The following is a 56,672-nucleotide window of genomic DNA, read 5'->3' on the forward strand; positions in this document are numbered from 1 at the left end:
TCGCGCTGGCGCGGACCTGGTCGGAGGTGCTCGGCGCTCATGGCGTCAGTGCCGGCCAGATCCTGGTGACGCTGCAGGACACCGAGGAGCGCCGGCGCTATCTCAACGCCCGTTCGACCATCGCCAAGCTCCTGGAATGGCGCGCGGTGCCGGTCATCAATGAGAACGACACGGTCGCGACCGCCGAGATCCGCTATGGCGACAATGATCGCCTCGCCGCCCGTGTCGCGACCATGGCGAGCGCCGATCTGCTGGTGCTGCTGTCCGATATCGACGGCCTCTACACCGCGCCGCCCGCGCAGGATCCGAATGCGCGGCTGATCCCCGTGGTCGAGAGCGTCACCGCCGACATCGAGGCCATGGCCGGCAGCGCGGCTTCCGAGTTTTCGCGCGGCGGCATGCGCACGAAGATCGAAGCCGCCAAGATCGCCACCACTGGCGGCACCCACATGCTGATCGCCTCCGGCAAGATCGAGCACCCGCTGGCCGCGATCGCCAATGGCGGCCGTTGCACCTGGTTCCTGACGCCGGCAAACCCCGTCACCGCGCGCAAACGCTGGATCGCGGGTTCACTGGAGCCGAAGGGCACGCTGACGATCGACGCCGGCGCCGTGACCGCGCTGCGGGCGGGCAAAAGCCTCTTGCCGGCCGGCGTCATCCGTGTCGATGGCCAGTTCGCCCGCGGCGATGCCGTGGTGGTGCGCGGCCCCGACACCCATGAGATCGGCCGCGGCCTCGTCGCCTATGACGCCGACGATGCCGAGCGGATCAAGGGCCGTTCGTCGCCGGACGTGGCCGTCATCCTCGGCATCTCCGGCCGCGCCGAGATGATCCATCGCGACGATCTGGTGATCGGCCCGGCAGGTGCCGGTCCGGTCTGAGACCGCGGCACCAGCGTTCGCAAACGGCCGAATTCCGTGCTACTGGAGAGCCTTAATTCAAGGTTGAAACGCCCATGACCGCGCCTTTGAAAGCCATCGACGGCAGCGCCGATCTGCCTGCGCTGATGAACGACCTCGCCAAGCAGGCGCGCGCCGCCGCGCGCGTGCTGGCGCTGGCGCCGGCCGAGCAGAAGAACCGGGCGCTGGACGCGATGGAGCGGCTGATCCGGGCCCGCGCGGACACGATCATCGCCGCCAATGCCGAGGACGTGGTCGAGGCCAAGGCCGCCGGCATCACTTCCTCCTTCCTCGATCGCCTGACCTTGACCCCGGCCCGCGTCGCCGCGATGGCCGACGGCATCGCCGCTGTGCGCGAGGTCGCCGATCCCATCGGCATCGTTACCGAGAGCTGGCAGCGGCCGAACGGCATGACCATCGAGCGCGTGCGGGTGCCGCTCGGCGTGATCGGCGTGATCTTCGAGAGCCGCCCCAACGTGGCGGCCGATGCCGGCGTGCTGTGCCTGAAGTCCGGCAATGCCGTGATCCTGCGCGGCGGCTCGGACTCGTTCCGCTCCTGCCGCGCCATCCACGAATGCCTCGTCGAAGGCCTGCGCGAGGCGGGCCTGCCGGAGGCTGCGATCACGCTGGTGCCGACGCGCGATCGCGCCGCCGTCGGCCTGCTGCTGTCGGGCCTGAACGGCGGCGTCGACGTCATCGTGCCGCGCGGCGGCAAGAGCCTCGTCGCCCGCGTCGAGGCCGAGGCACGTGTGCCGGTGTTCGCGCATCTCGAAGGCGTCAACCACGTCTATGTCGACGGCGCCGCCGACCTGGAGATGGCCAAGTCGATCGTGCTGAACGCCAAGATGCGCCGCACCGGCGTCTGCGGCGCGGCAGAGACGCTGCTGGTCGATCGCGCGGCCGCCGACAAGATCGAGCCGCTGGTCGACATGCTAATTGGCGCCGGCTGCGAGGTGCGGGGCGATGAGGTCGTGTGCGCGGCCGATGCGCGGGTGAAGCCGGCCAGCAACGAGGACTGGGACACCGAATATCTCGACGCGATCATCGCCGCGAAGGTCGTCGACGGCGTGGAGGGCGCGATCGCCCACATCCACGCGCACGGCTCACACCATACCGACGCGATCGTCACCGATGACAATGCGGCCGCCGACAAGTTCCTCAACGAGGTCGACTCGGCGATCGTGCTGCACAACGCCTCGACCCAGTTCGCCGACGGCGGCGAGTTCGGTTTCGGCGCCGAGATCGGCATCGCCACGGGCAAGTTCCATGCGCGCGGCCCCGTCGGCGTCGAGCAGCTCACCAGCTTCAAATATCGCATCCACGGCACCGGGCAGACGCGGCCATGACGGCCGCATCCTGTGGTTGAGTTGCACGAGCAGCAGGCGGGGGCAGCCGTGACCGACGCCACAGCCATGCGCCTTGCGATCCGCCAGGCGCTGCCGCCCCACAGTGATGGCATGCGCATCGGCCTGCTCGGCGGCTCGTTCAATCCGCCGCACCAGGCGCACCGCGCGATCAGCCTGTTCGCGCTGAAGCGGCTGCAGCTGGACCGTGTCTGGTGGCTGGTGACACCGGGCAATCCGCTCAAGAACAATGGCGGGCTGCATGCGCTGGCCGAACGCGCCGAGGCGGCGCGCAAGGTGGCCGCCGATCCGCGCATCGAGATCAGCTGTCTCGAATCCGTCATCGGCACCCGCTACACTGCCGACACGATCGATTATCTGCGCCGGCGTGCATCGCGCTTGCGCTTCGTGTGGATCATGGGCGCTGACAATCTCGCGCAGTTCCATCGCTGGCAGAAGTGGCGGCACATCGCGGCCCAGGTTCCGATGGCCGTGGTCGATCGTCCGCCCCGCAGCTTCCGCGCCCTGAACGCGCCCGCCGCACGCGCCCTGGCGCGGTATCGCATTCCCGAAGCGCAAGCCAGCCGTCTGGCCGACCGCGCCGCTCCAGCCTGGGTCTACCTCACCGGCCTCAAGCTCAGCCTGTCCTCGACGGGCCTGAGGAACCCGGACGGCAGTTGGAAGTCGTTCTGAAAGGCCGCGCGTTCGCCATCGCGCGCGGCATCGGATATGCATGGAACTTGCCGTCTCCGCTACGGTCCGAAGCGGGGACGGCCTGGACGGTGTCGGGCCGGACGACCGGGGTACTGGATTGTTGAAACCCTTAACCCCACATGCCTAATATGGTCAGCAGGCCGGGTTGGATTCGGCCTGCGATACAGTGAAAGGAATGGTCCCTGACCACATCTGTATTGTCCCAGTCGGCCTTACCGAAGACGAAGGCAACGACTACCAAGTCGGCGACGGCCAAGTCAGCGCGTAAGACGTCGACCCAAGATGCGGCCTTGCAGGCGCAACCCGACGCCGACAAGACCCTGCGCACGATCCTCTCCCGCCTCGAAGACATGAAGGCGGAGGAGACGGTCACGATCGATCTTCACGGCAAATCGGCGTATTCCGACTACATGGTCATTACTACGGGCCGCTCGAACCGGCACGTCGGATCGATCGCGGAAAACGTCGCCAAGGGCCTGAAGGAAGCCGGCACCAAGAAACTCCACATCGAGGGCCTGCCCAATTGCGATTGGGTGCTGATCGATTCCGGCGACGTGATCGTGCACGTGTTTCGACCCGAGGTTCGCGAGTTCTACAATCTCGAGCGATTGTGGACCCAAGGGCCGAACCCGGCCAAGGCGGTCTAGGCGGTCCCACGCCGCGGCGGGTGCGAATCGTACGGCGCACGTGCTAGTCGGGTGCGCATGCGCCTGATCGTGGTCGCCATCGGCCGGTTGAAGCAGGGTCCCGAGCGGGAGCTCGCGGAGCGCTACCGCGAGCGTTTCGACGACATCGGCCGCAAGCTCGGCTTTCGCGGCCTCGACATCCATGAAATCCCGGAAAGCCGCGCGCGCGATGCGGCGACGCGCATGACCGAGGAGGCCTCCGCGATATCGGCGGCGATCCCCGACAAGTCCGTGCTCGTCTGTCTCGACGAGCGTGGCCGGAACGTCGACAGTACAACTTTTGCGGGTTATCTTGGGCGCTGGCGGGACGAAGGCATTCCGGCTGCCGTCTTCGCAATCGGCGGCGCCGACGGACTTTCGCCCGATTTGCGGCGCAGAGCCAAGCTTGGGGTTGCGTTTGGCGCCGCCACCTGGCCGCACCAGATCGTCCGCGTCCTGCTGCTCGAGCAGATTTACCGTACTGCTACGATCCTTGCCGGTCACCCCTATCACCGCGCTTGAACAAGGGACGATGGGAGCACAATAAGGACCTCGATGTTCGCTGCGCGGCCCCTCTCCTGCTTCCCAAGACCTGTCCGCAGCGGCCGGTCCTGCCGCGCGTCGCTCGTCGCGCTCGTGGTGGTCTTTTCCGGATGTCCGGCGCTGGCGCAGAGCGGACTCCGGCCATCCATCCCCGGCACCGCGTCACCGACGCCGGCCACCCCGGAGCAGTTGAAGCAGCGCGAACAGGAGCTCGAGGCCGCCCGCGCCGCCCAGAAGGCCGCCGCCGAGGCCCAGGAGCGGTTGAAGGCCGACATCGCCGCGCTCGGCGAGGATCGCGGCAAGCTCAATCAGCAGCTGATCGACGTCGCGGCGCAGGTGCGTAGCGTCGAAGTGCGGGTTGGCGAGGCCGAAACGCGGCTGCGCGGGCTCGACGGCCGCGAGCAGGATCTGCGGACGTCGCTGGAAGCGCGGCGCTCGGAGATCATCGAGGTTCTGGCCGCACTGCAGCGCGCCGGCCGCCGCACCCCGCCGGCCCTGCTGGTCCGTCCCGAGGACGCGCTGCAATCCCTGCGCACGGCGATGCTGCTGGGTTCGGTGATCCCCGAGATGCGCAGCCGAGCGGAGAAGCTCTCGACCGATCTCGGCGAGCTCGTCGCCATCCGCAAGACGATCGCCAGCGAACGCGACAAGCTCGCCGGCGACCGCGACAGGCTGCGCACCGATCAGACCCGTCTCGCCGCCTTGGTGGAGGAACGCCAGCGCAAGCAGAGCTCGGCCGAGAAGGACATGGAAGCCGAAAGCGCGCGCGCCGCCGTGCTGGCGCAGCAGATCGACTCGCTGCAGGGACTGATCACGACGATGGAGCTGGACCTCAAGAGCGCGGCCAAGGCTGCCTCGACGGCGAGCCTGCAGGGGGTGCCGGTCAACAGCAAGCCGGACGCGAATGCGCTGCGCAACCCGGGCCGCAAGGCGCCCGCGATCGCGTTCGCCTCGACCAAGGGCATGCTGACGTTTCCTGTCAACGGCACCAAGATCCGCGAATTTGGCGCATCGGACGGTGCGGGCGGCTCGGATAAAGGCATTTCTTTGGCAACCCGGCCAGGGGCTCAGGTCACAACCCCGTGTGATGGCTGGGTTGTGTATGCGGGTCCCTTCCGTAGCTACGGACAACTCTTGATCCTCAACGCCGGTGGCGGGTATCATGTCCTGATCGCCGGGATGGAGCGCATTTCCGTCAACATCGGGCAGTTTGTTCAGACGGGAGAGCCGGTCGCGATCATGGGTAACAGCTCCCAGGTTGCCTCCATTCTCGCTACCAACGCGAGTCAACCAGTGCTCTATGTCGAGTTCCGTAAGGACGGCACTCCAATCGATCCAGGCCCATGGTGGGCCGCAAATGAAGGCGAAAAGGTACGCGGATGATGCGTAAGACTTCGGTAATTCTCCTGAGCGCGGCCACCGGTGCGGCATTGACCCTGTTCGTCTCGCAACCGCGCGCGGTGTTGATGGGATCGACGGCGCGCGCCGCGACCGCCGATACCTATCGCCAGCTCAACCTGTTCGGCGACGTGTTCGAGCGGGTGCGCAGCGATTATGTCGAGAAGCCCGACGATTCGAAGCTGGTCGAGTCCGCGATCAGCGGCATGCTCTCGGGGCTCGATCCGCATTCGAGCTACATGGATGCGAAGAGCTTCCGCGACATGCAGGTGCAGACCCGCGGCGAGTTCGGCGGCCTCGGCATCGAGGTGACGATGGAAGACGGCCTGATCAAGGTGGTGTCGCCGATCGACGATACGCCGGCCTCGAAGGCGGGCATCCAGGCCAACGACATCATCACCAATCTCGACGACGAAGCCGTGCAGGGCCTGACCCTCAACCAGGCGGTCGAGAAGATGCGCGGTCCGGTCGGCACCAAGATCAAGCTGAAGGTCGTGCGCAAGGGCGCCGACAATCCGCTCGACGTGACGCTGACCCGCGACAACATCCGCGTCCGCTCGGTGCGCTCGCGCACCGAGAGCGACGACATCGCCTATATCCGCATCACCACCTTCAACGAGCAGACCACCGAGGGCCTGAAGAAGAGCATCGCCGACCTGCAGAACCAGATCGGTGACAAGCTGAAGGGCTACATCATCGACCTGCGCAACAACCCGGGCGGCCTGCTCGAGGAGGCGGTCACCGTCTCCGACGCGTTCCTGGAGCGCGGCGAGATCGTCTCGACCCGCGGCCGCAATGCCGAGGAGACGCAGCGCCGCGCGGCACATGCGGGCGACCTGACCAAGGGCAAGCCGGTCATCGTGCTGATCAATGGCGGCTCGGCGTCGGCGTCGGAGATCGTGGCCGGCGCGCTGCAGGATCACAAGCGCGCGACGCTGGTCGGCACCCGCTCGTTCGGCAAGGGCTCGGTGCAGACCATCATCCCGCTCGGCGCCGGCAACGGCGCGCTGCGGCTGACCACCGCGCGCTACTACACGCCGTCGGGCAAGTCGATCCAGGCCAAGGGCATCGTGCCCGACATCGAGGTGCTGCAGGACGTGCCGGATGAGCTGAAGTCGCGCACCGACACCAAGGGCGAGGCGTCGCTGCGCGGCCATCTGAAGAACGACGGCGACGAGAAGACCGGCTCGCAGTCTTACGTGCCGCCGGACACCAAGGACGACAAGGCGCTCAAAATGGCCGCCGACCTGCTCCACGGCATCAAGAACAGCGCCAACACCCCGGCGCCGACCGAGAAGGCCGCGGCCGACAAGCCGGCCAAGGCGGCAAACTGAGGTCGCCAACTGAGCGGCAGCCGACCGACGCGAATCAGCTTTGAAGGGCGGCCTCCGGGCCGCCCTTCCTTTTTGGACGGCTTCTTGGTTTGCCGCTCCGCCGATCTACGGGCTTGCGGACACCGGCCCTGCGTCCGAATCCCCGCCGTGGTATCGTCGACCCGATTGATTCGGGAATTTCGATGACAGAGACGGCCGACGAGCTGAGCGCCCCGCTCGGGCAGACGGAAAAGCGTCGCAGGCGCCGCATTCGGCTTCCCTTCACGGCCCTGCAGGCCCTCGCGATGCTGCTGGGGCTGTTCCTGGTCGTGTTTGCCGGCTTTGCGATGTTCAACGACAATCCGCTCGGTGGCGAGCCGGTCGCCCGCGTCGCGATCAACGAGGGCGCAAAGCCCACCGACGACAAGGCCGCCGCCAAGCCGGATGGCAAGCCAGACGCAAAGGCCGACCACGGCGCGGCCCCCGCGGCCAAGCAGGAGGCCGGCGAGCGCAAGACGGTCACCATCATCGACGGCTCCAGTGGCGCCCGCCAGGAGGTCGCGATCGGTGCCGGTGGCGAGACGGCAGAGCCTGGATCGGCCGCGCCCGCGAGCCAGATGCCCGGCGTGGACCCGCGGCTGCTGGAGAAGTCGCGCTACGGCATGATCCCGGTGATGGCCGACGGGCTGAAGCCATTCACTGCCTATGCGGCCGAGGCCGACCGCGCCAAGGCGGCGCGCATGCCGGCCGTCGCGATCGTGATCGGCGGTCTCGGCGTCGGCGCCGCCAAGACGGCGGACGCGATCATGAAGCTGCCGCCGGCGGTCACCCTGGCCTTCACGCCCTATGGCTCCGATCCGACCAAGCTCGCCGAGCGCGCCCGGGCGCAGCGCCACGAGATCCTGCTGCAGGTCCCGATGGAGCCCTACGACTATCCCGACAACGATCCGGGTCCGCAGACGCTGCTCGCAACACTCGGACCGGACCAGAACATCGACCGGCTGTTCTGGCACATGAGCCGGCTGCAGGGTTACGTCGGCATCGGCAACTTCATGGGTGCGCGCTTCGTCGCAACGGAAGCGGCGATGCAGCCGATCGTGAACGAGGCCGCCAAGCGCGGTCTGGCCCTGTTCGACGATGGCGCAGCCCCGCGCAGCGTGGCAGCCTCGCTGGCCACGGGGCTCGCGATGCCGTTCGCGAAGGGCGACGTCGCCATCGACGCGGTGCCGACCCCGGTCGAGATCGACAATGCGCTCGCCAAGCTCGAAAGCCTGGCCAAGGAACGTGGCGTCGCCGTCGGAACCGCCTCGGCGCTGCCGGCCTCGATCGACCGTATCGGCACCTGGATCAAGGGGCTCGACCGCAAGGGCATTCTGCTGGTGCCATTGACAACCGCGATGCTGAAATCAAAATCGAACTGAACGAACGTGCGCCGGCCCGACTGGCGACGTGACAGCGGGAGGCCTGCGCGGCGAGGCGCAGGGGTCCCCGCAGGAAGGCCGAGACCGGAATGACGCGCTACGAGGACCTGCCTTACCGCACCTGCGTCGGCATCATGCTGATCAATTCGGAGGGGCTGGTTTTCATCGGTCGCCGCGCCGGCGGAATCGAGCATGTCGACGACACCCATGTCTGGCAGATGCCGCAGGGCGGCGTCGATCCCGGCGAGGATGCCTGGGAGGCGGCCAAGCGCGAGCTGTATGAAGAGACCAGCGTGCGCTCCGTCGAGAAGCTGGCCGAGGTCGGCGACTGGCTGACCTACGATATTCCGCGCACGGTCGCAGGCCGTGCCTGGAAGGGGCGCTATCGCGGCCAGCGCCAGAAATGGTTCGCGCTGCGCTTCACCGGGGCCGATGCCGAGATCGATGTCGAGCGCCCCGGCGGCGGCCACCACAAGGCGGAATTCGTCAGCTGGCGCTGGGAGCCGATGAAGAACCTGCCGGGGCTGATCGTGCCGTTCAAGCGGCCGGTCTATGAGCGCGTGGTCAAGGAATTCGCTCCGCTCGCAGGCGATTGAATCGCGATCCCCGCCCTCGACGCGGTACCCGACATCCGCTAGTCCGCTTCTGCGCAGGAGCTGCAGGGAATCTCTGCAGATGCGTCGCGACGATGCCGTCATGATGCACTGCCATGCGAACGACAGCTCATGGATTCGAGGATGACCGAGACCAGACCCTATCGTCCGAATGTCGGTATCGCGCTGCTCAACGCCGAAGGGCTCGTCTTCCTTGGACGCCGCTTTCGCGACGACGGGCCGGAGATCGTGCTGCCCGGGCTCGAATGGCAGATGCCGCAGGGCGGCGTCGACCCCGGCGAGGATCTTCAGGCGGCAGCGCGGCGCGAGCTGTGGGAGGAGACCGGCATTCGCGACGCCGACATCCTCGGCGAGACCGACTGGCTGACTTACGAATTTCCGCCATTCGAGGATCCGAACCACCGGCTCGCGCGCTTTCGCGGCCAGCGCCAGAAATGGTTCGCGATGCGCTTCACCGGGCGCGAGGCCGACATCGATCCGGTGACGCCGCGCAACGGCCAGCCGGCCGAGTTCGACGCCTGGCGCTGGGACCGCCTGGCGCGCGTCCCGGAGCTGGTGGTGCCGTTTCGTCGCGAGGTCTATCGCGCGGTGGCGCAGGCTTTTGCGCATCTCGCCAACGTTGGCGACTGATCTACGTCGGAGCGCGGGGCTCTTCGTCATTCAAGGGCCGACGCTCCGCGCGCCTCGGAAAGGCGATGTCGCGAGAGTTCGCCGGCCTAATTGTCCTCGACCGTGAACGGCCCGATCGCAATCACCCGGCAGTCGTTGTCGCGCGTGGCGCAGTCGGCCAGCGCGCCGCCGATCGCCGTCTCCTCACGGTCGCCATTGAGGCCGAAGCCGGGGTGGCCGGCCGTGCCGACCGCGACTGCATTCCAGCCCGACGTCGCGGCCTCGAGACGTCGCGCCACCTCCTCGCGCGCCTCCGGGGCGATCGCCTGATGGATGGCCGCGCGGAAGAAGCCGGTGGCTTTCATCACGGTCGGTATCGGCACCACGAAGGCATCGTCGAGCGCAACGATGATGCAGGCGGTGCCCGCCTGGGCACCGCAGGCTTCCAGATTGCGGCGAACCACATCGTCGACGAGGTCGCCGCCGACGCTGTAGAAGAACTGCCCGCCGGGCCCGAGCGCGATGGCCTTGGTCCGACGCGCCGTGCCGTAGTTCGCTTCGAGCCGGGCCCGGCCTGTATCGCGCACCAGCGGCATCTCTGCCGCGCTGAAGGCGCGCTCGGTCATCGGGTCGTGGCGCACCCAGGGCTGCGGCGGCAACGGCGGTTTGCTATGCACGTAAACGACATTGTCGCCGACGGCATAGAGTTCGCATTTGCGCGGCCCGTTCGCATTTTCCGCGCGCTGCTGGCACTGCTCCAGCGCAGCCGATTTCGCCGCGTCGTCGCTCGCCTGTCCGGTGACATAGGCGCTGACGCCGTTGATCGTGGTCGCGAACGCCTTGTGATCCGGTGCCGGCACGTAGTCGCGCGCCAGTGCAATGCGGGTCCGCTCGCTCACGAACGGCACGGCTTCGGGTGCAAACTTCTCGGCGGCGACAGTGGATGAAGGCGAGGGCGACTGTTGCGGCTGCGGCGAGTCGGCCGGCTGCCTGGCGACGGATGACTGCGTCGGCGCGGGGGATGGGGATGCAGACGGGACCGAGGACGGCGAAGCCGGCGTGGCCGACAGCCGGGCCAGCGCTTCCGCGGCCGCCTTGGCGGCATCGCGCTGCGCGGGGTGCGGATCGCGATAATCCAGATAGAGCTCGGTCCCGACCCCAACGGCTCCGAGCGCAACCACGGCGGCCGCAATTCGCCAGATCAGGCGGAGCCCGCCCCCGCGGGCGGCTTTCTTTTCTTCCGGCGGCGCGTAGGTGCCGTCCTCGCGGCGCATCGCCACGCGATAGGCGTGCACCGGGGTCGGGATGTTCTTGACCTCCCGCGCGCCCATGTCGGCGAACTGCACCGACAGCTTGTTGGCGACCTGCTCATGAACGGCGCGCGAGATGCAGATGCCGCCGACGTCGGCGAGGCCCTCGAGGCGTGCTGCGATGTTGACGCCGTCGCCGAGCAGATCGCCGTCGCGCTCGACGACGTCGCCGATGGTGATGCCGATGCGGTAGCTCATCTGCCGGCTCGGCGGATACGCCATGTTGCGCGTGCGCAGGCTCTCCTGGATGTCGATCGCGCAACGCACCGCTTCGACCGCGCTGGGGAATTCCGCGAGCACCGCATCACCGGCGGTGTTGAAGATGCGGCCGCCGGCTCGCGCGATGAAGTCGTCAACGACCTCGCGATAGGCCGCCAGTCGCCGTAGCGTCTCTTCTTCATCCTCCGCGACGAGGCGCGAATAGCCGGCGATATCGGCGGCGAAAATCGCCGCGATCTTGCGTTTCAAGACGATCTGTCCTGCCATGTCACCGCGCCCGCTGGATTGGCCGGGAGCATGCCGTCAGATCGGTGAGCATGCAACCGGCCTCCCTTGAAGTAGTCATCGACCGGCGCACGACGTTCGAGCCCCAAACGAAAATGGCCGGGCAGAGCCCGGCCATGAACGTTCATTCATACGTCGTGCGGTGGGATCAATGCAGCGCAGTCGTATTGAGCTGCTGCTGGATCGTCTTGAAGTGATCGAGCCGCTCGATCGCGCGATCGAGCTCGTTGCCCTGCTTCTCGTTCAGCTTGGATTCCATGCCGGCGATCTCGGCCGCGAAAGCGGTCTGGTCGAGCTCCTTCAGCGACGTGGCGACGTCGGCGAGAACCGTCAGACCCTTGTCCGAGATCTCGGCAAGGCCGCCGAGCACGATGATCTTCTGCTGCGATCCGCCTGATGTCACCGTCAGGATACCCGGCCGCAGCGTCGCCACGAACGGCGCATGCCCGGCGAGCACGCCGAAATCACCCTCCTGGCCGGGAACGTCGACCTGGTCGACCTCGCCCGAGAAGGCGATCTTTTCCGGCGAGACGAGATCGAAATGGAAAGTAGCCATTGGGGAAACCTGCGAATAGCGAATAGCGAATGGCGAGTAGTGAAGGAGGAAGCAGCGAACAGCTCGTCTATTCGCTGCTCCCTATTCGCCCTTAGGCTGCCTCAGCGGCCAGCTTCTTGCCCTTCTCGACCGCCTCGTCGATGTTGCCGACCATGTAGAAGGCGGCCTCCGGCAGGTGGTCGTACTTGCCTTCACACAGGCCCTTGAAGCCCTTGATGGTGTCGGCGAGGTCGACGAACTTGCCCGGCGATCCCGTGAAGATTTCGGCGACGTGGAACGGCTGCGACAGGAAGCGCTCGATCTTGCGGGCGCGGGCCACGGTCAGCTTGTCCTCTTCCGACAGCTCGTCCATGCCCAGGATGGCGATGATATCCTGCAGCGACTTGTAGCGCTGCAGAATCTGCTGGACCTGACGCGCGGTCTGATAGTGCTCCTCGCCGACGACCAGCGGGGAGAGCATGCGCGAGGTCGAGTCGAGCGGGTCCACCGCCGGGTAGATGCCCTTTTCCGAGATCGCGCGGTTGAGCACGGTGGTGGCGTCCAAATGCGCGAACGAGGTCGCCGGCGCCGGGTCGGTCAAGTCGTCGGCCGGCACGTAGATGGCCTGCACCGAGGTGATCGAGCCCTTGTTGGTGGTGGTGATGCGCTCCTGCAGCGCGCCCATGTCGGTGGCGAGCGTCGGCTGATAACCCACCGCCGAGGGGATGCGGCCGAGCAGCGCCGACACTTCCGAGCCGGCCTGGGTGAACCGGAAGATGTTGTCGACGAAGAACAGCACGTCCTGGCCCTGGTCGCGGAAGTGCTCGGCGACGGTGAGGCCGGTCAGGCCGACGCGGGCGCGGGCGCCGGGCGGCTCGTTCATCTGGCCGAACACCAGCGCGCACTTCGACTTGACGCTCGGATCGGGATTGTGCGGATCGGCGTTGACCTTGGATTCGATGAACTCGTGATAGAGGTCGTTGCCTTCACGGGTACGCTCGCCGACGCCGGCGAACACCGAATAGCCACCGTGCGCCTTGGCGACGTTGTTGATGAGCTCCTGGATCAGCACGGTCTTGCCGACGCCGGCGCCGCCGAACAGACCGATCTTGCCGCCCTTGGCGTAGGGAGCCAAGAGGTCGACGACCTTGATGCCGGTGACGAGAATCTCGGCTTCGGTCGACTGGTCGGTGTAGCTCGGCGCGTCCGCGTGGATCGGACGCAGGCCCTCGGCCTCGACCGGACCGGCCTCGTCGATCGGCTCGCCGATCACGTTCATGATGCGGCCGAGCGTGCCGACGCCCACCGGCACCTGGATCGGCGAACCGGTGTCGGTCACCTCCTGGCCGCGGACCAGACCTTCGGTGGTGTCCATCGCGATGGTGCGCACGGTGGATTCGCCGAGATGCTGGGCCACTTCGAGCACCAGGCGGTTGCCGGCGTTCTTGGTTTCGAGCGAATTGAGAATGGCCGGCAGGTGACCTTCGAACTGCACGTCGACGACGGCGCCGATGACCTGGGTGATGCGACCGATCTGGTTGGCTGCGGTAGCCATTGAGTGTCTCTCCTTACGATCCGTATACGAAACCACGGTCGGCTCGACCGGGATATGTTCCTGGGTTGCGCTTCAACGGGCGCTGCGCGATCCGGCTAGACCGCCTCGGCGCCCGAAATGATTTCGATCAGTTCCTTGGTGATCATCGCCTGACGCGTGCGGTTGTAGATCAGCGTCTGCTTGCGGATCATCTCGCCGGCGTTGCGCGTGGCGTTGTCCATGGCCGACATCTGCGCACCGTAGAACGAGGCGTTGTTTTCGAGCAGTGCGCGGAAGATCTGCACCGCGAGATTGCGCGGCAGCAGTCCAGCCAGGATCTCGTCCTCTTCCGGCTCGTATTCGTAAGGCGCCAGCGGCGCCGCATTGGCCGGGCGCGCTTCGACCACCAGCGGAATGATCTGCTGAGCGGTCGGGATCTGCGCGATTACCGAGCGGAAGCGCGAGTAGAACAGGGTGCAGACGTCGAATTCGCCGGCCTCGAAGCGGGCAATCACCTTCTTGGCGATCTCGTCGGCATTGGCGAAGCCGATCTGGCGTACGGAGCGCAGGTCCATGTGCTCGACGATCTGCTTGTCGAACTGGCGGCGAAGCTGCTCATAACCCTTGCGGCCAACGCAGAAGAACTTCACCTCCTTGCCCTGGTTCATCAGGGCGAGCGCACGCTCGCGCGCCAGGCGGACGATCGAGGAGTTGAACGCGCCAGACAGGCCGCGCTCGCCGGTGCAGACCAGCAGCAGGTGCACCTGATCGCGACCGGTGCCCGCCAACAGCTTCGGGCCGCCGGCGGAGGCGATGGTGGCGCTCGCGATGTTGGAGATCACGGCGTCCATCTTCTCGGCATAGGGACGCGCCGCTTCGGCCGCCTGCTGCGCGCGGCGCAGCTTGGAGGCGGCGACCATCTGCATGGCCTTGGTGATCTTCTGCGTCGCCTTGGTCGAGGCGATGCGGACCCGCATGTCTTTCAGTGACGCCATTGTTCGTCTAGCTCACCCCGGCGGCCGATCCGTTGAAGACCCGACCGCTCAACCCTGAGATTGGTCATGCCCGGCCTGGCGCCGGGCATGAGATGTCACGTTGTCCCACCCCGAAGGGCGTGGATCGCCGGCCGGAGCCGGCCACGACCTCGCGATCAGGCGAAGGTCTTGGCGAAGCCCTCGACGACCGCCTTCAGCTTGGCGGCGCTGTCGTCGGACAGATCCTTGCTGTCGCGGATCGCGTTGAGCAGGTCGGCATTCTTGCCGCGCAGCAGCGACAGCAGGCCGTCCTCGAAGGCGCGCACCTTGTTGAGCGGCAGCGGATCGAGATAGCCGTTGGTGCCGGCCCAGATCACGCAGACCTGCTCTTCCATCTTCAGCGGCGAGAACTGCGGCTGCTTCAGGAGCTCGGTCAGGCGTGCGCCGCGGTTGAGCAGGCGCTGGGTCGAGGCGTCCAAGTCGGAGCCGAACTGCGCGAAGGCCGCCATCTCGCGGTACTGCGCCAGCTCGCCCTTGATCTTGCCGGCGACCTTCTTCATCGCCTTGGTCTGGGCGGAGGAGCCGACGCGCGACACCGACAGACCGACGTTCACGGCCGGACGGATGCCCTGGAAGAACAGATCGGTCTCCAGGAAGATCTGGCCGTCGGTGATCGAAATGACGTTGGTCGGAATGTAGGCCGACACGTCGTTGGCCTGGGTCTCGATGACGGGCAACGCGGTCAGCGACCCCAGACCATGGTCCTTGCTGAGCTTGGCGGCGCGCTCGAGCAGGCGGGAGTGCAGATAGAACACGTCGCCCGGATAGGCCTCGCGGCCCGGCGGACGGCGCAGCAGCAGCGACATCTGGCGATAGGCGACGGCCTGCTTCGACAGATCGTCATAGATGATGACGGCGTGCATGCCGTTGTCGCGGAAGTACTCGCCCATGGTGCAGCCGGTGAACGGGGCCAGATATTGCATCGGGGCCGGATCGGACGCGGTGGCGGCGATGACGATCGAATACTCCAGCGCGCCCTGCTCTTCGAGCACCTTCACGAACTGAGCGACGGTGGAGCGCTTCTGGCCGATCGCGACATAGACGCAGTACAGCTTCTGGCTCTCGGGAGCGCCAGCGACGTTCAGCGGCTTCTGGTTCAGGATGGTGTCGAGCGCGATCGCGGTCTTGCCGGTCTGACGGTCACCGATGATCAGCTCGCGCTGGCCACGGCCGACCGGGATCAGGGCGTCGATCGCCTTGAGGCCGGTCGACATCGGCTCGTTCACCGACTTGCGCGGAATGATGCCGGGGGCCTTGACGTCGACGCGCTTGCGCTCGGTGGCCTGGATCGGGCCCTTGCCGTCGATCGGATTGCCGAGCGCGTCAACGACGCGGCCGAGCAGACCCTTGCCGACCGGAGCGTCGACGATGGCGCGGGTGCGCTTGACGGTCTGGCCTTCCTTGATCTCGCGGTCGGCGCCGAAGATGACGACGCCGACATTGTCGGTCTCGAGGTTCAGCGCCATGCCGCGGGTGCCGTTCTCGAACTCGACCATCTCGCCGGCCTGGACGTTGTCGAGACCGTAGACGCGGGCGATACCGTCACCGACGGACAGCACCTGTCCGACTTCGGTGACTTCGGCTTCCTGCCCGAAATTCTTGATCTGGTCCTTGAGGATCGCGGAAATTTCCGCGGCGCGGATGTCCATCAGCCTGCCTCTTTCATCGCGTGCTTGATCGAGTTGAGTTTGGTGCGAAGCGAACTATCGATCATGCGGCTGCCGAGCTTGACGACGAGCCCGCCGATAATCGCTGGATCGACTTTCACGTTGAGCGCGACGTCCTTGCCGGTCACCGTCTTCAGTGAGGCCTTCAAGGCGTCGAGATTCTTGTCGGAGAGCGGCTCGGCGACGACGACGTCGGCCGTGGCCTCTCCCTTGTATTTGGCGACCAGCGCGTTGAAGGCGCGGATCACGTCGGTCACCGCGAACAGGCGGCGGTTGGCGGTCAGCACGCGCAGCACGTTGGCGGCGACACCGGCGATGCCGGCCTTGTCCAGCACGGTATTCAGCGCCTTGAGCTGCACGTCCGCACCGAACACCGGACTGCGGACGAGGCGCTTGAGATCGGCGCTCTCATCGAGGAGGGCATTGAACCTGTCGAGATCGGCCTTGACCGCATCGACGGACTTTTCGTCACGGGCCAGTTCAAACAGGGCCGTCGCGTAACGACCGGACACACCGGATACGGAGGGATCTTCAGCAGCCACAGACGTGCTCTTTTTATATGCGCCCAACCCACAAGAGGGACACCGGCGCGCCGCTGCGGCGCAAACCAGCTAAGCCCTTGGAATTCAAGCAGGACTTTGATTTTCGATCGCCGCGAGAGCAGCTTGATCACGAAAAGCGGCGCTTTGCTAACATAGCGTACGCGCAGCCGCAACAAGCGGCGGCCCGCTATTCGGCACCTTGTTGCCGCGCCGCGGTCGGAGCCTACGCGCGGTCCAACGGACTCGCTGATGGCCGCCCGCGCGCGCCCCGCCCCCGATACCAGTCACTCAGCGCAAGGTTCCAGCTGTTGCTGCATGGCCGCCATGCTGGTTTGGCCTTGACTCCCGTCGGCGGTGCCCGGCGGCCGCCGACCAGCCCGCACCGACATTACTTGCTGACATCTTGGCATCCTAAGTGAGAACTTAACTCAACAGTATTTTGAAGTATTTGATCGTTAATAAATCGTTAACGCGGTGGATTACGGAATTTTCCGTGATGAGTAGACCGCGATGCAAGATGTTTCGATCAGAGCGGAACAATTTCTACTGCCCCATTCACGCCTCATTGCCCCACCAAACGGCGCGCGCCTCAACACCTGACGGGGGTCCACTGGCCGCAGAACGCGGCAATACTGTTCGAGGGACATAGATGCTGAAACTGAAGAACCTCTCGGCTGGCAAGATCGCCGGCTCGCGCACCGCGCTCGCTGTTGCCGTGACGCTGATCGTCGGCGGCAGCGCCACCGAAGCCTCGGCCCGGTCCAGGCACCACCATCACCACGCTCGCCACCACCATCATCACATGGCGCGTCATGCTGCTCAGCCCGCCGCCGACTCGTTTTCGAACGGATGGTCGTCCAACGGCTCCTCGTGGATGAACTCCAACGCAGCGGTTACGCCGTCGTCCGGCACCGGCCGCACTTTCTCCGGCATGGCGTCGTACTATGGCAACGAGTCCGGCAGCCGCACCGCATCCGGCCAGCGCATGAACGCCAACGCGATGACCTGCGCTCACCGCTCGCTGCCGTTCGGCACCAAGCTGCGCGTGACCCATGGCGGCAACAGCGTCATCGTCACCGTCAACGACCGCGGCCCGTTCATCCGCGGCCGGGTGCTCGACCTGTCGACCGGCGCAGCCCGCGCCATCGGCCTGACCCGCGCCGGCGTCGGCCGCGTCACCGCCGAGGTCGTGTCATAACGTAGAGACGTCTTCCTCCCTCAGCACGGCTGATCGGCGCTGCATCAGCTTTGTGGATGCAGTCGCGCGTCAGCGTGCTGAGGAGCGAGTCGGGGCGGAGCGCCGAGGCAGTCCGAGTTCTGCCGGTCGTCAGCGTGCTCGATTGCGACGCTCGCAAGGATGAAGAGCACTTCCGTCGACCGACGCGCCTATCCCGGCGGCGCACCTCTTGGAGAGGACAGTTCGGAAGGTGCCGGAACGAGGCGGCCGCCATAGTCGCGAAAGCGAACCTTTCCGCTCCACCTGCCGTCCAACGCCGCAACCAGTTCGCGCGCGAGCGCCGGCCAATCGTGGCCACCACGCGGGTCGTAGATCCTGACACCGACCCCCCTGTTACTGGGAGGAAGCCGATCGGTGTGCCAGTGCTGCTCATCGATTGAGATCACCGGACTGTCCTCGGCACAGAGCGACAGGTAGAGCATATCGACCGTCGGGGCCTGGCTCTGGCTGAGGTCCCGGAACGACATCTGCCGCGACTGGCCGAACTGCTCCAGGAGCTTCGCGAGATCCCGCCAATCCGCCTGCACGATATCGAGATCGATATTGACGACGGCGCTGACGGAACGCTGCCCGTCCCGAAACACATTGTGACAAGAACGGTCCGCCGAGAGCATCGGGAGCGCTGCCACCGATCCCGATGCGGCGACGGCAAGCGAGGCGAGCAAAAGACCGAGCCGGGGCCTGAAACTCGTCTGCGCATCCCCCGGTATCAATCCGCAACAGCGCAGCGTCAGCCAGAAGATAAGGCCGCCGATCGCGCCCAGCACCGCCATCCACGCCAGCAACTCTGCATATGAGATCCAGCCAGCCAAGGTCGGGATGCCGTCGACCCATTGGACGACATCATTCACCGAATCCCAACCGCGGCTGGATGGATCGAGTGGCCAGGTCAGGATGCCGACCGGAATCATTCCGATCAACGCCGCGCCGGCGACCGCAGCCCACAGACGCTTCCACCGCTTCCAGCGATAGAGCAGTGCAACCGGGACGCCGAGAATGAGCGCGTGGCCAATCGTGACCGCGAAGGCCAGCGGCAACATTTGGGACGCCTTGCCGGAGATCGCTGCAAATAGCGCCGCAGGCGCAAGAGCACCGAGAAGAAAGGCGGCGATCCATGGCAGCGTGGACATCATCCGAGATTGCCGGCCGCGCGCCGAGTCCGCAAGACCGCGAGCAGCTCAGAGGAAGCTCTGCGGGTCGACGTCGACCTCGAGCTTGAGATTGCCCTTGGGCTTCTCGGCATGCGCCAGCCAGTGGCGCAGATAATCCGACAGATCGAAATTACGGGCCGACTTGAGCAGCAGCCGGAAGCGGTAGCGGCCCTTGATCACCGCGAGCGGCGCCTCGGCCGGGCCGAGCAGCAACACGCCCTCCTCACGCGGCGCTGACGCGACCAGCCGGCGGGCGAAGCCTTCGGCAGTAGGCCGATCCCCCGCCGAGATGATCAGGCTCGCCAGCCGGCCGAACGGCGGATAGCCGGTGCGCTCGCGCGCGTCGATTTCGCTGGTGTAGAAAGCTTCGCGGTCGCAGGCGACCAGCGCCTTCATGACGGGGTGCTCGGGCTGGTGGGTCTGCAGATAGCCGCGACCCCGCCCCTGCTCGCGGCCGGCGCGGCCGATCACCTGGTTCAAAAGCTGCCAGGTGCGCTCGGCGGCGCGCGGATCGCCATTGCCGAGGCCGAGATCGGCATCGACCACCCCGACCAGATTGAGCCGCGGAAAGTTGTGGCCCTTGGCGACGAGCTGGGTGCCGATGATCAGGTCGACGCGGCCTTCGGCGATCTCGGTCAGCTCGGCGCGCATGGTTTCGATCGAGGTGATCAGGTCGCTCGACAGCACCATGCTGCGCGCCTCAGGAAACAGCGCCGCCGCCTCCTCCTGCAGCCGCTCCACGCCGGGCCCCACCGCGACCAGCGATTCCTCGGCCGCGCAATGCGGGCAGGTCGGCGGCCGCGGCATCGAGAACCCGCAATGGTGACAGACGAGGCGCTGGCGAAAGCGATGATCGACCAGCCACGCGTCGCAGATGGTGCAGGCGAAGCGATGGCCGCAGGCGCGGCACAGGGTCAGCGGCGCATAGCCGCGGCGGTTCAGGAACAGCAGCGCCTGCTCGCCGCGCTCGATCGCGGTGCGGATCTCGCCGGCGAGCCGCGGCGAGATGTAGCGGCCGCGCGGCGGCGGCTCGCGCCGGAGATCGATGGCCTCGATATGCGGCATGTGCTGGCCGCCGAACCGCGACGGCAGCGCGACGCGCTGATAGCGGCCCTTGCGGGCATTGACCTCGGTCTCGACCGAGGGGGTGGCCGAGGCCAGCACCACCGGAAATTTGGCGATGTGGCCGCGCACCACCGCCATGTCGCGGGCGTGGTAGTGCGCGCCCTCGTCCTGCTTGTAGGCCTGATCGTGCTCCTCATCGACGACGATCAGGCCGAGATCGGCATAGGGCAGGAACAGCGCCGAGCGGGCGCCGACCACGACCGGCGCCTCGCCGGCGGCGATCGCCGCCCAGTTGCGCTGGCGCGTGCGCGGGGTCAGCTCGGAATGCCATTCCAGCGGCCGCACGCCGAAGCGGCGCGAGAAGCGGTCGAGGAACTGGCCGGTGAGCGAAATCTCAGGCATCAGGATCAGCGACTGCCGGCCGCGGCGGACGGTCTCGGCCACCGCCTCGAAATAGACTTCGGTCTTGCCGGAGCCGGTGACGCCGTCGAGCAGCGCGACCTGGAAGCCGCCATCGGCGGCCAGCGCCCGCATCGCCGCGACGCCGGCCAGCTGCGCGTCGAAGAACTCGGGCTGCGCGAACGACGGATCGGGCGCCGGCGGCGGCAGCGCACGCGGCATCGCCTCGACCGTGAGGGTCCCCTCGTCGACCAGGCCGTCGATCACGCTGCTGGAGACGCCGATCTCGCGGACGAGGTCGGACTTTCCATGCAGCAGACCGTCGGACACCGCCTCGATGACCCGCCGCCGCGCCGGCGTCAGCCGCTTGGGCGGCTCGCCGACCAGGCGGACGCCGAGCCGGACACGCTCCGGGCCAAGATGCTCGCCCATGCGCAGGCACATCCGCAGCACCATGCCGCGCGGCGACAGCGTGTAATTGGCGACCCAGTCGACCAGCGAGCGCAGCTCCGGCTTGAGGGGCGGCACCTCGAGCTTCTCGCTGACATCCTTGAGCCGGTTGTGCAGCCGCGGATCCGGATTGGCATTCTCCGCCCACACCACCGCCAGTACCTCGCGCGGCCCGAGCGGCACGCCGACGATATCGCCCGGCTTCAGATCCATGCCGCGCGGCACGCGGTAGGAATAGGTGTGGTCGAGCGCGACCGGAACCAGCACGTCGACCACGCCGGTCGTGCTGGCTGCACCTGGAAAGAGGTCGGTCGCGCGGTCCATGAGGGCGGAGATAGCCTTGCTCTGGCTGAAGCGAAAGCCGTCCGGCAAAGTTAGCGAACGGTAAAGGACGACAGTGCGATATACATGACTCGACGAGATGAGATCGAGCTGTTCCCGCGAGCGCCATTGCACTCCCTCTTCCCGCTCTTGCGGGGAGAGGCGCAAACCGAGTTCGCGGCGATCGACAACGCTTCACAGCGACCCATCCGTGGGCACGGACGCCATGGCAAAGCAAACAGAGCCGACTCACGCGGACACGGACGAAGAGTCTGAGGCCACCGCCCTCCTCGGCGCCGACGAGGGCGTCGTCCAGGCCATGATGCAGTGGCTGGCGCATCTGCGCAGCGAGCGCCGGCTGTCCCCGAAGACGGTCGAGGCCTACGCCCGTGACCTCCGGCAGTGCCTGCAATTCCTCTGCATCCATTGGGGCGAGCCGGTGACGCTGGTGCGCTTCGCCGGGCTGGAGGCCGCCGACATCCGGGCTTTCATGGCGATGCGCCGCGCCGACGACATCGCCGGACGTTCCCTGATGCGAACCTTGGCGGGCCTGCGCTCGTTCGGGCGCTTTCTGGAGCGCGAGGGCACGGGCAAGGTCGGCGCCCTCTCAGGAATCCGCGCGCCAAAGATCGCCAAGAGCCTGCCGAAGCCGCTGCCGATGGACGCCGCCAAGCGCCTCGCCGATGCCGACGAGCGCGCCGGCGAGACCCGCGAGACCTGGGTGCTGGCACGCGACGCCGCGGTGATGGCGCTGCTGTATGGCTCCGGCCTGCGCATCTCCGAGGCGCTCGGCCTGAAACGCCGCGAGGTGCCGCGTCCCGGCGAAGGCGACGTGCTGGTGGTGACCGGCAAGGGCAACAAGACCCGGATGGTGCCGGTGCTGCAGAACGTGCTGCAGCTGATCGACGAGTATGCCAGGCTTTGTCCGTACCCGCTGCCTGCGGAGGGGCCGATGTTTCTCGGCGCCAAGGGCGGTCCGTTGAGCCCGCGCATCATCCAGCTCGCGATGGAGCGGCTGCGCGGCGCGCTGGGCCTGCCGGACAGCGCCACGCCGCACGCGCTGCGCCATTCCTTCGCGACGCACCTGTTGTCGCGCGGCGGCGACCTGCGCGCGATCCAAGAGCTGCTCGGCCACGCCTCGCTGTCGACGACGCAGATCTATACCGGCATCGATTCGGAGCGCCTGCTGCAGGTCTACGCGTCAGCGCATCCGCGACGGTGACATTTTTCGTTCATATCGTTTCGCTTGCGCTGTCCCCCCGGTTCCGGCAATCGTCTTGGCTGCTTGATCCGGAGGGGACAGATGAGCGCACATGAGAGCATGGAGCATGCGGAGCATGCCGAGCACGCGTCCGGCGAAAACAAGAAGATCGCGCTGCTGATCGCCGTCATAGCCCTGTTCCTGGCGCTGTCCGAAACGCTCGGCAAGGGCGCGCAGACCGAATCGATCAGCAAGAACGTCGAGGCCTCCAACCTCTGGGCCTTCTTCCAGGCCAAGACCGTTCGCCGCACCGTGGTGCAGACCGCCGCCGAGCAGGGCAAACTGAGCTTGCCGGCGCTGCCTGACGAGGCGGCCAAGGCGGCGTTGCAGAAGCAGATCGACGATTGGCAGAAGAATGCTGCGCGCTATCGCTCCGAGCCCGAAACCGGCGAAGGCAGCGAGCAACTCGCCGAGCGCGCCAAGCATGCCGAGCACGAACGCGACGAGGCGACGGCAAAGTACCACCACTATGAGCTCGCGTCGGCCGCCTTCCAGATCGGCATCGTGCTGGCGTCGGCGACGATCATCACGGGAATGATCGTTCTGGCCTGGGCCTCCGGAGGGCTCGCGCTGATCGGTATTGCCATGACGCTGCTCGGCCTGTTCCAGCCGCATCTCTTGCATCTGCACTGAGGTCAGCGACAGCAACTGGCTTGCGACGTCGCGACCACCACTACCGCGCCTGCTGCACGCTCCTGCGGAAGCGCATGATCACGCGCAGCACGCGCGATGACCAGCCATCGGCATTGCCGTGGATGATCTCGCGGATGCGCTGCTTGATAGGATCGACCAGCGCCGCGGCTTTCCTGCGCAGCGCGAGCACGGCCTCGTAGAGCCACGCGAACCAGGACATCTGCAGCAGCTTGCTGCGCGTCACATCGAAGATGAAGGCGGTGACGCCGACACCGACGATCTTGCCGAACACGATCGTGGCCAGCGCAAACTTCCACTGCTGGTGCATCAAAAGCCACATGCCGATCAGCTTGAGCGGAAACAGCAGCACGACCGGCACGACGAAGACGATCAGGGTCAGCGCCGGCGACAGGGTCTCGATGCGCGCGGCCAGCCAGTGCTTGAAGCTACGCAGCGGTACCGCGGCGACGATGCGCGCCACGATCGGCTCGAGATGGTCCCACAGCCAAGCTTCGATCAGGAAGATGATCGCGAGCAGAACCCAGAACGGCTGAAGCAGGCGGCGCAGCATCGGACTCCATCTCCGCCAGGCCTCGCGGGTTGAGGCCGCTATGACGATACGACCTCGCGCCTTGCCGTTCGGTTCAGCGTCAAAAGCGGGCGTTTTGTCGCACCCACCGAAGGCGCCTCCGGGCGTCCATCACATATGGATGGCCCGCTTACCCACCGCAAGCGCGGCTTCCTTCACGGCCTCCGACCGTGTCGGATGCGCGTGGCAGGTGCGCGCGAGATCCTCGGCAGAGCCACCGAACTCCATCAATACGGCGGCCTCGTGAATGATTTCCCCGGCCTCGCGGCCGATGATATGGGCGCCGAGCACGCGATCCGTCTTCGCATCGGCTAGGATCTTCACGAAACCGTCAGTGGTCTGGTTGACCTTGGAACGGCCATTCGCGGTAAACGGAAACTTCCCGACGGTATAGGCGACGCCGGCCTGCTTCAGCTCGTCCTCGGTCTTGCCGACGGAGGCCACTTCGGGCGTCGTGTAGACCACGCCTGGAATGACGTCGTAGTTCACGTGCCCGGCCTGGCCCGCGAGGATCTCGGCCACCGCGACGCCCTCGTCCTCCGCCTTGTGCGCGAGCATCGGCCCTGCAACGACGTCGCCGATGGCGTAGACGCCGGGCACGCTGGTCGCGAAATGATGGTCGATCTGGACGCGGCCGCGGTTGTCGAGCGCGACGCCCGCTTCCTGCAGCCCGAGTCCCTCGGTGTAGGGCACGCGGCCGATCGCCACGAGCACCACGTCGGCTTCGATCTTCTCGGCCGCGCCGCCGGCCGCCGGCTCGATCATGGCCGAGAGCGTCGTGCCAGAGGTGTCGACACCGGTCACCTTGGCACCGAGCTTGAACGCAAAGCCCTGCTTCTCGAGGATTCGTTGGAACTGCTTGGCGATCTCGCCATCCATGCCGGGCAGGATGCGATCGAGGAATTCGACCACGGTGACCTTGGCGCCGAGGCGGCGCCACACCGAGCCGAGTTCGAGCCCGATCACGCCGGCGCCGACCACCAAGAGCGTCGAAGGCACCTTGTCCAGCGACAGAGCTCCGGTCGAGGACACGATGCGCTTCTCATCGATCTCGATGCCCTTGAGCCGCGCGATGTCCGAGCCCGTCGCGATCACGATGTTCTTGGTCTCGACGGTCTGCACGGCGCCGTCATTGCCGGTGACCTGCAGTTTGCCGGTGCCGAGGATCTTGCCCTTGCCCACGAGCACGTCGATCTTGTTCTTCTTCATCAGGAACTCGACGCCCTTGACGTTGCCGTCAATGCCCTGCTGCTTGAAGTTCATCATCGCCGGCAGATCGATCTCGGGCTGGGGCACCTTGATGCCCATCTTGGCGAAGGAGTGCCCGGCTTCCTCGAACAGCTCCGAGGCGTGCAGCAGCGCCTTCGACGGCATGCAGCCGACATTGAGACAGGTGCCGCCGAGGGTGGCGTTCTTCTCGACCACGGCCACCTTCATGCCGAGCTGTGCTGCGCGGATGGCGCAAACATAACCACCGGGTCCGGTGCCGATGACGACGAGATCGTAGGATGCCATGATCGAATGTTCCGTAAGCTTGCAAGTCAGAGATAGCGACGGTCGTCAGCGTCCGCCCGACACGTCGAGAATGGCCGAAGTGACATAGGAAGCCTCGTCCGACAGCAGCCAGACGATGGCATTGGCGATTTCCTCCGCGGTGCCGACGCGCTTCATCGGCACCAGCGGGGCGAGACGATGGGCGCGATCGGGCTCGCCGCCGGAGGCGTGGATATCAGTGTCGATCAGCCCTGGGCGAATGGCGGCGACGCGGATGCCTTCATTGGCGACCTCGTGACCGAGGCCGACGGTGAAGGAATCGATCGCGCCCTTCGACGCCGCATAATCGACGTAGGTATTCGGCGAGCCGAGCTTGGCGGCGACCGAGGACAGGTTGATGATCACGCCGCCCTGTCCGCCATGCCGCGTCGACATGCGCTTCACCGCCTCACGTGCGCACAGGATGCTGCCGGTGACGTTGACCGCCATCAAACGCTCGATGCGCTCCGCGCTCATCTCGTCGACGCGCGTGGTCGGACCGACGATGCCGGCATTGTTGATGAGCGCGCCGAGCGTGCCGAACTTGTCCGCCGCCTTGAACAGAGCGAGGATGTCGTGCTCGCGGCCGACGTCGCATTTGACTGCGATGGCCTTGCCGTTCTTGGCCTCGATCGCGGCCACCGTGCTCTGCGCGGCGGCCTCGTTGGAGGCGTAGCCGACCACGATCTTGAAGCCGCGCGATGCGGCGGCGATGGCGGTGGCGCGGCCGATGCCGCGGCTGCCGCCGGTGATCACTGCAACCCTGTCGGTCATGATGGCCCCCGTTAGGTCTGAGGCGCGCTCATGAAGCGCGCCTCATGTCTTCAAGTCGTCGCGTGCCCTCAGAGATCCAGCACGAGCCGTGCCGGATCCTCCAGGCTTTCCTTGACTCGCACCAGGAACGTCACGGCTTCCTTGCCGTCGATGACGCGGTGATCGTAGGACAGCGCCAGATACATCATCGGGCGGACTTCGATCTTGCCGCCGACCACCACCGGGCGCTCCTGGATCTTGTGCATGCCGAGGATGCCGGACTGCGGCGCGTTCAGGATCGGGGTCGACATCAGCGAGCCGTAGATGCCGCCATTGGTGATGGTGAAGGTGCCGCCCTGCATCTCGTCGATCTTGAGCTGGCCGTCACGGGCGCGGCGGCCGAAATCGGCGATGCCCTTCTCGATGTCGGCGATCGACTTGTGGTCGCAGTCGCGCACGACGGGCACGACCAGGCCCTTGTCGGTGCCGACGGCGACGCCGATGTGATAGTAGTTCTTGTAGATCAGGTCGGTGCCGTCGATCTCGGCGTTGACCGCCGGGATGTCCTTGAGCGCCTGCACCACGGCCTTGGTGAAGAAGCCCATGAAGCCGAGCTTGGAGCCGTGCTTCTTCTCGAACACGTCCTTGTACTGGCTGCGCAGCGCCATGACGTTGGTCATGTCGACCTCGTTGAAGGTCGTCAGCATCGCCGCGGTGTTCTGCACGTCCTTGAGGCGGCGCGCGATGGTCTGGCGCAGCCGCGTCATCTTCACGCGCTCCTCGCGCGCGGCGTCGTCGGCCGGCGACGGCGCACGCACCTGGACCGAGGCGGCGGGCTGATTGACCGGGGTCGGCGCGGACGCTGCGCGCTCGATGGCGGCCAGCATGTCGCCCTTGGTGACGCGGCCGTCCTTGCCGGAGCCCGGCACGGTGGTCGCATCGACGCCGCTCTCAGCCGAGAGCTTGCGAACCGACGGCGCCTGCGGGGTATCGGCGGGCAGCGCCTTGGCAGGGGCGGGAGCCGCAGCCGGCGGCGCAGCGGCAGCCGGCTTCGCCGGAGCCGGAGCAGCAGCGGCGGGCTTGGCAGCCACGGCGCCATCCGTGATCTGGCCGAGCAGCGCGCCGACGGCGACCGTCTCGCCATCCTTGGCGATGATCTCGCCCAAGGTGCCGGCCGAAGGCGCGGGCACCTCGATCGTGACCTTGTCGGTCTCGAGCTCGACGAGGGGCTCGTCGACCGCCACGGCGTCGCCTGCCTTCTTGAACCAGCGGCCGATGGTGGCTTCGGTGACGGATTCACCCAGCGTCGGAACGCGAATTTCAGTCATGGTCTTTATCCTCAATAACCCGTGCGGTCATAAAGCCGGTCCGCCATCGCCTTGCGGCGAGCAAGCGATGCGGGACGGACGATCAACGCGATGTACTTGCGCCCCGCAGATTGCGGGGCGCGTCAAAAAAGGCAGGTTCAGTTCAGGGCTTCGTCGAGCAGCGCCTTCAGCTGGGCGAGATGCTTGGACATCAGGCCCGTGGCGGTCGCGGCCGACGCAGCACGGCCGGCATAGCGCGGACGCTTGCTCTTGCCGCCGGTCTGGTTCAGCACCCACTCGAGATACGGCTCGATGAAGTGCCACGCGCCCATGTTGCGCGGCTCTTCCTGACACCACACGACTTCTGCGTTCTTGAAGCGGCCGAGCTCGGCGACCAGCGCCTTGAGTGGCACCGGATAGAGCTGCTCGACGCGCATCAGGTAGACGTCGTTGAGCCCGCGCTTCTCGCGCTCGTCGTAGAGATCGTAATACACCTTGCCCGAGCACAGCACGATGCGGCGGATCTGGTCGTCCGGCACCAGCTTGGTCTTGTCGTCCGCCTGCATCTGGGCGTCATCGTACAGGATGCGGTGGAACGTGGTGCCCTTGGCGAGCTCCTCGAGCCGAGACACCGCGCGCTTGTGGCGCAGCAGCGATTTCGGCGTCATCACGATCAGCGGCTTGCGGATCTCGCGATGCAGCTGGCGGCGCAGCACGTGGAAGTAGTTTGCCGGCGTGGTCGGATAGACCACCTGCATGTTGTCCTCGGCGCACATCTGCAGATAGCGCTCGAGGCGTGCCGAGGAATGCTCGGGGCCCTGGCCCTCATAGCCGTGCGGCAGCAGGCAGACCAGGCCGGACATGCGCAACCATTTGCGCTCGCCCGACGAGATGAACTGGTCGAACAACACCTGAGCGCCGTTGGCGAAGTCGCCGAACTGCGCCTCCCACAGGGTCAGCGCGGTCGGCTCTGCGAGCGAATAGCCGTATTCGAAGCCGAGCACGGCTTCTTCGGACAGCAGCGAGTTGATGACCTCGAAGTGGCCCTGCTCCGGCGCCAGATGGTTGAACGGCGTGTAGCGGCTCTCGTCCTCCTGATCGATCAGCACCGAATGGCGCTGCGAGAAGGTGCCGCGCTCGCTGTCCTGGCCGGAGAGGCGAACCTTGTGGCCTTCGAGCAGCAGCGAGCAGTACGCCAGCGCCTCGCCGGTCGCCCAGTCGAGCCCGATGCCGCTCTCGATCGCCTTGGCGCGGTTCTCGAGGAAACGCTGGATCGTCCGATGCAGGCGGAAGCCGTCCGGCACCTTGGTGATCTTGCGGCCGATCTCCTTGAGGCGGTCGATCTCGACGCCGGTGACGCCGCGGCGCGCCTCCTCCTCCTGGTCGGCGGACTTGAAACCCGCCCACTTGCCGTCGAGCCAGTCGGCCTTGTTCGGACGATAGCTCGTGCCGGCCTCGAACTCGGCGTCGAGACGGGCGCGCCAGTCGGCCTTGGCCTTGTCGACCTCGCCCTCGGTCATCACGCCTTCGGCGACCAGCCGCTTGGAGTAGATCTCCAAGGTCGACGGATGGCCGGCGATCTTCTTGTACATCACCGGCTGGGTGAAAGCCGGCTCGTCACCTTCGTTGTGGCCATGCCTGCGGTAGCAGAACATGTCGATGACGACCGGCTTGTGGAACTTCTGCCGGAACTCGGTCGCGACCTTGGCCGCGAACACCACCGCTTCAGGATCGTCACCGTTCACGTGGAAGATCGGCGCATCGATCATCTTGGCGACGTCGGACGGATAGGGCGACGAGCGCGAATAGCGCGGATAGGTCGTGAAGCCGATCTGGTTGTTGACGATGAAATGAATCGAGCCACCGGTCCGGTAGCCTTTCAGATCCGACAGCGCGAAGCACTCCGCCACCACGCCCTGGCCGGCGAACGCAGCGTCGCCATGCATCAAGAGCGGCAGCACCGAGATGCGCATGTCGGGCGGATCGCCGTGCTGGTCCTGCTTGGCGCGGACCTTGCCGAGCACCACGGGGTCGACGATCTCGAGATGCGAGGGGTTGGCGGTCAGCGACAGGTGGATGCGATTGCCGTCGAACTCGCGGTCCGAGGAGGCGCCGAGGTGGTACTTGACGTCGCCGGAGCCTTCGACCGCGTCGGGATTGGCCGAGCCGCCCTTGAACTCGTGGAACAGCGCGCGATGCGGCTTGCCCATGACCTGGGTCAGCACGTTGAGGCGGCCGCGATGCGGCATGCCCAGCACGATCTCCTTCACGCCGAGATTGCCGCCGCGCTTGATGATCTGCTCCAGCGCCGGGATCAGCGACTCGCCGCCGTCGAGACCGAAGCGCTTGGTGCCGGTGAACTTGACGTCGCAGAACTTCTCGAAGCCTTCGGATTCGATCAGCTTCTGCAGAATCGCGCGACGGCCCTCACGGGTGAACGAGATCTCCTTGTCCGGCCCCTCGATGCGCTCCTGGATCCAGGCCTTCTGCGCCGCGTTCGTGATGTGCATGAACTCGACGCCAAGCGTCTGGCAATAGGTGCGCTCGCAGATCGCGACGATCTCGCGCAAGCTGCCGTATTCGAGGCCGAGCACGTGATCGAGGAAGATCTTGCGGTCGTAGTCGGCCTCGGTGAAACCGTAGGAGCGCGGGTCCAGCTCCTCGCGGTTGCGCGGCGCCTCGATGCCGAGCGGATCGAGCTTGGCGTGGAAGTGGCCGCGCATGCGGTAGGCGCGGATCAGCATCAACGCGCGGACGGAGTCGCGGGTGGCCTGGTTGACGTCGGCCGCCGACAATTCGACGCCCTTGGCCTGAGCCTTCTGCGCAATCTTCTCGCCGACCTTCTTCTCGACGACGGCCCAGTTGCCGTCCAGCGCCGAGGTCAATTCGTCCCGGGGGGAGACCGGCCAGTTGCTGCGCGCCCAGGAGGGGCCCGACGCATTCTTCTGCACGTCGGCCGGCGCATCCTTCAGGCTCTTGAAGAACTCCTGCCATTCCGGGTCGACCGAAGCGGGATCCTTCTCGTAGCGGGCGTAGATCTCATCGATGTAGGTGGCATTGGTGCCCTGCAGAAAAGACGACAGGGCGAAGGCGGCGTTCGCATCTTGGCGAGACATGGTGGCGTCCTGGTAATTTCGATGCGCCCAATCAAAACGGCGCAATGCCTGACCCGCGGGGGACGCGGATCAGGCTCGGGTTAGGACCGTTTACCTTATTTATTGTAAATATTCGCGCCGAAAAGCACTAAGTCCTGAATCAGGATTTCAATTTTTCGACAAGCGTCTTTCCGAGCCGCGCAGGCGACGGCGACACGGTAATACCAGCCGCTTCCATCGCGGCCGTCTTCGAGCCGGCATCGCCCTTGCCGCCGGAGATGATCGCGCCGGCATGACCCATGCGACGGCCGGGAGGCGCGGTGACGCCGGCGATGAATCCCACCATCGGTTTCTTGCGACCGCGCTTGGCTTCGTCCTTGATGAACTGCGCCGCGTCCTCCTCGGCCGAGCCACCGATCTCACCGATCATGATGATCGAGGTGGTCTTGGGGTCAGCCAGGAACATCTCGAGCATGTCGATGAACTCGGTGCCCTTGACCGGATCACCGCCGATGCCGACCGCCGTGGTCTGGCCGAGACCTTCCGAGGTGGTCTGGAACACCGCCTCGTAGGTCAGCGTGCCGGAGCGCGACACGATGCCGACCGAACCGGGCTTGAAGATGTTGGCCGGCATGATGCCGATCTTGCACTCGCCGGCGGTCATCACGCCCGGGCAGTTCGGCCCGATCAGGCGCGACTTGGAGCCCTGCAGCGAGCGCTTGACGCGGACCATGTCCAGCACCGGGATGCCCTCGGTGATGCAGACGATCAGCGGGACCTCGGCGTCGATCGCCTCGCAGATCGCGTCGGCGGCGCCCGGCGGCGGGACGTAGATCACCGAGGCGTCGGCCCCGGTGGCCTCGCGGGCCTCCTTGACGGTGTCGAACACGGGCAGGCCGAGGTGGGTCGAGCCGCCTTTGCCCGGCGACGTGCCGCCGACCATCTTGGTGCCGTAGGCGATCGCCGCCTCGGAGTGGAAGGTGCCGTTCTTGCCAGTGAAGCCCTGGCAGATGACCTTGGTGTTCTTGGCGATGAGGATGGACATCGTGCTTTCTCTAAAAGCGTTGCGGTGAGGAATGAGCGAGCGCCTGGACCGGCGCTCAGCCTCCCTTGACGGCCTTGACGATCTTCTGCGCGGCGTCGTCGAGATTGTCGGCGGGCAACACGTTCAGACCGGACTCGCTGATGATCTTCTTGCCGAGATCGACATTGGTGCCTTCGAGGCGCACCACGAGCGGCACCTTCAGGCCGACTTCCTTGACCGCGGCCACGACGCCCTCGGCGATGACATCGCACTTCATGATGCCGCCGAAGATGTTGACCAGGATGCCCTTCACGTTCGGGTCGGCGGTGATGATCTTGAACGCCGCCGCGACCTTCTCCTTGCTGGCGCCACCGCCGACGTCGAGGAAGTTGGCGGGCTCCATGCCGTAGAGCTTGATGATGTCCATCGTCGCCATGGCAAGGCCGGCGCCGTTGACCATGCAGCCGATGGTGCCGTCGAGCGCAACGTAGTTGAGGTCGTATTTGGAGGCCTCGATCTCCTTGGCATCTTCCTCGGTCTCGTCACGCAGCGCGACGACTTCCGGGTGCTTGAACAGCGCGTTGGAGTCGAACGACACCTTGGCGTCGAGCACGCGCAGCTGGCCCTGCTTGGTGACGACCAGCGGGTTGATCTCGAGCATCGCCATGTCCTTGGCGACGAACGCATTGTAGAGTTGGGTGGTGAGCTTCTCGGCCTGCTTGGCGAGGTCGCCGGAGAGCTTCAGCGCCTTGGCGACGGCGCGGCCGTGATGGCCCATGACGCCGGTGGCCGGGTCGACCGAGAAGGTCACGATCTTCTCGGGGGTCTCGTGGGCGACGTCCTCGATGTTGACGCCGCCTTCGGTCGACACCACGAAGGCGACCCTCGAGGTCTCGCGGTCGACCAGCAGCGACAGATAGAACTCCTTGTCGATATCCGAGCCGTCCTCGATGTAGAGGCGATTGACCTGCTTGCCGTCGGGGCCGGTCTGCACGGTCACCAGCGTCGCGCCCAGCATCTGCTTGGCGAAAGTGTTGACCTCGTCGATCGACTTGGCGAGGCGGACGCCACCCTTGTCGCCGGCCGAGGCCTCCTTGAACTTGCCCTTGCCACGGCCACCGGCGTGGATCTGGCTCTTCACGACCCAGACCGGGCCACCGAGCGTCTTCGCCGCCGCATCCGCGTCCTCCGGACGGAGAACCGGCACGCCCTTGGAAATCGGCACGCCGAACTCGTGCAGCAGTGCCTTGGCCTGATATTCGTGAATGTTCATAAGCGCTTGCTCCCCGAACCCGCGATGGGGTGACGACCAGAATTGTTGTTAGGATGTCTGGTATACCATATACCAAACATCCTGCAACTCGATGTGGGCGAGATTACGCCCCGTGAATGACCCCTGATCAGCGGCCGAGCAGGTCGGGCGCGATCTTCTTGCAGGCGTCGACCAGGCCCTGCACGGCGGCGACCGACTTGTCGAACGCCTCGCGGTCCTTGCCGGCGAGCTCGATCTCGACGATGCGCTCGACACCCTTGGAGCCGATCACGACGGGCACGCCGACATACATGTCCTTGACGCCGAACTCGCCGTTGAGATGCGCCGCGCAGGGCAGCACCCGCTTCTTGTCGCGCAGATAGCTCTCGGCCATTGCGATCGCCGACGCCGCCGGAGCGTAGTAGGCGGAGCCGGTCTTCAGCAGGTTGACGATCTCGGCGCCGCCGTTGCGGGTGCGATCGACGATCTCGTCGATGCGGGCCTGCGACGTCCAGCCCATCTTGACGAGGTCGGGCAGCGGAATGCCGGCAACGGTCGAGTACTTGGTCAGCGGAACCATGGTGTCGCCATGACCGCCAAGCACGAAGGCGGTGACGTCCTCGACCGAGACGTTGAACTCATCAGCCAGGAAGTAGCGGAAACGCGCCGAGTCGAGCACGCCGGCCATGCCGACGACCTTCTTGGCCGGAAGCCCCGAGGCCTTCTGCAGCGCCCAGACCATCGCGTCGAGCGGATTGGTGATGCAGATGACGAAGGCGTCGGGCGCGTACTTCTTGATGCCGGCGCCGACCTGCTCCATCACCTTCAGGTTGATCGACAAGAGGTCGTCGCGGCTCATGCCCGGCTTGCGCGGTACGCCCGCCGTAACGATGCACACCTTGGCGTTGTCGAGCGCCTCATAGGAGTTGGCGCCGGTGTAGTGCGCGTCGAAGCCGTCGACCGGCGATGACTGGGCGATGTCGAGCGCCTTGCCCTGCGGAACGCCTTCGGCAATGTCGAACATCACGACGTCGCCGAGCTCCTTGAGGCCGACGAGGTGAGCCAGCGTTCCGCCGATCTGACCGGAGCCAATCAAAGCAATCTTGTCGCGCGCCATGGCAAATTTTCCTTTGAACCCGAAGGAGTGAGGGAGGTTGAAAAGTCGACTGGTGGTTATCCCTTTCGCCCCGGCCGTTCAAGTCAAGCTATGGCCAATTGACGGGCCTGCCTTGATTTCGATCAGGACCGGGCGACGGCTGCTGATGATCCTTTCAGCATGATTGGCGTGGCCTTTTCGCGGCTGTGTGCCCGGCGGCTGGCGTTCGCCAAAACTCCAGTATTTGTCAGGTTTCGACCAACCCCGTGGAAGTCCCAGATGCCGCCGAGTCCTTCCGCCCGTGCGGCAGGGCCAGATAGGAGTCCGAACCCATCTCGATCAGGCGCGAGGTGGTCCGCTTGAACTCCATGGCCTCGGTGCCCTCGGTCGCGACGTAGAGCGAAATCGGGTCGGCTTCGGCGGAGGCGATCAGCTTCACGGCGTTGTCGTAGAGCGTATCGATCAGGGTGATGAACCGCTTGGCGGCATTGCGCTCGGCCAGATCCATGACCGGAACGTGATCGATCAGGATCGTATGATAGTCGTGCGCGAGCCGCAGATAGTCCGAGGCCGCCAGCGGCTTCTCGCAGAGATCGGCAAAATCGAAGCGGGCGACGCCGTTGGCGGAGCACGGGACGTGCAGGATGCGCCCCTTGATCGTCATGTCGCGCGGCTTGCACTTGGCATGGCCCGTGAGCCGCGCCCAGGCCTTGTCGAGCGCCGCTCGCGCGTCGACATCGGCCGGCACCAGCCACATCTTCACGCCGGCCAGCTTCTCCAGCCGGAAATCGGTGCGCGCGTCCAGCCGCATCACGTCCATGTGGTCGGCAATCTGCTTGATGAAGGGCAGGAACAGCGCGCGGTTGAGGCCGCCTTTGTAGAGGTCTTCAGGCGCGACGTTGGAGGTCGCCACCACCACCGTGCCGAGCTCGAACAGCCTGGCGAACAGACGTCCCAGGATCATCGCGTCGGCGATGTCGGTGACATGGAATTCGTCGAAACAGAGCAGCCAGGCCTGATCGAAGATCGCCTGCGCCGTGAGACCGATCACATCGGCATCGGCGAGTTCGCCGCGCGCGATGTTCTGGCGGTAGCCGTAGATGCGCTCATGCACCTCGGCCATGAATTCGTGAAAATGCGCGCGGCGCTTGTGCTCGACGGGACAGTTCTGGAAGAACAGGTCCATCAGCATGGTCTTGCCGCGCCCGACCTCGCCATGGACATAGAGGCCGTTCGGCGGCTCGCTCTTGTCGGCAAAAAGGCGGCCCAACAAGCCTTGCTTGCGCGTGGGCTTGTAGGTGGAGAGCCGGCGCTCCAGCGCCGCCAGGGCGTCGGCGACCTCGGCCTGGGCGAGGTCGGCCTCGATCGCACCGGTATCGACCAAAGACTGATATTGCGCGCGGAACGCGTCTGACGGAGTGGACAGCATGAGCCCACTCTAGGTCATGAGACTTACGCAAAATGCAATCCGCAAATGGTGGAAGCCGCCATGCGTCGGAGCCGTGTGGTCGTGGTATATGGCACGCAAACGCCGCCGTGATCGTTAGTCCGGGGCTAACGACGTTCGTCTTCGCTCCCGGCCTCAGCGAACGGCTGGCTTGAACGACCCCGCTGCAGACCTCACCCCCGGCGAGAGGTCGTAGGCGTCCTCGACCACATAGGGCCCGCCGCCGGTCGAGGCACGCGACGAAAACAGCACGAAGCGCTCGGCCATGAACACGCGGCTCGGGAAATAGCCGCGGACGGAGAGATAGTCGGCGACGTCCTGGCTCGACGCATCGTGCAGCCGCGCCAGCGTGACGTGGGGCACGAATTTGCGGCCCTCCGGATCGAGCCCGATCCGCTGCATGAGCCGCTCGAGCTCGGCCTGCAGCTCGATCAGGGGGCGGCTCGGCGCGACGTTGGCAACGACGGCGCGCGGCTTGCGGCCGCCGAAGCTGGAGAGACCCTGCACCGTCACTTCGAACGGCTTGCGGTTCACCCGCCACAGCATCGAGGCGATCTCGTTGGCGGAGGCGCCGTCAATGTCACCGATGAAACGCAACGTCACATGGTAATTTTCGGGATCGATCCAGCGGGCGCCGGGGAGGCCACCCCGCAAACCGGAAAGCGTGTGGCCAACCTCGGCCGGGATTTCCAGTCCAGTAAACAAACGCGGCATCGTTTCAGGACTCCCGATGCTGGAGGCTGATCTCGAAAATTGACGAGATCATGCCTTCGAGAAATGATCGACGACGAATCGCCAATGCATCATTCCTACCGAACTTATATGACTCCGCGACGGAAGGCGGGTTAACGCCGGTAAAAGCTGCGGAAAACCCGGTCCTTAAGGTTATCGCAAATGATCGACGCGGCGCTTCGTTCCGTCATTGCCCACGAAGCGGACGCAGGAATGCTTCCGCCGTAGGCAACAGCCTGGACACGATGATGTCGACGCCCGCCGCAGTGGGGTGGATGCCGTCGGCCTGGTTCAGCTTGGCGTCGGCGGCGACGCCATCGAGGAAAAATGGATACAGCGGCACGTCGAACTGCTTGGCGAGATCGGGGTAGATCGCGTTGAATTTCGCGGCGTAGTCGCTGCCGAAATTCGGCGGCGCCAGCATGCCGCACAGCATCATGGCGATGCCCCTGGCCTTCAGCCGGGTCACGATTTCGCTCAAAGCCTTGCGCGTCACGGCGGGATCGATGCCGCGCAGCGCGTCATTGGCGCCGAGCTCGACGATGACCGCTTCGGTCCCCTCCGGCACCGACCAGTCGAGCCGGTCGCGGCCGCCGGACGAGGTGTCCCCGGACACGCCGGCATTGGTGAGGTCGATCGGCAGCCCCTTGGCCTGCAACGCCTTCTGCAGCTTGGCTGGAAACGCATCCGAGGCGGACAGGCCGAGTCCCGCGCTCAAGGAATCGCCGAGAACGACGAGCTTGATCGGCTTGACGGCCTCGGCACCCGCGAACGCGGGCCCGACTGTCATCAAGGCGAGCATCAACACGAGTATGTGCACGAAGATATGTCCGCGCCTCTCGACCCGGCTTGCGGAGTTGCCATATGACCGAGCCATGGACAGTCTCATCGAAACCTCGCCTTTGGCCGGCCTTGCGCCGGACACCATTACCATCTCGAACGTCAACCTCTCGCTCGGCACCGGCGCGGCGCGGGTCCATATCCTCAAGGACATCAGCCTGCGGGTGGGACAGGGCGAGACGATCGGTCTGATCGGACCGTCGGGCTCTGGCAAGTCCACATTGCTGATGGTGATGGCGGGGCTGGAACGTCCTGATGGGGGTGAGGTGGTGGTCAACGGGACCGCTTTCAATGCCCTGGACGAGGACGCTCTGGCGCGGTTCCGCGGCCGCCAGGTCGGCATCGTCTTCCAGTCCTTCCATCTGATCCCGACCATGACGGCGCTGGAGAATGTCGCGGTGCCGCTGGAGCTGGCGGGCCATTCCGGCGCCGCCGAGCGCGCCGCCCGCGAGCTGGATTCGGTCGGACTTGGACACCGGCTGCACCACTATCCGACCCAGCTCTCGGGCGGCGAGCAGCAGCGCGTGGCGCTGGCGCGGGCACTTGCGCCGGACCCGGCCATTCTGGTGGCCGACGAGCCGACCGGCAATCTCGACGAGACCACCGGACGGCAGATCGTGGACCTGCTGTTCACCAAGCATGCCGAGCGCGGCATGACGCTGGTGCTGGTGACCCATGACAGCGGGCTTGCGCATCGTTGCGACCGCGTGGTCCGGCTGCGCTCGGGGCGAATCGAAGCCGACGGCGGCGCGCACGAGCCGGCCCTCGCATGACCACCGTCGCTGAACCGATCGCCGGCGGCCGCATGGCCGCACTGCCCGTGCGCTACGCGCTGCGCGAGCTGCGGGGAGGCCTGCGCGGCTTCTACGTCTTCATCGCCTGCATCGCGCTCGGCGTGCTCGCCATTGCCGGTGTCGGCTCGGTGGCGGCGAGCCTCAACGACGGCCTGGTTCGCGAAGGACGTACGCTGCTCGGCGGCGACGTCGCCTTTTCACTGTTCCAGCGCGAGGCCAAGCCGGAGGAGATCGACTTCCTGCGCTCGCGTGGAAAGCTGTCGCTGGCAGCGACCCTGCGCGCCATGGTGCGCTCGGGCGACGCCAAGCTGGCGCTGGTCGAGCTGAAGGCGGTCGACAACGCCTATCCGCTGCTCGGCAAGGCTGAGCTCCAGCCAGATCTGCCGATGGCCGACATCCTGGCCGAGCGCGACGGCGTCTACGGAGCTGCGGCGGATCCGGCGCTGCTGGCTCGGCTCGATCTGAGGATCGGCGACACCGTCACCATCGACACGGTCCGCTTCCAGATTCGCAGCGCGCTGCAGGCCGAGCCCGACAAATTGTCCGGCGGCATCGGCCTCGGGCCACGCTTCCTGATCAGCGAGGCGGGCCTGCGGGCCACACCGCTGCTGCAGCCGGGCAGCCTGGTGCGCTGGACCTACCGGGTCCGGCTGCCCGACAATGCCAAGGACGACCACGCGGCGGCGTCCTTCATCGCCGATACCCGCCTGACGCTGCCCTCGGCCGGATGGGAGATCCGCAGCCGCAGCAACGCCTCGCCGCAACTGGAGCGGACGATCGGCCGCTTCACCCAGTTCCTCACCCTGGTCGGTCTCGCCGCCCTGCTGGTCGGCGGCGTCGGCGTCGCCAATGCGGTCAAGAGCCATGTCGACCGTCGGACCGAGGTGATCGCGGCCTTCAAGGCCCTCGGCGCCACCAGCCGCGACGTGTTCGGCATCTACCTCGTGCAGGTGATGGTGCTCGCCACGATCGGTTCGATCATCGGCCTCAGCGCCGGGGCGGCCCTGCCGTTTGCCATCGTCGGGCTGTTCGGCAACATCCTGCCGCTGCCCGTGATCCCGGCCATTCATTCGGACGAGCTGGCGCTGTCCTTCGTCTATGGTCTGCTCACCGCACTGGCGTTCGGTCTGTGGCCGCTCGGGCGCATACGCGACGTGCCGGTGGCGGCGTTGTTCCGCGAGGCGGTTATCGCCGAATGGCACCGTCCGCGCTGGAGCTATCTGGTGCTGATCGCGGGCACCGTCGCGCTGCTGATCGCAGTCGTGATCGGCCTGTCCTACGACAAGCGCATCGCAGCCGTGTTCGTCGTCGCCGCCACGCTGGTGTTCGTGCTGTTGCGCGGCATTGCCGCCGCGGTGATGGCGATTGCGCGCGCCCTGCCGCGCAGCCGCTTCCCGATGCTGCGGCTGGCGGTCAGCAATATCTATCGCCCGGGCGCGCTGACACCGTCCGTGGTGCTCTCGCTCGGGCTGGGACTCGCCGTGCTGGTCACGATTACCCAGATCGACGGCAATCTGCGACGCCAGTTCCTGGCTCAACTGCCGGAACAGGCGCCGTCGTTTTTCTTCATCGACGTCCCCTCCGGCGAGGCCGACCGCTTCCGCGACTTCCTCAAGGACCTCGCCCCTCAATCCACTGTCGAAGACGTGCCGATGCTGCGCGGGCGCATCGTCTCCGCCCGCGGCGTGCGCGCCGAGGACCTCAAGGCGACGACGGACACCGAATGGGTGCTGCAGAGCGACCGCGGCCTGACGTATACCGCCGAGGTTCCCAAAGGATCCAAGGTCGTCGAGGGCGAGTGGTGGGGCGAGACCTACAGCGGCCCGCCGCTGGTTTCGATCGAGAAGCGGATCGCCGACGGTCTCGGCCTCAAGCTCGGTGACGACATCGTGGTCAACGTGCTCGGACGCGACATCACGGCGCGGATCGGGAACATGCGCGCCATCGACTGGCAGGGGCTCGGCATCAATTTCGTGCTGGTGTTCTCCCCGAATGCCTTCAAGGGAGCGCCGCACACCCATGTCGCCACCCTCACCGAGGCGCGCTCCGATACCGCCGAGGATGCCCGTGTCATCCGCAAGGTGGCCGACGCCTTCCCGATGGTGACCAGCGTGCGGGTCCGCGAGGTGATGGAGACGGTGGGCTCGGTGGTCTCCAACCTCGCGCTCGCCATCCGCGGCGCCAGTGCGGTGACGCTGATCTCGGCCATCCTGGTGCTGGGCGGCGCGCTGGCAGCCGGCCACCGCCACCGGGTCTACGATGCCGTCATCCTGAAGACCCTGGGCGCGACAAGGCTGCGGCTGCTCGGCGCCTACGCGCTGGAATATCTGATGATCGGGTTTGCCACCGCCGCGTTCGGCGTCATCGCCGGCTCGGTGTCCGCCTGGCTGATCGTGACCCGGCTGATGACGTTGAGCTTCGCCTGGCAGGCCGGCAGCGCCGCGCTGGTCGTCGTAGCCGCGCTGATCGTGACGGTCGGCCTCGGTCTGGCCGGCACGCTGCTGGCGCTCAACCAGAAGCCCGCGACGGTTCTTCGGAATCTGTAGCGGCTTGCGCGCTCATGCCGCACGGTTAACGCGATTTCTGCGGCTGGGACGCGCGCGGAGCGACATTCAGCCGCGCGTGGAAGCTTGCGGCAGATATGCTAGTTTCCCATCTAGGGAATGGGCTCAGAGACCTGCCAAAAGATGGCGAATTTGCCGATGACGCAAATTTAATATCTGCAGCAGTGGGTATGAGATAGGGTTTTTCGAGAACCGGCCAACGGTCCTGTCAGGACCGGGCTGCCGGGCAACCAACGGGAATCGACCATGTCGGACCTAGACCGCAACTATGCTTCACCCTTTGGCCGGGTGGCCGGGCGCGCCGATGCCGCGACCGTCGACGCCGGTCTGCGCGCCTACATGCTGCGCATCTACAATTACATGAGCATCGGCCTGGCCATCACCGGCCTTGCGGCACTGGGCGTCTACATGGCGTCGGTGACCGGCGATCCGGCGGCCGGCGTGTTCAAGTTCGGTAACGCCTATCTGACGCAGTTCGGCTACGCGATGTTCGTGAGCCCGCTGAAGTGGCTGTTCATCCTGGCCCCCCTGGTCATGGTGTTCGCGATCTCGGCCGGCATCAACCGCTTGGCGCCGTCGACCGCACAGATCCTGTTCTGGGTGTTCTCGGCCTTGATGGGCATCTCGCTGTCGTCGATCTTCCTGGTGTACACCCACACCTCGATCGTGCGGGTGTTCTTCATCACCGCGGCGACGTTCGGCGCGCTGAGCCTCTACGGCTACACGACCAAGCGTGACATGACGGGCATGGGCTCGTTCCTGTTCATGGGCCTGATCGGCATCGTGCTGGCGAGCCTCGTGAACCTGTTCCTGGCGAGCTCGATGCTGCAGTTCATCGTCTCGGTGATCGGCGTGTTCGTGTTCGCCGGCCTGACCGCCTGGGACACGCAGCGTCTGAAGAACGAGTACATCTACGGCTACGCTTCCGCGGGCGGCGACATCGCGGAGCGCGCGGCAATCACCGGCGCCCTGTCGCTGTACTTGAACTTCATCAACCTGTTCACGCTGCTGCTGCAGTTGCTCGGACAGCGCGACTGATATCCAACCGCTCGAACGAGCGACCTTCGAAGCCCCGGCCTCACCGCCGGGGCTTTTCGTTTGCACAAACCCCGATTGCGACCGGCGCAAAGCCGCAGCGGCAGCCATGCCGCGAGGCCGGATTGATCGCCGCGTCCGCCCGGGTATGCTTCCCCCCATGTCCGACATTGAAATCCGGCCCACCCAGGAGGCCGACCTTCCCGCCATCACCGCCATCTACGGCCAAGCCGTCCGCGAGGGCACGGCCACCTTCGAGCTCGACCCTCCGGATCTGGCGGAGATGACGCGCCGCTTCCGGGCGCTCCGCGACGGCGGCTTCCCCTATTTCGCTGCCCTGCTGGACGGAGAGGTGGTGGGCTATGCCTATGCCGGGCCCTACCGGCCCCGCCCTGCCTATCGCTTCACGGTGGAGAACTCGGTCTATCTCGCTCCGGCCAGCCAGCGTCGCGGCATCGGGATGCGCCTGATGCGGCGGCTGATCGACGCCTGTGAGGAGGGAGGCTTTCGCCAGATGATCGCCGTCATCGGCGACTCCGCCAATTCCGGCTCGGTCGGGCTGCATACCGCCTGCGGCTTCCAGATGATCGGCACCCACCCGAGCGTCGGCCTGAAATTCGGCCGCTGGCTCGATACTGTGATGATGCAGCGCCCGCTCGGGGCCGGGAGCAGCGACGCCCCGGCGTAAGGCAACGCCAGTCGGAATGTCATGATCAAGCCGGAGCGCGTGGGATCAGACCAGGGCTGGTTTCGGCGCGATCACCAGCAGCACGCGCTCGAGCTCGTGGCCGCGGCGCAGGATCAGCCCGGTGGCCGAGATCACGCTGTACATGCCCTGTTTGCGTGCGAGACGCGGATCCTTCTCGATGCGGTAGATCGGCACCTCGGACGCCCGGCGAAACACGGAGAAGACGGCCCGGTCACGCAGGAAGTCGATCGAATAGTCGCGCCACTCACCGTCGGCGACCATGCGGCCGTAGAGGTTCAGGATGCGGTTCAGCTCCAGGCGGTCGAACGTCACCCGGCTCGGCGCTGCGGCCGCACTGCGCGCCGCCGCGCGGTTCTCGCTGGGGTCGGCGTCCTCCGGCGTGAGGTTCATTGGCGTCCTCCTGTCATCCGTGTGACATGATCGCGCCATCCGGCAGAAGCCGCAAGGGGCCGTTTTCGTTGTTGAAGTTCGACCGAGCCTGCGAGGCCGTCGGTTCCGCGAACACGCAAGCGTCACGGGATCGTTAGCAGAATCATAATCGCGCCGTCTTTCCGCCCACCGACCGCCCCCGACCTTCGGCATAAGATTCGTGTGCGTTGGCCCGGTCCTTTCGGTTCCGGATTCCTCAGCCCCCAGCCCCCCGGGGTCGTCAGGATCGGGTCTATTCACAAGTAAGGCAAAGGGCCAACGCAAGTTGGTCCTTTTGCTTTTCTGGCGTGAGCTGCACGTAAGATCATCGCGACGCGCCGTCGCACGGACGTGACGCGCCCAACGCAGGTCAGCGAAAACGAAGATCAGGACGACGGAAGAGATCAGCGCTCGGGACCGCGCGCCGTTGCTGAAGCCCGTCCGCCCAACGGCAACTCGGAAAAGGCGGCCCCGAGCATCGGCCCAGGGCGGTCGCGACTGCCGTCCTGCACATAGACGACGGTGCCATCGACGCCCTCGCGGGCGATCTTCTCCAGCGGCACGCTCCATCTGACCGGCGACCCGTTCCAGTCACCCAGCTTCTGAAGACCGCGAACGACGTTGTAATAGGTCAGGTCACGGCCGCTGTTCTCGCCGCGGCCGACCGAGATCGGGACCACCCGCGAGATCGAGCAGACCCAGACCTCGCCGTGCTTGCGCGGCATCTGGTCGTTGGCCGCGGCCACGGAGACAGTAAGGTCCTGGCCGTCGACCGACAGCCTCACCGGCACCGACATCACGCTGCCACCCTGGACGGTCTCCTCGATGGCACCCTCGATCGCCTCGCGGTCGCTGCCGATCACATGCACGGAGCCGTTGACCACCGCCTGCGGCGTATAGACCTCGCGGTCGCCGCGCGCACGAGAATAGGCCCGCTGCCGGGCCGTGAAGCGGGAGTCGGCCAGCGTGTCCTTCCAGCCGAGATAGTCCCAGTAGTCGATCGGCAGCGACAGCGCGATGACCGAAGGATCTCTGGCGAGCTCGCCGAGGATCTTGTCAGCCGGCGGGCAGGACGAACAGCCTTGCGAGGTGAAGAGTTCGATCACCGCACGGGGATCGGACGCAGCTGGCCGGACGAAAGCGATGACCGCACAGACACTCAGCGCTGCGCGCGACCACCACGACATCTGTCCACTCATCGCCACTGTCCCGTCTGGACCACCGTCCGCTGCGCCCTGTGCATCACTGCATCCGCGATGCCGTCCTCGTAGTTAACAAACCGAAAATGCAAAAGAGGCGGCCTTTGTCATAGGCCGCCTCCTTCATCACCCGCTACTCACTTCAGAGTGAGCCAAACTGTCGCATCGCGCCTTGGTTAAGCGGCGAGCTTGCGCAACACGTAGTGCAGGATGCCGCCGTTGCGGTAGTAGTCGAGCTCGTCGAGCGTATCGATCCGGCAGAGCAGCGGCACCTGCTGCGCCGCACCGTCGGCCGAGACGATCTCGGCGGTCAGGGTTTGGCGCGGCTTCAGGTCGCCTTGCAGGCCCTTGATGGTAACCTTCTCGTCGCCCTTGAGGCCGAGCGAGGACCAGGACGTGCCTTCCTGGAAGGTGAGCGGCAGCACGCCCATACCCACCAGATTGGAGCGATGGATGCGCTCGAAGCTCTGGCAGATCACGGCACGGACGCCCAGCAGCCGGGTACCTTTGGCGGCCCAGTCGCGCGACGAACCGTTGCCGTATTCGGCGCCGGCGAACACCACCAGCGGCACGCCCTCTTCCTGATACTTCATCGCGGCGTCGTAGATCGACATCTGCTCGCCGTCGGGCCAGTGCTTGGTCAGGCCGCCCTCGGGAATGTTGCCGTCGGCACCCTTGAGCATGAAGTTCTTGATGCGGATGTTGGCGAAGGTGCCGCGCATCATGATCTCGTGATTGCCGCGGCGCGTGCCGTACTGGTTGAAGTCAGCCGGGCGGACCTGGTGCTCGCTGAGGAACTTGCCGGCGGGCGAGGTCAGCTTGATCGAACCGGCCGGCGAGATGTGGTCGGTCGTGATCTTGTCGCCGAACAGCGCCAGCACGCGAGCCTCGACGATGTCCTTGATCGGCTCGGGCTCCTTCTTCATGCCCTCGAAATACGGCGGGTTCTGCACGTAGGTCGACGACATGTTCCAGCGATAGGTCTCGCTCTCGACCGTCTTGATCTTGCGCCAGTTGGTGTCGCCCTTGAACACGTCGGCGTAGCGCTTCTTGAAGATCGACGCCTTGACGAACTTCTTGACGAAGTCGTTGACCTCCTTGGTCGTCGGCCAGATGTCCTTCAGGTAGACCGGCTTCTTGTCCTTGCCGATGCCGATCGGCTCGACCGAAAGATCCTTGGTCACGGTGCCGGCCAGCGCATAGGCCACGACCAGCGGCGGCGAGGCCAGATAGTTGGCCTGCACGTCCGGCGAGACGCGGCCTTCGAAGTTGCGGTTACCCGACAGCACGGCCGCCGCGACCACGCCGTTGTCGTTGATCGACTTCGAGATCTCCTCCGGCAGCGGGCCGGAATTGCCGATGCAGGTGGTGCAGCCGAATCCGACGAGGTTGAAGCCGACCTTGTCGAGGTCCTTCTGCAGGCCCGAGTTGGCAAGGTATTCGGCAACCACCTGACTGCCGGGAGCGAGGGAGGTCTTCACCCACGGCTTGGCCTTGAGGCCCTTGGCGGCGGCGTTGCGGGCCAGCAGGCCGGCGCCGATCAGCACGCTCGGGTTGGAGGTGTTGGTGCAGGAGGTGATGGCGGCGATGACGACGTCGCCATGGCCGATGTCGAAGTCCTTGCCCTCGACCGGGAAGCGCTGCGCAGCGGCATCCGGCTTCTTGTACTCGCCGGCCAGCGCAGTCGCGAAGCCTTCGGCCACTGCGGGGAGCGCGATGCGGCCCTCGGGACGCTTCGGACCGGCCATTGACGGCACGACGTCGGCGAGATCGAGGGTCAGCGTCTGCGTGAACACCGGATCGGGCGACTTGGCGGTGCGGAACAGGCCCTGCGCCTTGGCATAGGCCTCGACCAGCGCAACGCGCGGGGCCTTGCGGCCTGAGGTCTTGAGATAGTCGATGGTGGCGGCGTCGACCGGGAAGAAGCCGCAGGTCGCGCCATACTCGGGGGCCATGTTGGCGATGGTCGACTTGTCGGCGACCGAGAGATGGTCGAGGCCGGGGCCGAAGAACTCGACGAACTTGCCGACCACGCCGAGCTTGCGCAGCATCTGGGTGACGGTCAGCACCAGGTCGGTCGCGGTCACGCCTTCCTTCAGCGCGCCGGTCAGCTTGAAGCCGACGACGTCGGGCAGCAGCATCGACAGCGGCTGGCCGAGCATGCAGGCCTCGGCCTCGATGCCGCCAACGCCCCAGCCGAGCACGGCGAGACCATTGACCATGGTGGTGTGGGAGTCAGTGCCGACCAGCGAATCCGGATAGGCGACCTCGAAGGTGCCCTTGGTGCGGCCGACCGTCATCTTCTCCTTCTTGGTCCAGACCGTCTGCGCCAGGTATTCGAGGTTGACCTGGTGGCAGATGCCGGTGCCGGGCGGCACGACGGAGAAGTTCGAGAACGCCTTCTGGCCCCATTTCAGGAATTCGTAACGCTCCTGGTTCTGCTTGTACTCCTCGGCGACGTTCTTGCCGAACGCCTTGTTGTCACCGAAGTAGTTCACGATCACCGAGTGGTCGATGACGAGATCGACCGGCACCAGCGGGTTGATCTTCTCGGCATCGCCGCCGAGCGCCTGCATCGCGTTGCGCATCGCCGCGAGGTCGACCACGGCCGGAACGCCGGTGAAATCCTGCATCAACACGCGCGCCGGGCGGAAGGCGATCTCGTGCTCCAGCGACTTCTTGCGCAGCCATTTGGACACCGCAATGATGTCGTCCTTGGTGACGGTGCGACCGTCCTCGTTGCGCAGCAGATTCTCGAGCAGCACCTTCATCGAGTAGGGCAGCTTGGAGATGTCCTTGAGACCATTCTTCTCGGCTGTGGGCAAGCTGTAATAGATGTAGCTCTTCGTTCCGACCTTGAGGGTCTTGCGACACTTGAAGCTGTCGAGCGAGGTCATGCGTGGAAATCCCAATTGATCTGTATACCCGGAGGGGGTATTTAAGAACCGTCAGCGCGAGGCGCCGGATGGCTTGCAGCGGGCGATTGTGTGCTGCATCAAGGTCGGGCTTATAGAAGCTTTCTAACTGCGCCGCCACAGAGACAAGCAAGTCCCGACGTGGCATCACCCACAAATTCTCACGCGCTAGCCATCAATTCCCTAGGGGCTGTCACGACGGGCCATGCAGGCGACTTCAACACTGTCTCCGAAGCTGTTCGGCCGCGACGTCAGATGCGTGCGCGGCGGCCGCGAGGTGTTCGCAGGACTAGCCTTCGAAGCGGTCGCGGGCGAGGCGCTGGCGGTGACCGGACACAATGGTGCAGGCAAGACATCACTGCTGCGGCTGATTGCCGGCCTGCTGCTGCCGGCGGGCGGCTCCATCGCGATCGAGGGCGGTGAGAGCGAGCTCACGGTGCCCGAGCAGGCGCATTATCTCGGCCACCGCGACGCGCTGAAGCCGGCGCTCAGCGTGCGCGAAAACCTGACCTTCTGGGCCGAATTCCTCGGCGGCGGCATCACGCGGCCGATCCCCGACTGCCTCGCGGCCGTCGGCATCGCCCACGCCATCGACCTGCCCGCCGCCTATCTGTCCGCCGGCCAGCGCCGCCGGCTGTCGCTGGCCCGCCTGCTCGCGGTGCCCCGCCTGCTCTGGCTGCTCGATGAACCGACCGCGGCGCTCGACGTCGCCGGGCAGGCGATGTTCGCGGGGCTGATGCGGGAGCATCTCGCCGGGGGTGGGCTGATTGTCGCGGCGACGCACGGCCCGCTCGGCATCGACACACGCGAATTGCGCATCGGGGAGGCTCGATGATTCCCTCTCGCCTCTTCGCAGTCCCACCCACCGCTCTCTCCGTTCCCGCCCCCCTTGTGGGGGAAGGTCAGGGACGGGGGTGCCCCACGACGCGCTCTAACTTGTTTGACGAGATTCGGTCGCACCAACCAACGTCCCATCGGCGCGCCGCCTCCTCCCCCTTGCGGGGAGGGGGCGGCGGTCCACAACGGCAGCGTCACCTGGAGTCACCCCCCTCCCCAGCCCTCCCCCACAAGGGGGGAGGGAGCGCAGTTTGCGGGTCGAGGGAGCGCGGCTCACCATCTGCCATCAAGCAATCAGCCGAGGCCCTATCCGCATGACCGCCCTCGGTGCCCTCATCCGCCGCGACATCAAGATCGCGCTGCGCATCGGCGGCGGCGCGTTGATCGGCGTGCTGTTCTTTCTTACCGTCGTGGTGCTGATGCCATTCGCGGTCGGGCCGGATCTGGCGCTGCTGACCCGGCTCGGCCCCGCCATCCTCTGGCTCGGTGCCCTGCTCTCCAGCCTGCTCACCCTGGACCGGCTGTTCACCGCCGACCACGAGGACGGCTCGCTCGACCTGGTCGTGATGAGCCGGACACCGCTGGAGCTGGCCTGCGCCGCCAAGGCGCTGGCGCATTGGCTCGCCGCCGGCCTGCCGCTGGTGATCGCGACGCCCGTGCTCGGCCTGCTGCTCAACCTCGACGCCACAGCGACCGGCGCCGTCGCGCTGACGTTATTGGCGGGCACGCCTGCCCTGACCTTCATCGGCATGATCGGTGCAGCACTGGCTGTGACGATGCACCGCGGCGGGCTGCTGCTGGCGGTCTTGGTGCTGCCACTTTCGATCCCAGTGCTGATCTTCGGCGTCGCGGCGTCGCAGGCGGCCATCGTCGGCCCGCTGCCGTTCGGGGCGCCGTTCTCGATCCTGTGCGCATTGTCGCTGGTGAGTTTCGTGATCGGCCCGTTCGCCGCCGCGACAAGCTTGCGGAACGGGCTGGATTGACCCGCCGCCCGCCGGGGTTTGACCATGATCAACTCTTACCTAGCGGCGTCGTGCTGATTGCCTGCAACCGCTTCCGCCTTTAACAAGGGTCTCATGTCGCTGATCGACCTCGCCAATCCCACCCGGTTCCTTGCGCTGGCGGCGCGGCTGCTGCCGTGGCTGGCGCTGGTCACGGCCGCGCTGCTGGCTGCCGGCCTGTACCTCTCCGCGCTGGCGCCCGACGACTATCAGCAGGGCGCGACCGTCAAGATCATGTTCATCCACGTGCCCAATGCCTGGCTGTCGATGTTCGTCTGGAGCATCATGAGCATCGCCTCGCTCGGCACCTTGGTGTGGCGGCATCCGCTCGCCGACGTCGCTGCCAAGGCCGCCGCCCCGATCGGCGCCAGCTTCACGTTCCTCGCTCTCCTCACCGGCTCGCTGTGGGGCCGGCCGATGTGGGGCACCTATTGGGAGTGGGATGCGCGGCTAACCTCGGTGCTGATCCTGTTCCTGATGTATCTCGGCCTGATGGCGCTGTGGCGCGCGGTCGAGGATCCGACCCGCGCCGCCCGCGCTGCCGCCGTGCTGACGCTGGTTGGCGCGATCAACCTGCCGATCATCAAGTTCTCCGTCGACTGGTGGAACACGCTGCATCAACCGGCGTCGGTGATGCGAATGGGCGGTCCGGCGCTCGACAAATCATTCCTGATCCCGCTGCTGGTGATGGCCGTCGGGTTCTCGTTCCTGTTCATTACCCTGCATGTCGCGGCGATGCGCAACGAGATCCTGCGCCGGCGCGTCCGCAGCCTGCAGATGATGCAGGCCCGCGCCTACACCACGGCCGCACCAGCCGACGATGCGGCAGGCCAGATCGCGGGAGCGGCTTGACATGGACCTTGGCCCCTATACCTCCTTCATCGCGACCTCCTATCTTGCAGCGGCGCTGGTCGTGATGCTGCTGATCGGCTGGATCGCCATCGACTACCGCACCCAGAAGGCGCGCTTGCGCGCGCTCGAGGACAGCGGCATCAGCCGTCGTTCCGGCCGCGCCGCGACGGATATCCAATGATCGAACAGGCTGCGACAGAGCCGGCGCCGCGGCGCCGCTCATTCCTCATGCTGCTGCCGCTCGTGGTGTTCCTCGGGCTGGCGGCGCTGTTCTGGTCGCGCCTGGGCAACGGCGACCCGTCGCGCATTCCATCCGCGCTGATCGGCCGCCCCGCGCCGGCCACGCCGCTGCCGGCGCTGCCGGAACTGGCGAGGGACGGCACGCCGGTGCCCGGCCTCGACCCGGCTGCACTCAAGGGCAAGGTCAGCATCATCAATGTCTGGGCATCGTGGTGCGTGCCCTGCCACGACGAGGCGCCGCTGCTGGTCGAGCTCGGCCGCGACAAGCGCTTCCAGATCATCGGTATCAACTACAAGGACGGCGCCGACAACGCCCGCCGCTTCCTCGGCCGCTACGGCAACCCTTATGACGTCGTCGGCGTCGACGGCAACGGCCGCGCCGGCATCGAATGGGGCGTTTATGGCGTGCCCGAGACTTTCGTCGTCGGCCGCGAGGGCACCATCGTCTACAAGCTGGTCGGCCCGATCACGGCGCAGAACATCGATGCGGTGTTGAAACCGGAAATCGAGAAGGCGCTGAAGGTGGGTTCGTAAGCCTCGCGCAGCCATCGGAGCTTCAGCGGCAAACACGCTCCTCTCTCTGCGTCGTCATTCCGGGGCGGCGCGAAGCGACGAGCCCGGAATCCATACTCACGAGCGGTCGTTTGGCGAAGACGGGCGCCACAGCCATCTCGCGTCACACGCCTTGTCGTGGTTATGGATTCCGGGCTCACGCCGCTGCGCGGCGCGCCCCGGAATGACGGCGCGGAGAACCTCGAAGCGAAGCAATCCGGAGCACCTACGGGCCTTGGATTGCTTCGTCGCTACGCTCCTCGCGATGACCGCGTTCGGGGCAGCTACCCCTTGCTCACATCCCCTTCCGCCGCATCGCTGGCTTCGAGCGACGCCGGGTCCTGGTGGTAGCGCTTGATCAGCGGCATCTGGGCGATGGCGAAGATCATGGTCAGCGGCACGACGCCGAACGCCTTGAAGCCGACCCAGAAATCGGTGCTCTGCGTGCGCCAGATGATCTCGTTCAGCACCGCCATCGCGGCGAAGAACAGCGCCCAGCGAAACGTGAGGATGCGCCAGCCCGCGGGCGTCAGATTGAACATCTGATCGAACATGATCGCGATGAAGGAGCGATTGAACAGCAGCCCGCCACCGAGCACGGCCGCGAACAGTCCGTAGATGATGGTCGGCTTGACCTTGATGAAGGTCTCGTCGTGCAGCACCAGGGTCAGCGTGCCGAACACGATGACGACGACGGCGGTCACCAGCGCCATCAGCGGGACGTGCCGCGTCACCACGTAGGACGCGATCAGCGCCGCGATGATCGCGACCATGAACGCGCCGGTCGCCGCGAACAGGTTGAACTTGGCATTGACGACGAAGAAGATGATCAGCGGGCCGAGCTCGGTCGCGAGCTTGAACAGCGGGTGCGGCTGGGTCTTGTCCATTCCATGTCCTGTTGGCTGCAGCCACGGCAGCGGTTGATCTGGTCGTCTCGATCCGGCGGTGGGCCGGAGCCCGAGCGTGCGACGTCAATCCTCGATGCCGGCGATCGCCCGCGCAAAATCTCTTGCGGCGAACGGTGAGAGATCATCGACCCCCTCGCCGACGCCGATGAAGTGCACCGGCAGCTTGAACTTCTCCGACAGCGCCACGAGGATGCCGCCGCGCGCCGTACCGTCGAGCTTGGTCATCACGAGGCCGGTGACGCCTGCCGTACGATGAAACGCCTCGACCTGCGACAGCGCATTTTGTCCCACCGTCGCGTCGAGCACGAGCAGCACCGCATGCGGCGCCGACGCGTCGACCTTGCGAATGACACGCACCACCTTTTCGAGCTCGTTCATCAGCTCGGCCTTGTTTTGCAAACGGCCGGCAGTATCGACCAGCAGGATGTCGCGGCCCTGCTCCTTGGCCGCGGTGATGGCGGTGAACGCAAGGCTGGCGGAGTCCGAGCCCTGCGCGCCGGCGATCACCGGCGCCTTGGTGCGCTCGCCCCAGACCTTGAGCTGCTCGATCGCGGCGGCACGGAACGTGTCGCCCGCGGCCAGCATCACCTGCCTGCCTTCGGAGGCGAATTTCTGCGCCAGCTTGCCGATCGTGGTCGTCTTGCCGGAGCCGTTGACGCCGACGACGAGAATGACAAACGGTTTGTGGCCCGGCGCGATCTCGAGCGGCTTCGCCACCGGCGACAGCACCTTCTCGACCTCGGTCGCGACCACCGCCTTGACCTCGTCGGCGCTGATCGTCTTGTCGTAGCGGCCGGTCCCGACGGCGTCGGCGATTCGCGCGGCGACCTGGGTGCCGAGATCGGCGCGCAGCAGCACGTCCTCGATGTCGTCGAGCATCGCGCGGTCGAGCTTGCGCTTGGTGACGAGATCGGCGACGGCCGTGCCGAGCGCGCCGGACGTGCGTTTCAGGCCGGCCGACAGCCGCCGCCACCACGACAGCTTGGGTGTTTCGGAGGTGGTATCGTTCATGGCGTGGTGTTAGCCCTTTCCATTCGCAAACGAAAGCTCACACCCGCGTTACGGTTTCCATGGACATTAACCAACCCACCGACGAGGAAATGCTCGCCCGTGTGCTCCACCGCGACGGGCTGATGCTGGTGATCGACAAGCCGGCCGGCATTCCCGTGCACAAGGGACCGAAGGGCGGACCGAACCTCGAAGCCTCCTTCGACGCGCTGCGCTTCGGCCTGCCGCGCCCGCCGGTGCTGGCGCATCGGCTGGACAAGGAAACCTCGGGCTGTCTGGTGCTCGGCCGTCATCGCAAGGCAACGGCGTCACTCGGGCTTTTGTTCAAGCATGGCAAGATTTCGAAGACCTATTGGGCCGTCGTCGAGGGCGGACCTGACGCTGACGAGGGCGTGATCGAGCTCCCGCTCGGCAAGCTGAACGCCGAGCGCGGCTGGTGGCAGAAGCCGGATCCGAACGGGCAGCCAGCGGTGACGAAATGGCGGGTGCTGGGGAGGTCGTACTCTCTTGCCAGTCTATCCCTGAACTCCCCTCCCACTCGTGGCAACGACTCCCCTCCCCCTTGCGGGGAGGGGTCGGGGGTGGGGGTCCCCACGGGCAGTGTCGCTTGGAGCCACCCTCCTCCCCAACCCTCCCCCACAAGGGGGGAGGGAGCGCAGCTGCCAACCGGAGAGGGAGAGTCGGTGCACTCCAATCGCAGTCCGCGACTCACTTGGCTGGCGATGGAACCGGTCACCGGCCGCACGCATCAACTGCGCGTGCATTCGGCAGCGTCGGGATGGCCGATCGTCGGTGACAACATCTATGGCAACGGCCCGCGCTTCGGCGAGCCGCGGCTGCATCTGCACGCACGCGAGATTTCGATTCCGCTGTCGAAAAACAAGCCACCGGTACACGTGGTGGCGCCGGCGCCGGTGCACATGCATGAGCGGCTGAAGATGTGCGGGTGGAACGGGGCGTGAGCCCATCTCTTTCCGCACCGTCATGGCCGGGCGAAGTCCCGGCCATCCACGTCTTAGTTCTTGGGGACAGCGTGGATGCCCGGGTCAAGCCCGGGCATGACGGAATTCTGGACTAACAGCCGGGCCCCATGATGCCCCGTGATCGTGAGCCGCTGCACGGTGCCTGGCAACGCAGTGGTCGTGGCGACCGGCAGATAATGCTCCGTCCGTCCCTGGGTCTCACTCTCGATCAGCACCTCACGCTGACAGCCGATCTCCTGCTCCAACCGCCGCCGCAACGCCGCCTCTCCCGCGGCCCGCAGCCGCCGGGCCCGATCACGGATGACGGCGCCGTCCACCTGCGGCATGCGCGCCGCCGGCGTGCCCGGGCGCGGCGAATAGGGAAACACGTGCAGGAAGGTCAGGCCGCATTCCTCGACCAGGTCGAGCGAGCGCGCGAACATCTCCTCGGTCTCGGTCGGAAATCCCGCGATCAGATCGGCGCCAAGCGTGATGTCCGGCCGCAGCCGGCGCACCTGAGCACAGAATGCGATGGCATCGGCGCGCGCATGCCGTCGCTTCATGCGCTTCAGGATCAGATCGTCACCCGCCTGCAGCGACAGATGCAGATGCGGCATCAGCCTGGCATCATCCGCGAGCGCATCGAGCAGGTCGGCATCGGCCTCGATCGAATCGATCGAGGAGATGCGCAGGCGTCTCAACTCCGGCACGTGGCGGAGGATCTGCTTCACAAGCCGGCCGAGCTTCGGCGTGCCGGGCAGGCCGGCGCCATAGCTCGTCAGGTCGACGCCGGTGAGCACGATCTCGGCATGGCCACGATCGGCCAGCGCGCGGACCTGATCCACCACAGCGCCCATCGGCACCGAGCGCGAATTGCCGCGACCGAACGGGATGATGCAGAAGGTGCAGCGATGATCGCAGCCGTTCTGCACCTGCACGAACACGCGCGGCAGGCCGCGCTGGAAGCCGTCGACCAGATGCGGCGCCATCTCCATCACCGCCATGATGTCGGAGACGGCCACCTTCTCGGACGCATCGATGCCGAACCGTGGCACCGCCAACGCCTGTGTCGTCGCACGCCACGCATCGGGCCGCAGCTTGTCGTCATTGCCGATGACGCGGTCGACCTCGGGCATGGCAGCGAACATGCCGGCCTGCGTCTGCGCGGCGCAGCCGGTCACAACGATGCGCGCCGCGGGGCGCTCGCGCTTCAATTTGCGGATCGACTGCCGGGCCTGCGCCACCGCCTCGTTGGTGACGGCACAGCTGTTGATGACGATGGTGTCGTCGGCACCGGCCGCCTCGGCATGTTTCGCGATCAGCTCGGATTCGAACGCGTTGAGGCGGCAGCCGAAGGTAACGACGTCGACGCTCATGCGACGCTGGCGAACATCGACGGCTCGAACCGTCCCTCGAACTCGAACGTCGCGGTGCCCGTCATCAGCACGTGATCGTCGCGCTCGCGCCACTCGATCGTGAGCTCGCCGCCGGGCAGCCTCATCTGCACGATCCGGTTGGCACGCTTCAGCCTGACGGCCGCGACCGCTGTCGCACAGGCCGCCGAACCGCAGGCCTTGGTCAGCCCCGCGCCGCGCTCCCAGGTGCGCATCGTGATGTGGTCGCGATCGACGATGTGGGCGAGCGTGATGTTCGCACGCTCCGGGAAAATCGGATGGTTCTCCAGCAGCGGCCCGAAGCGCTCCAGATCATAGGCATTGACGTCGTCCACCCAGAACACCGCGTGCGGGTTGCCCATGTTGACGACCGAGGGCGAATGCAGGATCGGCGCATCGATCGGCCCGATCTGCAGCTCGATGTAGCGGGTGTCGCGGAACTCCTCGGCGAGAGGAATGTCCTGCCAGCCGAACTTCGGCGCGCCCATATCGACAGTGTAGAGGTCGGGCGCCGGCCCCTGCCAGCAGTTCAACAACCCGGCGCGGGTCTCGAACGTCGCACTGGTCTGGCCGGTCTTGCCGAACATCTGGCGTACCACGCAGCGCATGCCGTTGCCGCAGGCGCCGGACTCCGATCCATCATTGTTGTAGATGCGGATGAACGCTTCGGTGCCGTCGAGCCGCGGCGGCTGCAGCACCATCAGCTGATCGTAGGGCACCCGGGATGCCACCGCCCGCGCCTCGTCCGGCGTGACGACATGCTTCACGTCGCGCAGATCGACCACGACGATCTCGTTGCCGATCCCGTTCATCTTGACGAAGCTGTGGTTGGCCAGCGCGCTCATGAAAATATCCAAATTGTGTCCGCCTTATATGGCGAATGGCGCGGCATTGACCAGCCTGCAGAGCGACATGACGCATCTGTCATGGGACGCCGCGCCGCCGAGCATGTTAGGACCGGTTCATTCGCCGGCACGAACCGGGCAAAGCAGCACGGCCACTGGAGAATAGTCGAATGAATCTCAGCACTTTCCGCCTCGTTCTGGCCGTGAGCTCGGTCGCGCTCCTGCTCGGCGGCGCGCCCGCCCGGGCCCAGGCGCCGTCGGCCTCGCCGGCTCCGGCGGCCTCAGCCACGCCCGCACCGGCCCCGAGCGCGCTACCGGCGCCGGTGGCGCCGGCCTCTCCTGCGCCTGCCGCGTCGGCCAGTCCGGCGCCCGCGACCAGCCCGACGCCGGCCGCCAGCGCGAGCCCCTCGCCGTCGTCATCTCCGACCGCGGCCCAGTCCCCGGCCACGACGCCGCCGCAGGCCGCGGCGCCGGCCCAGGCGGCCGACGCCTTCGGCGACGAGATCAAGCTCGAGGCGAAGAAGGTCGTCCTCGTCAAGGGCACCGCGAATTGGGACAATGCGTTCGACACGCTGATCGACTCCTTCAAATCGCTGTCGGCCACGCTGGACAAGCAGGGCATCAAGCCCGCCGGCAACGGCATGATCGTCTACACCTCGACCGACGACACCGGCTTCACCTTCCTGGCCGAGATGCCGGTCGAGCAGGAGCCGAAGACGCTCGGCAAGGGGATGAGCATCGGCCAGTCGCCCGAGGGCAAGGCGCTGAAGTTCGTCCATCGCGGCTCCTACGACAACATGGACAACACCTACGAGGCGATCACCAACCACCTCGACGAGCGCCGGCTGGAGGCCAAGGACACCTTCATCGAGGAGTACCTGACCGACCCCTTGAAGACGGCCGAGGACAAGCTCGTCATCAACGTCTACGTGCCGCTGAAGTGAGCACCATGATCATCAGACCCATCCTCGCGGTCGCGCTCGCGACCAGCTTCGCAATGCCCGCCCTCGCGGATGACATCGCCCGGCAGGACACGCCGGCGATCACCGTCAGCGGCGAGGCCAGCGTGTCGGCGCCGCCGGATCTGGCGCAGATCGACGCCGGCGTGGCATCCGACGCCAAGACCGCGCGCGAGGCCGCCGAGGCCAACAACGCCGCCATGGCCAAGGTGCTGCAGGCGCTGAAGGCGGCCGGGATCGCCGACAAGGACTATCAGACCTCGCGGCTGTCGCTGCAGCCGCAATATGCGCAGAACCGGCCGGCCCAGCCGGCGGTGACCGGCTATCGCGCCAGCAATCGCGTCACCATCAAGCTGCGCGACGTCGCCAAGGTCGCCAGCGTGATCGATACTCTGGTCGCGGCCGGCGCCAACGATGTCGGCAACATCTATTTCAGCGTCGCCGAGCCATCCAAGCTGCTCGACCAGGCGCGCGAGAAGGCCGTCGCAGACGCCCGCCGCAAGGCCGAGATCTATGCCAAGGCCGCCGGCGTGACGCTGGGTCAGCCGCTCAGCATCTCCGAGGATGGCGCGCCCGCCCCGGTGTTCCGCGCCAAGACCTTTGCCGCACCGATGGCCGCGACGCCGACACCGGTGGCGCAGGGCGAGGAGACGCTGTCGA

Annotated in this window: 51 protein-coding genes (2 of these 51 running past the window's edge); 25 read left to right on the forward strand and 26 right to left on the reverse strand. The window is 66.2% G+C overall.

The window, feature by feature from the left end; all coding sequences use genetic code 11:
- From proB to QW861_RS27310, 10 genes are all read left to right on the forward strand, one after another.
- A protein-coding gene (proB, locus tag QW861_RS27265; RefSeq protein WP_315750649.1) for a glutamate 5-kinase crosses the window boundary here: on the forward strand, positions 1-881 show its 3' portion. It extends 256 nt beyond the left edge of the window; only the last 881 of its 1,137 coding nucleotides appear in the window; its start codon lies beyond the left edge, outside the window; the stop codon is at positions 879-881.
- Positions 882-955: 74 nt separating this feature from the next.
- Positions 956-2,245: a glutamate-5-semialdehyde dehydrogenase gene (locus QW861_RS27270; protein WP_315750647.1), complete on the forward strand. Its 1,290-nt coding sequence runs from the start codon at positions 956-958 to the stop codon at positions 2,243-2,245.
- A 66-nt stretch (positions 2,246-2,311) separates the two neighbouring features.
- Complete coding sequence (locus tag QW861_RS27275; RefSeq protein ID WP_315716185.1) at positions 2,312-2,935, forward strand: nicotinate-nucleotide adenylyltransferase; 624 nt, start codon at positions 2,312-2,314, stop codon at positions 2,933-2,935.
- Between the two features lie 311 nt (positions 2,936-3,246).
- The gene (gene rsfS / locus QW861_RS27280; RefSeq protein ID WP_315715946.1) at positions 3,247-3,603 is read left to right on the forward strand and encodes a ribosome silencing factor; all 357 of its coding nucleotides are present in this window, start codon (positions 3,247-3,249) and stop codon (positions 3,601-3,603) included.
- 57 nt (positions 3,604-3,660) lie between these two features.
- Complete coding sequence (gene rlmH, locus QW861_RS27285; RefSeq protein WP_315715945.1) at positions 3,661-4,143, forward strand: 23S rRNA (pseudouridine(1915)-N(3))-methyltransferase RlmH; 483 nt, start codon at positions 3,661-3,663, stop codon at positions 4,141-4,143.
- A gap of 33 nt (positions 4,144-4,176) precedes the next feature.
- Positions 4,177-5,547 (forward strand): murein hydrolase activator EnvC family protein, encoded by a 1,371-nt coding sequence (locus tag QW861_RS27290; RefSeq protein ID WP_315750646.1) that lies wholly within the window; start codon positions 4,177-4,179, stop codon positions 5,545-5,547.
- Positions 5,544-6,896 (forward strand): S41 family peptidase, encoded by a 1,353-nt coding sequence (locus tag QW861_RS27295; RefSeq protein WP_315715943.1) that lies wholly within the window; start codon positions 5,544-5,546, stop codon positions 6,894-6,896. Before QW861_RS27290 ends, QW861_RS27295 begins: the two co-directional genes overlap by 4 nt.
- 182 nt (positions 6,897-7,078) lie before the next feature.
- Positions 7,079-8,296: a divergent polysaccharide deacetylase family protein gene (locus tag QW861_RS27300; protein ID WP_315750644.1), complete on the forward strand. Its 1,218-nt coding sequence runs from the start codon at positions 7,079-7,081 to the stop codon at positions 8,294-8,296.
- An 89-nt stretch (positions 8,297-8,385) separates the two neighbouring features.
- On the forward strand, positions 8,386-8,892 hold the full coding sequence (locus tag QW861_RS27305; protein WP_315715941.1) for an RNA pyrophosphohydrolase: 507 nt from the start codon (positions 8,386-8,388) through the stop codon (positions 8,890-8,892).
- A 141-nt stretch (positions 8,893-9,033) separates the two neighbouring features.
- Positions 9,034-9,540 carry an RNA pyrophosphohydrolase gene (locus QW861_RS27310; RefSeq protein WP_315750642.1) on the forward strand — a complete coding sequence of 169 codons (507 nt, stop codon included), beginning with the start codon at positions 9,034-9,036 and terminating at the stop codon, positions 9,538-9,540.
- A gap of 86 nt (positions 9,541-9,626) precedes the next feature.
- Here the strand turns inward: QW861_RS27310 and QW861_RS27315 are convergent, their stop codons facing one another.
- From QW861_RS27315 to QW861_RS27340, 6 genes are all read right to left on the reverse strand, one after another.
- A complete protein-coding gene (locus QW861_RS27315) occupies positions 9,627-11,315 on the reverse strand; it encodes an adenylate/guanylate cyclase domain-containing protein (RefSeq protein ID WP_315750640.1) in 1,689 nt (562 codons plus the stop codon).
- Between the two features lie 166 nt (positions 11,316-11,481).
- Positions 11,482-11,889: a F0F1 ATP synthase subunit epsilon gene (locus QW861_RS27320; RefSeq protein WP_315715938.1), complete on the reverse strand. Its 408-nt coding sequence runs from the start codon at positions 11,887-11,889 to the stop codon at positions 11,482-11,484.
- A gap of 91 nt (positions 11,890-11,980) precedes the next feature.
- On the reverse strand, positions 11,981-13,423 hold the full coding sequence (gene atpD / locus QW861_RS27325) for a F0F1 ATP synthase subunit beta (RefSeq protein ID WP_315715937.1): 1,443 nt from the start codon (positions 13,421-13,423) through the stop codon (positions 11,981-11,983).
- 95 nt (positions 13,424-13,518) lie between these two features.
- Positions 13,519-14,397 carry a F0F1 ATP synthase subunit gamma gene (locus tag QW861_RS27330; protein ID WP_315715936.1) on the reverse strand — a complete coding sequence of 293 codons (879 nt, stop codon included), beginning with the start codon at positions 14,395-14,397 and terminating at the stop codon, positions 13,519-13,521.
- Positions 14,398-14,552: 155 nt separating this feature from the next.
- On the reverse strand, positions 14,553-16,085 hold the full coding sequence (gene atpA, locus QW861_RS27335) for a F0F1 ATP synthase subunit alpha (RefSeq protein WP_315715935.1): 1,533 nt from the start codon (positions 16,083-16,085) through the stop codon (positions 14,553-14,555).
- Positions 16,085-16,645: a F0F1 ATP synthase subunit delta gene (locus QW861_RS27340; protein WP_315750638.1), complete on the reverse strand. Its 561-nt coding sequence runs from the start codon at positions 16,643-16,645 to the stop codon at positions 16,085-16,087. The genes atpA and QW861_RS27340 overlap by 1 nt, the downstream gene beginning before the upstream one ends.
- Before the next feature lie 649 nt (positions 16,646-17,294).
- Here QW861_RS27340 and QW861_RS27345 point away from each other — a divergent pair.
- Entirely contained in the window at positions 17,295-17,843 is a 549-nt protein-coding gene (locus QW861_RS27345; protein WP_315715933.1) for a septal ring lytic transglycosylase RlpA family protein, read from the forward strand.
- 188 nt (positions 17,844-18,031) lie between these two features.
- On the opposite strand, the gene QW861_RS27350 is transcribed toward QW861_RS27345, so the two are convergent.
- Together QW861_RS27350 and QW861_RS27355 are read right to left on the reverse strand one after the other, a co-directional pair.
- Positions 18,032-19,015, reverse strand: a complete 984-nt coding sequence (locus QW861_RS27350; RefSeq protein ID WP_315750636.1) for a hypothetical protein — start codon at positions 19,013-19,015, stop codon at positions 18,032-18,034.
- Between the two features lie 45 nt (positions 19,016-19,060).
- Positions 19,061-21,271, reverse strand: coding sequence for a primosomal protein N' (locus QW861_RS27355; RefSeq protein WP_315750634.1), 2,211 nt, complete (start codon positions 21,269-21,271; stop codon positions 19,061-19,063).
- A gap of 316 nt (positions 21,272-21,587) precedes the next feature.
- Here QW861_RS27355 and QW861_RS27360 point away from each other — a divergent pair, with 316 nt between their 5' ends.
- Together QW861_RS27360 and QW861_RS27365 are read left to right on the forward strand one after the other, a co-directional pair.
- A complete protein-coding gene (locus tag QW861_RS27360) occupies positions 21,588-22,490 on the forward strand; it encodes a tyrosine recombinase XerC (RefSeq protein ID WP_315750843.1) in 903 nt (300 codons plus the stop codon).
- A gap of 81 nt (positions 22,491-22,571) precedes the next feature.
- The gene (locus QW861_RS27365; RefSeq protein ID WP_315715931.1) at positions 22,572-23,162 is read left to right on the forward strand and encodes a DUF4337 domain-containing protein; all 591 of its coding nucleotides are present in this window, start codon (positions 22,572-22,574) and stop codon (positions 23,160-23,162) included.
- Between the two features lie 40 nt (positions 23,163-23,202).
- Here the strand turns inward: QW861_RS27365 and QW861_RS27370 are convergent, their stop codons facing one another.
- The 11 genes from QW861_RS27370 to QW861_RS27420 all read right to left on the reverse strand — a co-directional run bounded on the left by QW861_RS27370 (position 23,203) and on the right by QW861_RS27420 (position 36,810).
- The gene (locus tag QW861_RS27370; RefSeq protein WP_315750633.1) at positions 23,203-23,733 is read right to left on the reverse strand and encodes a hypothetical protein; all 531 of its coding nucleotides are present in this window, start codon (positions 23,731-23,733) and stop codon (positions 23,203-23,205) included.
- A gap of 129 nt (positions 23,734-23,862) precedes the next feature.
- The gene (gene lpdA / locus QW861_RS27375; RefSeq protein WP_315715929.1) at positions 23,863-25,266 is read right to left on the reverse strand and encodes a dihydrolipoyl dehydrogenase; all 1,404 of its coding nucleotides are present in this window, start codon (positions 25,264-25,266) and stop codon (positions 23,863-23,865) included.
- A gap of 45 nt (positions 25,267-25,311) precedes the next feature.
- A complete protein-coding gene (locus QW861_RS27380) occupies positions 25,312-26,058 on the reverse strand; it encodes an SDR family oxidoreductase (protein ID WP_315715928.1) in 747 nt (248 codons plus the stop codon).
- A gap of 68 nt (positions 26,059-26,126) precedes the next feature.
- Positions 26,127-27,365, reverse strand: a complete 1,239-nt coding sequence (odhB, locus tag QW861_RS27385; protein ID WP_315715927.1) for a 2-oxoglutarate dehydrogenase complex dihydrolipoyllysine-residue succinyltransferase — start codon at positions 27,363-27,365, stop codon at positions 26,127-26,129.
- Positions 27,366-27,502: 137 nt separating this feature from the next.
- Positions 27,503-30,460 (reverse strand): 2-oxoglutarate dehydrogenase E1 component, encoded by a 2,958-nt coding sequence (locus tag QW861_RS27390; RefSeq protein ID WP_315750632.1) that lies wholly within the window; start codon positions 30,458-30,460, stop codon positions 27,503-27,505.
- Between the two features lie 139 nt (positions 30,461-30,599).
- The gene (sucD, locus tag QW861_RS27395) at positions 30,600-31,484 is read right to left on the reverse strand and encodes a succinate--CoA ligase subunit alpha (RefSeq protein ID WP_315750631.1); all 885 of its coding nucleotides are present in this window, start codon (positions 31,482-31,484) and stop codon (positions 30,600-30,602) included.
- A 55-nt stretch (positions 31,485-31,539) separates the two neighbouring features.
- Entirely contained in the window at positions 31,540-32,736 is a 1,197-nt protein-coding gene (gene sucC / locus QW861_RS27400) for an ADP-forming succinate--CoA ligase subunit beta (protein ID WP_315715925.1), read from the reverse strand.
- Positions 32,737-32,863: 127 nt separating this feature from the next.
- Positions 32,864-33,832, reverse strand: a complete 969-nt coding sequence (gene mdh / locus QW861_RS27405; RefSeq protein WP_009031546.1) for a malate dehydrogenase — start codon at positions 33,830-33,832, stop codon at positions 32,864-32,866.
- A 226-nt stretch (positions 33,833-34,058) separates the two neighbouring features.
- The gene (zapE, locus tag QW861_RS27410) at positions 34,059-35,240 is read right to left on the reverse strand and encodes a cell division protein ZapE (RefSeq protein WP_316186415.1); all 1,182 of its coding nucleotides are present in this window, start codon (positions 35,238-35,240) and stop codon (positions 34,059-34,061) included.
- A gap of 153 nt (positions 35,241-35,393) precedes the next feature.
- Complete coding sequence (thpR, locus tag QW861_RS27415) at positions 35,394-35,972, reverse strand: RNA 2',3'-cyclic phosphodiesterase (protein WP_315715923.1); 579 nt, start codon at positions 35,970-35,972, stop codon at positions 35,394-35,396.
- Positions 35,973-36,177: 205 nt separating this feature from the next.
- Positions 36,178-36,810, reverse strand: coding sequence for an arylesterase (locus QW861_RS27420; protein ID WP_316173396.1), 633 nt, complete (start codon positions 36,808-36,810; stop codon positions 36,178-36,180).
- A gap of 55 nt (positions 36,811-36,865) precedes the next feature.
- Here QW861_RS27420 and QW861_RS27425 point away from each other — a divergent pair, with 55 nt between their 5' ends.
- The 4 genes from QW861_RS27425 to QW861_RS27440 all read left to right on the forward strand — a co-directional run bounded on the left by QW861_RS27425 (position 36,866) and on the right by QW861_RS27440 (position 41,911).
- Positions 36,866-37,603 (forward strand): ABC transporter ATP-binding protein, encoded by a 738-nt coding sequence (locus QW861_RS27425; protein WP_315750630.1) that lies wholly within the window; start codon positions 36,866-36,868, stop codon positions 37,601-37,603.
- On the forward strand, positions 37,600-40,170 hold the full coding sequence (locus tag QW861_RS27430) for an ABC transporter permease (RefSeq protein WP_316193709.1): 2,571 nt from the start codon (positions 37,600-37,602) through the stop codon (positions 40,168-40,170). The genes QW861_RS27425 and QW861_RS27430 overlap by 4 nt, the downstream gene beginning before the upstream one ends.
- Positions 40,171-40,434: 264 nt before the next feature.
- The gene (locus QW861_RS27435; protein ID WP_250172563.1) at positions 40,435-41,226 is read left to right on the forward strand and encodes a Bax inhibitor-1/YccA family protein; all 792 of its coding nucleotides are present in this window, start codon (positions 40,435-40,437) and stop codon (positions 41,224-41,226) included.
- A 157-nt stretch (positions 41,227-41,383) separates the two neighbouring features.
- Positions 41,384-41,911 carry a GNAT family N-acetyltransferase gene (locus QW861_RS27440; RefSeq protein WP_315750628.1) on the forward strand — a complete coding sequence of 176 codons (528 nt, stop codon included), beginning with the start codon at positions 41,384-41,386 and terminating at the stop codon, positions 41,909-41,911.
- Positions 41,912-41,956: 45 nt separating this feature from the next.
- On the opposite strand, the gene QW861_RS27445 is transcribed toward QW861_RS27440, so the two are convergent.
- From QW861_RS27445 to acnA, 3 genes are all read right to left on the reverse strand, one after another.
- Positions 41,957-42,322 carry a DUF2794 domain-containing protein gene (locus tag QW861_RS27445; RefSeq protein WP_315750627.1) on the reverse strand — a complete coding sequence of 122 codons (366 nt, stop codon included), beginning with the start codon at positions 42,320-42,322 and terminating at the stop codon, positions 41,957-41,959.
- A 422-nt stretch (positions 42,323-42,744) separates the two neighbouring features.
- Complete coding sequence (locus QW861_RS27450; protein ID WP_315716182.1) at positions 42,745-43,527, reverse strand: DUF1223 domain-containing protein; 783 nt, start codon at positions 43,525-43,527, stop codon at positions 42,745-42,747.
- A 188-nt stretch (positions 43,528-43,715) separates the two neighbouring features.
- Entirely contained in the window at positions 43,716-46,436 is a 2,721-nt protein-coding gene (gene acnA / locus QW861_RS27455; protein ID WP_315750626.1) for an aconitate hydratase AcnA, read from the reverse strand.
- Between the two features lie 223 nt (positions 46,437-46,659).
- On the opposite strand from acnA, the gene ccmA reads away from it, so the two are divergent.
- From ccmA to QW861_RS27480, 5 genes are all read left to right on the forward strand, one after another.
- Positions 46,660-47,289, forward strand: coding sequence for a heme ABC exporter ATP-binding protein CcmA (ccmA, locus tag QW861_RS27460; RefSeq protein ID WP_315715916.1), 630 nt, complete (start codon positions 46,660-46,662; stop codon positions 47,287-47,289).
- Between the two features lie 316 nt (positions 47,290-47,605).
- Entirely contained in the window at positions 47,606-48,274 is a 669-nt protein-coding gene (gene ccmB / locus QW861_RS27465) for a heme exporter protein CcmB (RefSeq protein WP_315715915.1), read from the forward strand.
- 93 nt (positions 48,275-48,367) lie between these two features.
- Positions 48,368-49,144, forward strand: coding sequence for a heme ABC transporter permease (locus QW861_RS27470; RefSeq protein ID WP_315750625.1), 777 nt, complete (start codon positions 48,368-48,370; stop codon positions 49,142-49,144).
- 1 nt (position 49,145) lies between these two features.
- Positions 49,146-49,325 carry a heme exporter protein CcmD gene (ccmD, locus tag QW861_RS27475; protein ID WP_315715913.1) on the forward strand — a complete coding sequence of 60 codons (180 nt, stop codon included), beginning with the start codon at positions 49,146-49,148 and terminating at the stop codon, positions 49,323-49,325.
- Positions 49,322-49,918 carry a DsbE family thiol:disulfide interchange protein gene (locus QW861_RS27480; protein WP_315715912.1) on the forward strand — a complete coding sequence of 199 codons (597 nt, stop codon included), beginning with the start codon at positions 49,322-49,324 and terminating at the stop codon, positions 49,916-49,918. Before ccmD ends, QW861_RS27480 begins: the two co-directional genes overlap by 4 nt.
- Positions 49,919-50,220: 302 nt before the next feature.
- On the opposite strand, the gene QW861_RS27485 is transcribed toward QW861_RS27480, so the two are convergent.
- Together QW861_RS27485 and ftsY are read right to left on the reverse strand one after the other, a co-directional pair.
- The gene (locus QW861_RS27485; protein WP_315750623.1) at positions 50,221-50,823 is read right to left on the reverse strand and encodes a septation protein A; all 603 of its coding nucleotides are present in this window, start codon (positions 50,821-50,823) and stop codon (positions 50,221-50,223) included.
- A gap of 84 nt (positions 50,824-50,907) precedes the next feature.
- The gene (gene ftsY, locus QW861_RS27490; protein ID WP_315750622.1) at positions 50,908-51,855 is read right to left on the reverse strand and encodes a signal recognition particle-docking protein FtsY; all 948 of its coding nucleotides are present in this window, start codon (positions 51,853-51,855) and stop codon (positions 50,908-50,910) included.
- A gap of 59 nt (positions 51,856-51,914) precedes the next feature.
- On the opposite strand from ftsY, the gene QW861_RS27495 reads away from it, so the two are divergent.
- Complete coding sequence (locus QW861_RS27495) at positions 51,915-52,814, forward strand: RNA pseudouridine synthase (protein WP_315750621.1); 900 nt, start codon at positions 51,915-51,917, stop codon at positions 52,812-52,814.
- Between the two features lie 53 nt (positions 52,815-52,867).
- Here QW861_RS27495 and mtaB read toward each other — a convergent pair whose 3' ends face one another.
- Together mtaB and dapF are read right to left on the reverse strand one after the other, a co-directional pair.
- On the reverse strand, positions 52,868-54,190 hold the full coding sequence (gene mtaB / locus QW861_RS27500) for a tRNA (N(6)-L-threonylcarbamoyladenosine(37)-C(2))-methylthiotransferase MtaB (protein WP_315750620.1): 1,323 nt from the start codon (positions 54,188-54,190) through the stop codon (positions 52,868-52,870).
- Positions 54,187-55,053, reverse strand: a complete 867-nt coding sequence (gene dapF, locus QW861_RS27505) for a diaminopimelate epimerase (RefSeq protein ID WP_315750619.1) — start codon at positions 55,051-55,053, stop codon at positions 54,187-54,189. The genes mtaB and dapF overlap by 4 nt, the downstream gene beginning before the upstream one ends.
- 170 nt (positions 55,054-55,223) lie before the next feature.
- On the opposite strand from dapF, the gene QW861_RS27510 reads away from it, so the two are divergent.
- The gene (locus tag QW861_RS27510) at positions 55,224-55,997 is read left to right on the forward strand and encodes a GyrI-like domain-containing protein (protein ID WP_315750618.1); all 774 of its coding nucleotides are present in this window, start codon (positions 55,224-55,226) and stop codon (positions 55,995-55,997) included.
- Between the two features lie 5 nt (positions 55,998-56,002).
- Positions 56,003-56,672, forward strand: the 5' portion of a protein-coding gene (locus tag QW861_RS27515; RefSeq protein ID WP_315750617.1) for an SIMPL domain-containing protein. It continues 41 nt past the right edge of the window; only the first 670 of its 711 coding nucleotides appear in the window; its start codon is at positions 56,003-56,005; its stop codon lies beyond the right edge, outside the window.

Origin of the sequence: Bradyrhizobium sp. SZCCHNRI1029 (assembly GCF_032487555.1) — a bacterium.
Classification (GTDB): domain Bacteria; phylum Pseudomonadota; class Alphaproteobacteria; order Rhizobiales; family Xanthobacteraceae; genus Bradyrhizobium.

Excerpts from the sequence above, each read along its gene's own strand:
- QW861_RS27270 (WP_315750647.1), top strand. The coding sequence starts at position 956 with ATGACCGCGCCTTTGAAAGCCATCGACGGCAGCGCCGATCTGCCTGCG.
- QW861_RS27275 (WP_315716185.1), top strand. The coding sequence starts at position 2,312 with ATGCGCCTTGCGATCCGCCAGGCGCTGCCGCCCCACAGTGATGGCATG.
- rlmH (WP_315715945.1), top strand. The coding sequence starts at position 3,661 with ATGCGCCTGATCGTGGTCGCCATCGGCCGGTTGAAGCAGGGTCCCGAG.
- QW861_RS27290 (WP_315750646.1), top strand. The coding sequence starts at position 4,177 with ATGTTCGCTGCGCGGCCCCTCTCCTGCTTCCCAAGACCTGTCCGCAGC.
- QW861_RS27295 (WP_315715943.1), top strand. The coding sequence starts at position 5,544 with ATGATGCGTAAGACTTCGGTAATTCTCCTGAGCGCGGCCACCGGTGCG.
- QW861_RS27300 (WP_315750644.1), top strand. The coding sequence starts at position 7,079 with ATGACAGAGACGGCCGACGAGCTGAGCGCCCCGCTCGGGCAGACGGAA.
- QW861_RS27305 (WP_315715941.1), top strand. The coding sequence starts at position 8,386 with ATGACGCGCTACGAGGACCTGCCTTACCGCACCTGCGTCGGCATCATG.
- QW861_RS27310 (WP_315750642.1), top strand. The coding sequence starts at position 9,034 with ATGACCGAGACCAGACCCTATCGTCCGAATGTCGGTATCGCGCTGCTC.
- QW861_RS27315 (WP_315750640.1), bottom strand. The coding sequence starts at position 11,315 with ATGGCAGGACAGATCGTCTTGAAACGCAAGATCGCGGCGATTTTCGCC.
- QW861_RS27320 (WP_315715938.1), bottom strand. The coding sequence starts at position 11,889 with ATGGCTACTTTCCATTTCGATCTCGTCTCGCCGGAAAAGATCGCCTTC.
- atpD (WP_315715937.1), bottom strand. The coding sequence starts at position 13,423 with ATGGCTACCGCAGCCAACCAGATCGGTCGCATCACCCAGGTCATCGGC.
- QW861_RS27330 (WP_315715936.1), bottom strand. The coding sequence starts at position 14,397 with ATGGCGTCACTGAAAGACATGCGGGTCCGCATCGCCTCGACCAAGGCG.
- atpA (WP_315715935.1), bottom strand. The coding sequence starts at position 16,085 with ATGGACATCCGCGCCGCGGAAATTTCCGCGATCCTCAAGGACCAGATC.
- QW861_RS27345 (WP_315715933.1), top strand. The coding sequence starts at position 17,295 with ATGCTGAAACTGAAGAACCTCTCGGCTGGCAAGATCGCCGGCTCGCGC.
- QW861_RS27350 (WP_315750636.1), bottom strand. The coding sequence starts at position 19,015 with ATGATGTCCACGCTGCCATGGATCGCCGCCTTTCTTCTCGGTGCTCTT.
- QW861_RS27355 (WP_315750634.1), bottom strand. The coding sequence starts at position 21,271 with ATGGACCGCGCGACCGACCTCTTTCCAGGTGCAGCCAGCACGACCGGC.
- QW861_RS27360 (WP_315750843.1), top strand. The coding sequence starts at position 21,588 with ATGATGCAGTGGCTGGCGCATCTGCGCAGCGAGCGCCGGCTGTCCCCG.
- QW861_RS27365 (WP_315715931.1), top strand. The coding sequence starts at position 22,572 with ATGAGCGCACATGAGAGCATGGAGCATGCGGAGCATGCCGAGCACGCG.
- QW861_RS27370 (WP_315750633.1), bottom strand. The coding sequence starts at position 23,733 with ATGCTGCGCCGCCTGCTTCAGCCGTTCTGGGTTCTGCTCGCGATCATC.
- lpdA (WP_315715929.1), bottom strand. The coding sequence starts at position 25,266 with ATGGCATCCTACGATCTCGTCGTCATCGGCACCGGACCCGGTGGTTAT.
- QW861_RS27380 (WP_315715928.1), bottom strand. The coding sequence starts at position 26,058 with ATGACCGACAGGGTTGCAGTGATCACCGGCGGCAGCCGCGGCATCGGC.
- odhB (WP_315715927.1), bottom strand. The coding sequence starts at position 27,365 with ATGACTGAAATTCGCGTTCCGACGCTGGGTGAATCCGTCACCGAAGCC.
- QW861_RS27390 (WP_315750632.1), bottom strand. The coding sequence starts at position 30,460 with ATGTCTCGCCAAGATGCGAACGCCGCCTTCGCCCTGTCGTCTTTTCTG.
- sucD (WP_315750631.1), bottom strand. The coding sequence starts at position 31,484 with ATGTCCATCCTCATCGCCAAGAACACCAAGGTCATCTGCCAGGGCTTC.
- sucC (WP_315715925.1), bottom strand. The coding sequence starts at position 32,736 with ATGAACATTCACGAATATCAGGCCAAGGCACTGCTGCACGAGTTCGGC.
- mdh (WP_009031546.1), bottom strand. The coding sequence starts at position 33,832 with ATGGCGCGCGACAAGATTGCTTTGATTGGCTCCGGTCAGATCGGCGGA.
- zapE (WP_316186415.1), bottom strand. The coding sequence starts at position 35,240 with ATGCTGTCCACTCCGTCAGACGCGTTCCGCGCGCAATATCAGTCTTTG.
- thpR (WP_315715923.1), bottom strand. The coding sequence starts at position 35,972 with ATGCCGCGTTTGTTTACTGGACTGGAAATCCCGGCCGAGGTTGGCCAC.
- QW861_RS27425 (WP_315750630.1), top strand. The coding sequence starts at position 36,866 with ATGGACAGTCTCATCGAAACCTCGCCTTTGGCCGGCCTTGCGCCGGAC.
- QW861_RS27430 (WP_316193709.1), top strand. The coding sequence starts at position 37,600 with ATGACCACCGTCGCTGAACCGATCGCCGGCGGCCGCATGGCCGCACTG.
- QW861_RS27435 (WP_250172563.1), top strand. The coding sequence starts at position 40,435 with ATGTCGGACCTAGACCGCAACTATGCTTCACCCTTTGGCCGGGTGGCC.
- QW861_RS27440 (WP_315750628.1), top strand. The coding sequence starts at position 41,384 with ATGTCCGACATTGAAATCCGGCCCACCCAGGAGGCCGACCTTCCCGCC.
- QW861_RS27445 (WP_315750627.1), bottom strand. The coding sequence starts at position 42,322 with ATGAACCTCACGCCGGAGGACGCCGACCCCAGCGAGAACCGCGCGGCG.
- QW861_RS27450 (WP_315716182.1), bottom strand. The coding sequence starts at position 43,527 with ATGTCGTGGTGGTCGCGCGCAGCGCTGAGTGTCTGTGCGGTCATCGCT.
- acnA (WP_315750626.1), bottom strand. The coding sequence starts at position 46,436 with ATGACCTCGCTCGACAGCTTCAAGTGTCGCAAGACCCTCAAGGTCGGA.
- ccmA (WP_315715916.1), top strand. The coding sequence starts at position 46,660 with ATGCAGGCGACTTCAACACTGTCTCCGAAGCTGTTCGGCCGCGACGTC.
- ccmB (WP_315715915.1), top strand. The coding sequence starts at position 47,606 with ATGACCGCCCTCGGTGCCCTCATCCGCCGCGACATCAAGATCGCGCTG.
- QW861_RS27470 (WP_315750625.1), top strand. The coding sequence starts at position 48,368 with ATGTCGCTGATCGACCTCGCCAATCCCACCCGGTTCCTTGCGCTGGCG.
- ccmD (WP_315715913.1), top strand. The coding sequence starts at position 49,146 with ATGGACCTTGGCCCCTATACCTCCTTCATCGCGACCTCCTATCTTGCA.
- QW861_RS27480 (WP_315715912.1), top strand. The coding sequence starts at position 49,322 with ATGATCGAACAGGCTGCGACAGAGCCGGCGCCGCGGCGCCGCTCATTC.
- QW861_RS27485 (WP_315750623.1), bottom strand. The coding sequence starts at position 50,823 with ATGGACAAGACCCAGCCGCACCCGCTGTTCAAGCTCGCGACCGAGCTC.
- ftsY (WP_315750622.1), bottom strand. The coding sequence starts at position 51,855 with ATGAACGATACCACCTCCGAAACACCCAAGCTGTCGTGGTGGCGGCGG.
- QW861_RS27495 (WP_315750621.1), top strand. The coding sequence starts at position 51,915 with ATGGACATTAACCAACCCACCGACGAGGAAATGCTCGCCCGTGTGCTC.
- mtaB (WP_315750620.1), bottom strand. The coding sequence starts at position 54,190 with ATGAGCGTCGACGTCGTTACCTTCGGCTGCCGCCTCAACGCGTTCGAA.
- dapF (WP_315750619.1), bottom strand. The coding sequence starts at position 55,053 with ATGAGCGCGCTGGCCAACCACAGCTTCGTCAAGATGAACGGGATCGGC.
- QW861_RS27510 (WP_315750618.1), top strand. The coding sequence starts at position 55,224 with ATGAATCTCAGCACTTTCCGCCTCGTTCTGGCCGTGAGCTCGGTCGCG.